Raw genomic sequence first — 45,583 nt, 5'->3', positions numbered from 1 at the left:
GCCGCCGGATATCCGGCGGCCGATTTGTATGTAGGAAAAAACTATCTGGTTTCTTTTGGTTTAAACATCAGCGATTGTGATTTGCTTTTGTCTTCTTTTTCTTTTTTCAGGTCAAACATGGTACCGAATACATGATCCCACATGGTAGAGCTAACGCCAAAACCCAGCTCATCGTTTTTGTAGTGGTGTAAATGGTGGTTACGCCAAAGCGCTTTCATCCATTTATAAGGCGGGTTCCAGGCATGGATAGCGTAGTGCATGGTGCCATACGACAGGTAACCGAAAATAAAACCCGGGAAGAAGGAGAAGGTATAGCCACGTAAAAAAATGTACATGGTAAAGAAAATCACTGCGGCCAGTAAAATACTGGGCACCGGCGGCATAAATAAACGTTGCCTGTCACGGGGATATTCGTGGTGGTTACCATGAATAGTATAGGTAAACTTCTGGATAAATTTATTTTCACTGGCCCAATGGAAAATAAAACGATGCGCCAGGTACTCAAATAATGTCCAGAACAACATAGCGCCACCGAAAATTGCCGCTACTTTGCCTACGCTCAGCCCGATGGTATTGTGACTATAATACAACATGTATGCAATAACAGGAATATACATGCCCCAGATAACCAGTGGGTGGGTTTTTGTCAGCATTTCCAGGTAATCACTCTTAAATAAACGGGCCTGTCCCTTGTTATGTATCTTTTCCGTTTTCATAATTCACTTTTCAGATTTTCTTATCTTCTGGCTTTAATAATTTATCAATAGTAACAAACCGGTATTGTTTGTTTTTTAAATGGTCAATCAGTTTGGGTAAAAGGGTATAAAACTTTTCCTTACGCCTTGGATCAGTTCCAATATGTAATAATAAAATATAACCGTTCAAACCGGCGGGGGCTTCTTCAGCCTGTTTTATTATTGAGTTATAAATGGCCTCGTTACTGCGGTAATTGGGCAATTCGGGCCAGGTATAATCGGCATTACTGATTGTTCCGGGTGTAAAATTAATCAATTGTAGGTTTAGTTTAGCGGTCCAGGCAGTTATTGTGTCATTATACCATTCGTAAGGGGGTAAGAAATAAGTACTTGCAGCAGTGTTTATTCCCTTCTTTTTCATCACATTATAGTTCTGTAAGAGGTCTGTTGTGAACTGTTTTTGAGTTATTAACAGGCTGTCTCTTTTTTTCCAGTCACAGTACAACAGATGTGCATAGGAGTGTGCGCCCATATAATGCCCGGCAGAATTTAACTTTTTAACAACAGTTGTAAAGGCCGGTTGTTCATAAAAATGACCGGTTAAAAAGAACGAGGCTTTGATGTTTTTTTGTGCAAGTGTGTTGGCAATAAAACTACCACCGTCATTATACTCATGCCCGGTAAATACCAGGGCAATGGTTTTTTGGGTGCTGTCGCCCCGGATAATGGCTCCTTTGCTCATTGTTTGATGCCCCGCAGGTGTTGTATGTTGTGCGGCCAGGAGATAAACGAGGGAAGCGGTACCATCCATAGTGGGTTCGTTGGTACTGTAATCGCCATAATCGTCATGGTAAACGGCCAGGTCGCTTTGAAAAGGAGCGTAGCTATCCTCATTGTATAACTTTATGCCGATAAGGTTTTTGTAAATGCTGGTATACACAGGCCCGTCTACCAGGCCGCCGTCAATGGGGTATTTTTTAAGATAGGTAAAGGCGGAGTGCGGATCAACCGGTGTGTCGCCCCTGGCCGGCAGTCCGTACACCATGCTGGTGCCCCAGGGATTACAGCCAAATAACCAGTCAAAACAAGCCTGTTCTAACTGTTCAAACTGCGTATCACCGGTTAAACTCCGGTACCAGTAACATTGTATGGCAAAGGCCGTGGTTAAGTTGTTACTGCACCAGATAAAGGGCACACCCCGGTTAAAGGCATTGGCCGATGCTCTTTCAGCCACCGCCCGGATGCCTTGTTTATAAAAATCAATAATGGTTTTGTATTGCTCCTGTGAAACAGGATCGGTACGGGTTTTTAATTGTTTTGCCAGCTCGTAATGGCCCAGGTTGATGAAGGGGTACCACTGGTAATGCGCAGCCGTATCGGTAGTAAACCAAGGGGTGAGCGGCTCGGCCTGTGCATATTCAAAAGCGGGTTGGAGGCTTTTTTCTTTATCCAGCCGATAGGCATATACACTGGCCAGTTCCATATCATCGGTCCAGTTATCCTCGGCATAGATATAAGGCGATTTAACGGAAACGGTTTGTGTTACGCCCTTTTTGATATGGGCATAGTCGTAAGCGGAAAAGAATTTGTTATGGAGCAGGTCAGCATAGGCAGGTTGTTTTTTGGCAAACAAACCGGCGCCTAATGCAAAGGCGCTGGCAATTTTAGCGGCGGTGGAGCTGGTGCCGGTAGTGTTATTCATAAATTTACCTCTTTGCTGCGGCTCACCATTGATAAAATAGACCGGCCGCTGGAAACCTTTACCGTACTGGCTGTCCAAACCGGGTATACGCATACTGATATGATCGCGGTCATCCGCTACCTGGTTAAACATGCGGTCCTTTTGCGGGTGTAATTTTAATAACCAGTCCAGGCCCCATTTTGCCTCATCCAGTACATCGGCTATATTATTGGGACCCTCATCGCCGTTGGCTGATTTTGTATCGGTAAAGGCTGTGGGGAAATCACGGTAGGCCATTAATAAATGGTAAGTGGCGTTAGCCGTTGTGGTGGCGTATTGCAAATAATCGCTGGCATCGTGCCAGCCGCCGGTAGCATCTACAAAACTACTATCCGGTATACCGGCCTGTTGCCCATAGAGGGCGTAACCATCCTGTGTATGACAGCTATCTTTTAAAAAAGGGTTGTAACCGCAACGTTGCTGCCGCATATAACGCAGGCCAAAGTCGGCAGTGCCCGCATACACCTCATTACCTATTCTAAAAACCGGCGATTCCGCATTGCCTGCTTTTATTTTATAATTGCCTGGTATGGTGAGTGCAGAAAAGTTCAGCTGTGCCGTTTGGGTAAACGGGCCGTAAGCACCGAATTGTTTTATACCTTTTATGGTGAAGACCACTTTATTATTATCGGCGTTGATAACCTGACCGCTACTGACGGGGGTATTTGTTTTACTGCACCAGACGGCTATTTTCGGCGCGGCGGTTTTATAACCTAACTGGTTAATGCGTATCCAGCTTTGCTGGGCCTGTACGGCCAGCAGGATTAAACAGCAGCAGCCGGTCAATAATATTTTCATATGATCTTGTTTTTGTGCGGGCCGTGACACCCGGTGGTATATATGCCGGTTTATTTACCGGTTACTTTTTTCCAATCGTCCAATATGGGCGGGTGTTTACGTTTCCTGTTCAGTTCGTAGTTATAGATAATTTCACCCACCTCTTTAAAGAAAGGATAACCGGTTTCGTTATATTCGTATTTATCATCGTTCAATACACCATCTTTATTCGTATAAATATTTCCGCTGAGCATGAACTCAATATTATTTTTAAAGTCGACGATATAACAGATGTCGGTTAAAAAGCCATAACTCCAGCCGGTTTTATTGAAAGAGCGGATATGATCAGGAACCGGTGATTTTTTATCGCGGAAGAAAAAGAATTTGGTATAACTATCGAAAAACTCCGTGGTATCGTATTTCGGATAATCACTTTCGGAAGGAAGCATGCTCATGGACCGGTACAGGAACTGGTAATCTGCTGTAGTTAAATTGAACCGTTGCGATTTTTTTACCGATCCGGGAAATAAAACGGATTGTAAGATCTGCTGCAGATCGGCCAGCGGGGCATTGTTATGGGTGGTAAAGTCCATAGGGCTGTTCACCAGCTTATCATCACGATCGTAATGGGCATTACCAATGAAACGGGGTTTACTGAAATCAAATTTGAACTGGCTGTATGCTTCCGGTTGCTGATAGATTAATTGCTGCCCGTTGTAAAAGCTGATAGGGTTGGTGTATTTATTCTCCTCTTCCGTCATGCGTACAAAGCGCCGGGTGATCTGCATGGTATTGTAACCCATTTGCTGCAGGCGTTCGTTAATGGTTTGCTGCCCGATGAACTCATATAAACGGTTATAGGCATCGTTATCGCTGACCAGGAATATTTTTTTGATATAGTGTGCAATGGAGGGCTTGCCGTTTTTTGCGGTGAGGTCGCCGGTTACAGCTGTCTGGGGAGGCCTAGCACTATCCGTTAACATGTCGCTATAACTGTTTAAGCCTTCAATATGCAGGTTATTCAGTTTTTCCAGGGCTAAAAAAGCCAGTGGCATTTTAACGGTGGAGGCGGGATTGAAATAACGGCCCTTATCAACATTCAGATAAAAATGTTTGAAAGAAGGTTTGTTGTTTTTGTCGCGGTTGATCTGTGTGTAGATGAGTTGGTACCGGAAACTGTCCGGCTGTTGCAGTATACCCTGCAAAAAAGGAGAAGCATGTTGGTGTAAATATTTTTTTAACCAGGGGCTATTGCGGGTCTGGGTTTGTGCAGACATAGCAGTGATCATCATAACAAATAAAAATATTATCCGTAACATGTTGTTAAGTTACAACTTAACACAAAATAAAAGCCTGCGTTTATTTGCGGCACAATTTTTTTCACTTACTTTACCAAATGGTGTTTTGTATAAAAAAATGGACGGGTGCTGTTTTGTTATCTGCCTGCTCTTTAACGGGCATGGCACAAAAAAAGAAAGTAGACTTTGACAGCAGCTATTATGAGACCTATCCTAAATTGATTACTGGCCGTGTATTTTTTTCAGGTAAGTACACCAATGTAAATATACAGGGCCACCAGGGCGTACGGCCGCTTAAATACCGCCCTAATGGAGCATTGAACCTGGGTGTAGGTGTGTCTTATGGTCCTATTACTTTAAATGCCAGTTTCCCTTTATCTTTTATTAATCCGGATAATGATGTAAAAGGAAAAACCCGTTCGCTTGACCTGCAAACGCATATTTATACCCGTAAATGGATGGTGGATCTGCTGGGCCAGTTTTATGGCGGTTTTTATTTACGTCCTAAAGGATATGGTAATGATGACCCGCTGACATTTTACCAGCGTCCTGATATTAAAGTACGCAAGCTGGGCTTTAGTGCTTTTAATATATTGAACTATGACCGTTTTTCTTATAAAGCGGCATTTCTGCAGAATGAGTGGCAGAAAAAATCGGCCGGCACTTTTTTAGTCGGGGCCGAAGTGTATTATGGCCTGGTAAAGGCCGATAGCGCCCTGGTGCCGGAAGCATTGTTTAATTTTTACCCGCAGCAGTATATTGCAAAATCCAGTTTTTTTTCATTGGGCCCCGGTGCCGGTTATGCCTACACTTTTGTGTATAAGGAGCATTTTTTTGCGATGGCTTCCTCCACCATTAATACCAATTTAAATTTTGTAAAGGAGAGAAAGGAAGACGGTACTACTGTTTCCAAAACCACGTTTAGTCCTAATTTGTTTTTCCGTACTGTAGTTGGTTATAACAATGATAAGTGGTCGGCTTCTCTGTCGTGGGTCGCAAACCGGGTTACAGCGCCCGGTGTGGTATCGTCAAGAGACTATGTTTTCAGCACCGGTAATTACCGGATCACCTTTGCCAAAAGATTTCCGCCAAAAGGATTATTGAAGAAAAGGATACGTGAGGTAGAAGAACGGTTTTAACTACCAGCTGATTGAGGCTTCTCTTTTCATAAGTTATTCTCCCTGTAATATACTATCCTTTAAAGCCGGCAGGGTTTGTTTAAATGTTTTATTGGCCACAAACCGGTACAGGTTTACCAGGCTCATTTCAGTGGGCAGTGCCGTGTAATTTTTATCACTGAAATAAATGGCGGTGATGGTCTGGTAAGGACTGGTATCTGTTGCTCCCATTTGGAAATCTTTAAAACCATGATCACCGGAAATGATGATGATCTTAGGCTTGGCCGGTTTATTTGCCAGTATAGATCTTACCAGTTTATTGATAAGTAGATTGCTGTATTGTACCTGTTGCAGGTAACCTTTGGGATCCAGACCCAAGGTGCCGGCAGTTACAGGTAAAGGATTACCTGCCGCATCAAAAAGATAGGGATAGTGGGGCAGCAGGAAATGGTAAAAAGCATAACCGGGTCCGGCGGCCGGTATTGCAAGGTCTTTATATACCTGCTCGGCAGTATTAAGGTTATACTGCTGCATGGCACCGAATTTTGTAGCTACCGAAGGCGGTAAAGCTGCTGAACTTCCTACGAGTTTTTTTAATTGGTTAAGACGCCAGGGATCAAAGACAACTTTTTCAAAAGTTTGCAGGCGTAGCCAGCTTTGCGGGCTTCCGTGGGCCATATTGCCTTTGGCTTTGGTGCTGTACGGTTCGTAAATAAGCGAGTGGAGTTTTACGTTGTATTGGTATTGCTGCAACAAACGGAACCAGCTGTTGTTTTCCAGGTTCAATGACCATAACAGGAAATTATCGAAACTGTGTATTCTTTCTTTTTTATTTCCCGCCAGGTAATTCATGTTAAAAGCGGAGTTTAGTGACAGTGCGGTTAAGGAATAGTTACTGGTGGCTTTGTTTACTGTAAAAAAGCCAAGCGAATCGAGCTGGCTGTAAAGCGGGTTGGTATATTGCCAGTGTTTTTCCAGTTGCTCATTACTGGTGTAACTATCGAATAAGAGGTGATAAATATCCGGCAGGCTGTCTTTGGCTGTGGGCGTGTTATTGAATGTTTGTTGTGGTTGTGCGGTCAGTTTATCTGCTCTCAGTGTTTGATACATAAAGGCGAACCCTGCTTCATACACAAGGAAGAAAGTGAATACCAATAATAAAAAGCGGTTGAGCCGAACTACAAGGGTTTTCCTTTTTTTTAACCACCAGCTCAGTAACAAACAACCACTTAAAAAAAGAAGCGTGATAATGATGGTATTGGACAATAGTTTAAAAAACTTCCATGGATGATTAAAGAGGAAGTCCTGCAGGGAGCCGAAGGCAAAAAAGAAAACGAGAAAAAGCGAGGTAAAGAGTAAAGCTACCGCTTTATTTTTCCTGCATACAAGAAAGCCCAGCGATAATAACAGGTAGGCAAAGGCTGTATGAATGAGGAATAATATAAAGACCGGTGTAGTTAATAATAAGTGTCCAAAACGGTTGAAGTTATTCAAATAAAAAAACAGGACGATACTCAGCGGTAAAAAGTACAGGGCCCATTTGTTGATTTTATTCATCATCAGCAGTAGCATTTAAATGCAGGCTGTGAAGGTAAATATATTTCAGTGTATGGTTGTACTGTTGCCGAAAGGCTGCCCGATGGAAGCGGCACCCCGGTAAATAAGACCGGGGTATAGCGGACAGCGGGAACAGGAGCTGACCGGAGTTACTATTGCTGAGAGCCCCTGATCAGTAAAGTATACAGTATTTAGTATGCAGAATGTGGAGACAGGGATTGAGACAGGAAAGGTTTATTCAATCCCGTTTGGTAAATTTGTAGTATGGCATTTAAATTACAATCCGCGTATAAACCAGCAGGCGATCAGCCGGAAGCGATCAGACAGTTAACCAAAGGTGTGCAGGACGGGGATGCTTTCCAGACCTTACTTGGGGTTACCGGATCGGGTAAAACATTTACCATTGCCAATGTGATACAGAATGTGCAGAAACCGACGCTGGTACTGACCCATAATAAAACACTGGTGGCCCAGCTGTATGGCGAGTTTAAACAGTTTTTCCCTGATAACGCGGTGGAGTATTTTGTATCCTACTACGATTATTACCAACCCGAAGCCTATGTGCCGGTACGTGATGTATATATTGAAAAAGACCTGAGCATTAATGAAGAGCTGGATAAGTTGCGTTTGAGAGCCACTACCAGTTTGTTAAGCGGCCGCAGGGATATTATCGTGGTAGCATCGGTAAGTTGTATTTATGGTATGGGTAACCCGACGGATTATGAGAACGGTATTATCCGTATCAGCAAGGGGGAGACCATCTCCCGCCAGGGTTTTTTACATTCACTGGTGAACTCCCTGTACAGTCGCACCACCATTGAGTTTAACCGTGGTACTTTCCGGGTGAAAGGGGATACGGTGGATATTAACCTGCCTTATGTGGATTTTGGTTACCGGGTAACTTTTTTTGATGATGAGATAGAGGAGATAGAGACCATTGATGTTGTAACAAATAAACGGATCGGCAGTATTGATAATGCCGCCATTTTCCCGGCCAACCTGTATGTAGCGCCTAAAGATATGCTGCAGCAGGTGATACATGAGATACAGGATGAGATGACAGCCCAGGTAAATTATTACAGTGAGAACGGCAAACTGCTGGAAGCGCAGCGATTGAAGGAAAGGGTGGAGTATGACCTGGAGATGATCCGCGAACTGGGTTACTGTAATGGTATTGAGAACTATTCCCGTTTTTTTGACCGCCGTTTACCGGGTACCCGCCCCTTCTGTTTGCTGGATTATTTCCCCAAAGATTATTTAATGGTGATAGATGAGAGTCACCAGACCATTCCGCAGATCAGTGGTATGTACGGTGGTGACCGCAGCCGTAAGATGGTACTGGTGGACTATGGTTTCCGTTTACCATCGGCCCTGGATAACCGGCCTTTGAATTTTCATGAGTTTGAAACCTTGTTGAACCAGACCATTTTTGTATCGGCTACGCCGGATGATTTTGAATTACAGAAAACGGATGGATTGGTGGTGGAACAGGTGGTACGTCCTACCGGTTTGTTAGATCCGCCGATAGAGATCCGTCCATCGGTGAACCAGATAGATGACCTGCTGGATGAGATTGACCGGACTGTAAAGAAGGGTGATCGTGTACTGGTGACTACCCTGACCAAAAGAATGGCAGAGGAAATGGACAAGTACCTGCAAAGGATCAATATAAAATCTAAGTACATACACAGTGAAGTGGACACACTTGACCGTGTGGAGATATTACGCCAGTTACGCCTGGGTGAAATAGATGTATTGGTGGGGGTGAACCTGTTAAGGGAGGGCCTGGACCTGCCGGAAGTATCGCTGGTAGCTATTTTAGATGCGGACAAAGAAGGCTTTTTAAGAAATGAAAAATCTTTAACGCAGACAGCGGGCCGCGCCGCCCGTAATGTGGACGGCAGGGTTATTTTTTATGCGGACAAAATAACGGCCAGTATGCAACGCACCATGGACGAAACCCAGCGCCGCCGGGAGAAACAGATAGCGTATAATATAGAACATAATATAACACCCACTACGGTTAAGAAGAGCAAGCAACAGGTATTTGCCCAAACATCAGTGCTGGATATTAAAGGCTTTGACCCGGCTAACCCCTATGCCATTGCTGACGGGCAGGATATTGTACAGGTAGCGGCTGAAAGCGAGACCAGTTATATTAACAGTGCCAAAGTGACCATACCGCAGATGGAGAAAGAAATTGCCCATGTTAAAAAACAGATGAACAAAGCGGCCAAAGACCTTGACTTTATTGAAGCCGCCCGTTTGCGTGACGAGATGTTTGCTTTGCAGAAGAAACTGGAAACAATGAAGTAATTTGGAAATGAGATAATTTGGTGATTTGGAAATGCAGGTTTGTAAAGGCGCACATGTTTTAACTTTTGGACAATACATTATGGTGGTAAAACAGGTAATGTACTGATTCATTCATTAAAATACATTTTGATGCCCGAGGCATCATATGTTTTTAGCTATATTAAATAAAGAAATTTCCGACCCCGGAGGGGTCGCATATTATTACAGCGTAGGTGGTGCAGGCTTTAAAAAGAATAGATGCGTTTGGGCTTTTTATATTCACATTCATACATTCATCACTCATCATTTTAACCCGTTTTCCCTCTTACATTCATCGCATCCCTCAGCCCGTTGCCCAGTAAGTTAAAAGCCAGTACCAGTATCATAATGGCAAAGCCGGGCGCCAGGGCCAGCATGGGATTATTGGTGATGATAAAATTGTAATTCTCTTTTATCATTAAACCCCAGCTGGGTTGAGGAGGTTGCACCCCTACACCCAAAAAACTAAGGCCGGCTTCTATTACAATGGCCGACGCGAAATTAGAGGCGGCGATCACCACCACAGGCCCGATGATATTGGGCCATATATGCCTGACAATAGTGCGGGCACCGGAGAAGCCTAATGCTCTTGTAGCTTCAATATATTCCATCTCTCTTACCGCCAGTACCTGTCCGCGAACAAGGCGTGCCACATTTACCCACATGGTCAGGCCTACGGCAATGAATACCTGCCAGAAACCTTTGCCTAATGCCAATGTAATGGCAAATACCAGTAATAATGTAGGGATGCTCCAGATCACATTAATGAACCACATAATGGCGCTGTCGGTACGGCCGCGTATATAACCGGCTAAAGAGCCTAATACCAGGCCGATACTGATGGAAATGACCACGGCGATCAACCCCACACTCAAACTGATACGGGTACCGATAATTAAACGGCTTAAAATATCACGGCCATATTTATCGGTGCCCAGCCAGAAGGTGATACTGGTAACAGGTGTGGCAGCAACTTGTGTTTGGTGGTAAGCCTGTCTTTCCGTTAAACCTTCATCAATATACTTTTGTACAATAACATTATCACCATTAAGGGTATGGCTGGTGATGGGTACATAATAATATTTATCCTGTTTGCCATTGAGTAACTGTGTAAAAAAACCTTCGGCCGCAAAACCGGTTTCTTTTTTTACCTGTAAAAACTGCCGGGTAGTGCCCGGTTTTTCACCGCCTATTTCGAGTATCATCCTGTTGGCATAAGGCGAATTATCCGGTGCTATAAAATAAGCAAATACGGCTACCAGTACAGCCAGGCTAATAACAATAAGCCCGGCAATAGCGCCTTTGTTTTTACGCAGCCTGCGCCAGGCAGCTTGTGATGATGTGGTAGTGGTAGAACTCACCGGGGGAAGTTAGAAAGAAATTGGCAAACGAATGATAGTATTACCAGCTTGATTTTCGCCGTTTAAATTTTAGGGGTTAATTTAGAAGCTTAAACAGGCTATATGAGTAAGTTAAAACTATTGTTGTGCATCGTATTCATCAGTATTGGGTTCAGCGGGTACGCCGCTATTACATTGCCGTATTTCTTTTCCAGCAATATGGTGGTTCAAAGAGATAAACCGGTAAAAATATGGGGCACTGCTGCAAAAAATGAAAGCATTACGGTTAGTTTTAACCAGCAACATGCAAAAGTAAAAGCCAACGCCAAAGGTGAGTGGTTGGTTACATTGCAACCCATGGCCTGGGGCGGTCCGTTTGAAATGACCATTACCGGTAAAAAAGAAACAAAAACCTTTACCAATGTTTTAATTGGTGATGTATGGATATGTAGCGGACAGTCCAATATGGAATGGCCGCTGGGCGATGTGAGCAATACGGCTACCGAAGTGCCGGCCAGCAGCTTTCCCAATATCCGCTTGTTCACCGTGGAAAAAGATATGGCCATGGCGCCAAAAACCAATGTGAAACAAGCGGCCTGGCAGGTATGCGGGCCGGAGTCATCACGTTACTTTTCGGCTGTAGGTTATTTTTTTGGTAAACAACTGCATAAAGACCTGAACATACCTATCGGCCTGATCAATACTTCCTGGGGTGGTACCAATATACAAACCTGGACAAGCTGGGACCTGATCAAGGAGCGTCCCGAATATAAAAATGCAGATGTGAACGCCTATGCTGCTTCCATGAATGGTATTGATGAAAGAAAAGCACAATTCAATACGGCATTACAAAACGATAAAGGCAGTGCGGAAAAATGGTATAACAACAATGTGATCGGCTGGAAGCCGATTATGCAGCCGGCGAGTTATGAAAGCTCCGAGATCGGAAATGCGGATGGTATTGTGTGGTTTAAAAAAGAATTTGATGTAAATGACCTGCCCGCCAATGCCCATATAGTATTGAGTTTGGGGCCTGTTGATGATATTGATTCCACTTACCTCAACGGACAGTTAGTTGGTACCGGGCGTGTATGGAACCAGGACCGGGTATACACTATTCCTACAGGGAATTTAAAAAAGGGAAAAAATACACTGGTCATTAAAGTGGTAGACGGCGGCGGCGGTGGCGGTTTAACCGGTAATGCCGACCAGCTTTATATAGAAGTAGAAGGAGCAAAAATACCTTTGGCCGGCCAGTGGCAGTATAAGCCATCGGTACTGTCAACTGAGTTTGGACTAAAAGAACTTGGCCCCAATGCTTTTCCTTCACAGTTATATAATGCCATGATAGCTCCGCTGATACAGTTCGCTATTAAAGGCGCTATCTGGTACCAGGGTGAATCGAATGCGGATGAAGCGGCAAAATACAAAACCCTGTTCCCTGCCATGATCAGGAACTGGCGCAGTAAATGGGGCTATGACTTTCCTTTTATCTGGGTACAACTGGCCAATTTTATGGCGGCTGTACCTGAACCTGTCGAAAGTGCCTGGGCTGAGTTAAGGGATGCGCAGCATAGTGCCTTAAGTTTACCGCAAACCGGGGAGGCCGTGATTATAGATATCGGTGAAGCAAAAGATATTCATCCCCGTAATAAAAAAGATGTGGGTTACCGTCTGGCACTGGCTGCAGAAAAAGTAGCCTACAACAAAGACCTGGTGCATAGTGGCCCCGTATACAGATCCATGCAGGTGCAGGGCGATAAGATCATCCTTACATTTGACCATATAGGTAATGGCCTGGTAGCAAAGGATAAATATGCTTACCTGCGCGGCTTTACCATTGCCGGGGAGGATAAAAAATTTGTATGGGCGCAGGCGCAGATAGTAGGTAATACCATTGTGGTACATAATGCATTTGTGAAAAAACCGGTAGCGGTAAGGTATGCCTGGGCCAATAACCCTGATGATGCCAATTTATACAATGCCGACGGCTTACCGGCTTCGCCCTTCCGCACCGATAACTGGATTATGATCACCGAGGGGAAAAGTATATACTAACGATCATTCAGATTATTTTACAAGGCCAACAATATCGGTGGCCTTTTTTATTTTATTGTTACCGGCAGCGGTAACACGGATCATCATTTGTTGCGTCGCACACTTGTGCTGTATATCCCTTATCAACATCTTAACACAATTGCTGCGAAGATCTGCTGAAACTCATCTGCGGGAAAAATAAAAAACAACCCGTCCCCGTTCATCCCTGAATCAGCCTGTTTGTTCCCTAACTATCAGTATCTTGCAGCCCCAATGGCAACGGCTATCAGCATACAAAACTTATCGTTCAGTTACGGTGAACAAACCGTGCTTAACCAGCTTAACCTGGAAGTGCAGGCCGGTGAACGGTTTGGTATTTTTGGTCCTAATGGCGCCGGTAAAACCACCCTCATGAGCATTATAACCGGTTTGATTAAATACCATACCGGCAGTGTGCGCATACAGGACCTGGAAGTAAAAGACAACAGTACCGCTGTTAAAAAAATACTGGGCTTTGTACCGCAGGATTTTTCGTTTTACCAGGAACTGAGCCCGGCTGAAAACCTGGCTTTTTTTGGTGCCTGGGCGGGCTTAAATGCCCGGCAGATCAAAAGCAAGACCAGCGAATTATTGCAGGTAATGGCTTTGGACCATGTAAAAAACAAACCGGTACAACATTTTTCGGGTGGTATGAAGCGCCGGGTAAACCTGGCCATTGCCGTATTGGCCAACCCGGCAATCGTTATACTGGACGAACCGACCGTTGGGGTGGATGTACAGACCCGTCATGCTATTATTGATTATTTAAAACAGTTGAACAAACGGGGAACGACTTTATTGTACACCTCGCATCAACTACATGAGGCCGAAGACCTCTGTAACCGTTTTGCACTAATGGATGAGGGCCGGATACTGGTGAACGACAGCCTGGATAACCTGCTGCAGCAACACCACCAGCAGGGACTGGAAGGTTTGTTTTTACAGCTGACCGGCAGGGCTTACAGGCATTAAAAATGTAAAAATTAAAAAACAGAAGTAACAGTAAACAAGAGTAAACGGTGGTAAACTATCTGTATACTTAATCACTATATACTAAAATCTGCATACCAAATAAATGTTTCGTCTCTGGAGTACCATACAAAAAGATGTGCGCATACTTACCCGCGATAAAGTGGGCCTAGCACTCATGTTCTTAATGCCCGTGGTGCTGGCCATTGTGATCACCTCGGTGCAGAATGGTACGTTTGAGATGGTGAACGATAATAAAGTGGCCATTGTTCTTTTTAACAAGGATAACGGCCCGGCAGCGCAGGAACTGGTACAGTCCATGGAAAAGACCGGTATGTTTGCTATTACAAAAGGAGAGCCTGCAGCCGATGAAGCCGCCATAAAAAAGATCATGCACGATCAGGATGCCATGCTGGCCATTGTGATCCCTGCCCGTTATTCGGCCGATGTAATAGCAAGAGCAAAAAGCGTTTCAGAAAAAGCCTTGAAGAATGTAGTGGAAGCTGACAGTACCGGCACTCCCACACCCGCCGCCGATAGTTTAACCCCTTTAACCCTGTATTATCATCCTGTATTGCAGCAATCCTTCCGTAAAAGTGTGGATGGCGCCATGAGCAGTGTATTACAGGTGGTACAAAGCAAATACATTGTACAGGAGCTGTATTTTAATATCAATAACGAAGCTATTCCCGATTCGGTGGAAAGCCAGATCGTAGGTCAGCAGACTGCCATTACACAGATACCCGTTTCACGCGACGGTAACCGCAATGTGCCCAATGCCACGCAGCATAATATTCCCGCATGGACCGTATTTGCCATGTTCTTTATCGTAATTTCTTTAGGCAGCAGTATTGTACGTGAAAAACGCAGCGGCAGTTTTATCCGCTTGCGTACATTGCCTACCCATTTTGGTGTAGCCATGCTGAGTAAACAAATTACCTATGTGTGTATCACTTTTTTACAGGCGGTGGTCATTTTTACACTGGGCGTTTTATTATTCCCTTTAATAGGTTTGCCACAGTTAAACCTGCCGCATGATATTGCGGGGCTTTTACTGGTAACCTTTATCAGCGGCTGGTGTGCCACCAGTTTTGCTTTATGTATTGGCGCCTGGGCAGGTACACAGGAGCAGGCCAACGGTATCGGTGCTGTTTCCATTGTACTGCTGGCGGCCATCGGCGGGGTACTGGTACCGGCTTTTGCCATGCCATCCTCCTTTGTGTTTATTATGAAACTATCGCCGCTGCACTGGTGCCTGGAAGCGTATTATGGCCTGTTTTTAGAAGGCGGCACCCTGGGCGATATAATCATGAATATTATACCTTTGCTGGTAATTACCATACTATTCCAGGCACTGGCCTGGTGGGCATTGAAACGCAAGGGATTGGTACAGTAGTTGCCGGAGAAAACTCGTTAATAAGTTAAATGTTAGTAGTAGCCGCAGGGTTGTTGCCAATTGCAGAAGTAAAAAAATAAAAAGTTAACAAAAGCCTTCATTGTTTTTTAAAAAAACCGGTGAGGCTAATATATATAACATGGAAACAGCACAATTAAAACAGCAGTTAAAAGAACAGATCATTAAGTTTTTAAACCTTACCACCGTTAAACCGGAAGATATTAAAGACGATGAACCGCTGTTTGGGGAAGGACTTGGTTTGGATTCTATCGACTCTATCGAGTTGATCGTATTACTGAGCCGTGAGTATGGCATTAATATCCAGGATCCGAAAGAGGGCCGCAAAATTTTAGTGGATATTAATACAATGGTTGACTATATTGAAAAAAACCGTACAAAATAAGCCAGGTATTGAGTCGCATATGCATTACAGGCATGGGCGCTATCAGCGCTATTGGTAACAGTGTGGCTGACAACAGGGCCGCTTTACAGCAGGGAATAACCGGTATTCAGCGGGAATCACAGTTCGCCTCACGTTATGCCGGAACCCTGCCTTTCGGAGAAGTTAAAACCAGCACGGCAGGTTTACAGGAACAATTGAATATTACGGCAGCCGGTGTAACCCGCACTTCGCTGCTGGCCTTACACGCCTTACAGGAAGCCATTGCTGATGCGGGTTTGTCACAGGAACTCTTAATGTCCGGTGATACAGCGCTGATCGGCGCCAGTACCGTGGGCGGCATGTGTCTTACGGACGAGTTATATAATGATGCCAACAGTAAAACCGGTGAAGGCTCACCCTATGTATCCAGTTACGATAATGCTTCGGTTACTTTATTCCTGCAGCAATATTTTCATATCGGCGGAATTGTTAACACCATCAATACTGCCTGTTCCTCATCGGCCAATGCCATAGCTTTTGGTGCAAGACTAATCAACAGCGGGCTGGCCAAAAGGGCCATTGTAGGCGGGGCCGATAGCCTGGCCAAGTTTACCATTAATGGTTTTAAGGCCCTGCATATTCTTTCGGCCGAACCCTGTGCTCCTTTTGATGCGGACCGCAGCGGCCTGAACCTGGGCGAAGCCGGGGCTTTTTTGATACTGGAAAAAGAAGAGTACCTGGCCGGCAGAAAAGCCTATGGCGTAGTTAGTGGTTATGGTAACAGTAATGACTCTTTTCATCCTTCTTCCATTTCCGCAGAAGGGGAAGGCCCTTTTTTAAGTATGCAAAGGGCCATGGATAAAGCGGGCTTAACACCTTCCTCTATTGATGTAATTAATGCGCATGGAACAGCTACTGAAAATAATGATGAAACGGAAAGTGTAGCCATGCAGCGGCTCTTTGGCAAAGTGCCCGTATTTATGTCCACCAAATCCTATACCGGGCATACCCTTGGGGCTGCCGGGGCAATAGAAGCTATTTATAGTTTATTAAAACTATACCACGGCGAAATATATGGTTCCCTGCATTTTAACCAGCCTATAGCTGCTACCGGCCTGGTACCGCAATTACAGTATACTAATATGGATATACAACATATCATGTCCAACTCCTTCGGCTTTGGCGGTAACTGCAGTTCGCTGGTATTTTCAAAAATCGGATAAAATTTAAAATAAATAATAGTGAAATCATTAGTATGTGTTACCCCGGGAGCGTTTGCTTATCGTAATGATGAAACGCCTGTTGCGGGGGGTGGCGAAACGTTATTGCGTATTCAACGTATAGGTATTTGCGGTACCGATCTGCATGCTTATGAGGGCACACAACCTTACTTTCAATATCCCCGTATACTGGGCCACGAGCTGGCAGCCGAAATAGTAACCACTTCCGCGGAAGGTTTTGCTGCAGGCGAGGCCGTAACCATTATTCCTTATTTTAACTGTGGCGCCTGTGTGGCCTGCCGCAAAGGCAAACCAAACTGTTGCGCAGCAATCCAGGTTTGTGGTGTGCATGTGGATGGCGGCATGCGTGAATACCTGGTAGTGCCCGATTACAGCCTGGTGAAAAGTGAAGGCCTTAGCTGGGACGAGCTGGCCCTGGTTGAACCCCTGGCCATCGGTGCCCATGCGGTGCGTCGCGCAGCAGTAGAAAAAGATGATGTGGTATTGGTCATTGGCGCCGGGCCAATAGGACTGGGTACGATGGAGTTTGCCCGCATAGCCGGTGCCAAAGTAATTGCCATGGATATTAACCCGCAGCGCCTGGCGTTTTGTAAGGAAAAATTAAACGTAACGCATGTCGTAAATGCGGCAGATGCCGATGCGGCTGAACAAATAAAAACCCTGACAGGCGGCGATATGGCCGATGTAGTAATAGACTGCACCGGCAATTTAAGGGCCATCAATGGTATGATCGGCTACCTGGCGCATGGCGGCCGGGCGGTACTGGTGGGGCTGCAAAAAGAAGCTTTTGCTTTCAATCACCCGGAATTCCATAAAAGAGAATCTACCTTAATGAGCAGCCGTAATGCCACCCGCGAAGATTTTGACCATGTAGTATCATCGATGAAAAACGGGTGGGTTAACCCCGCAACCTATATCACTCACCGTTTAGATTTTGACCAGGTGAAAGATAGTTTTAAGGCCCTGCTTGACCCGGCCATGGGCGTTATTAAGGCCATGATCACGATCTGATCTAACGGCCGAACATCTTATCCAGCTGGTCCTGCGAAAAATGGAAATAGGTAGGAGCGCCGTCCGGTGCGGCATTGGGCTGGCTGCTGGCAAACAGGTCCTGTAATAATTGTTTTACCTCGCGGCCGGTAAGCCGGGTGCCGGCTTTAATGGCCCTTTGTTTGGCCACCGAACGGATCAGTCTTTCCCTTTGCGATAATTTCAGTTCGCTGTTGAAAAATTTGTACTGCTCCAGTAACAGGTCAATAGCGTGTGTATGATCGGTGGGCAACAGGTCGGCAGGGGTGCCCTGCAATACAAAACTGTTTTTACCAAAAGGCTCTATATGATAACCCAGTTCGTTTAAGTCGGGTAATAACTCCTGTAACAACATGGTATCACCCGGGGTAAACTCCATGGTAGCAGGGAATAAACTTTTTTGTGTGGCTACCGGTATGCCTTTGGCGGCAGCCGCCAGTTGATCGTATAAAATACGTTCATGTGCCAGTTGCTGGTGTACCAGTAAAAAACCGTCTTGTTGCGGCACTACCAGGTAAGTATTTAATAACTGGAAAATATCATCGTTGTCAAATTTACCCTGTTGACCTAACAGGCTCTCCGGTTGTGTGGCCGGTGTTTCGCCTGCCGGTGTTACCGGGGCTTCATAAAAATCACGCCAGTGTTTTAAAGCCTGTTTATCGTCTTTCTCAATAAAATGGGCCTGGTTTCCCTGTGTAAAACCTTTGTAAAGGGAAGTAGCCGACGCGGATTGCTGCCTTGCTTCGGTAAAAGGCTGCTGTACCGATGATAATTGCTGAATGGTCGGGTCCAGGTCAAAATCCAGGGTAGGCGTTACACTGAACTGGGCCAGCGAATGTTTAATGGCTGCCTGTACAAAAGCATAAATGATCTTCTCATCCTCGAATTTTATTTCCTGTTTGGTAGGGTGTACGTTCACATCTACCTGGGTGGGGTCCAGCTCAATAAACAACACATACATGGGAAAGCTGTCGGCAGGTATCATTTCCTGGTAAGCATTCATTACCGCATGGTTCAGGTAGGCGCTTTTAATGAAACGGTTGTTCACAAAAAAATACTGGTCGCCCCTGGTTTTTTTAGCGGTTTCCGGCTTACCAATAAAGCCATGTATGTTTAAATAAGCGGTATTGTCTTTTACCGATACCATTTTGGCATTATAAGGGTTGCCCAATATCTGTAATATCCTTTGTTTCAGGCTGCCCGCCTCCAGGTAAAACACCTGTTGTTCGTTATGGGTAAGGGTAAAGAGGATATCCGGGAAGGCCATGGCCACGCGGATAAACTCATCCACGATATGCCGCATTTCCGCCGCATTACTTTTTAAAAAATTACGTCGGGCAGGTACATTAAAGAAAAGATTCTTCATGGCAATGCTGGTGCCGTTTGCCACGGCCACCGGCTCCTGCTTCTGTACCCTGCTGTTCTCAACTTCAATATAGGTTCCGGCTTCATCTTCGGCCCTTTTGCTCTTTAACTCCACCTGGGCTACGGCTGCAATAGAGGCCAGGGCCTCACCGCGAAAGCCCATGGTGCGTATATGGAACAGGTCGTCAATGCTTTTTATTTTGGAAGTGGCATGCCGTTCAAAACACATGCGGGCATCGGTTTCGCTCATGCCGCTGCCGTTATCCACCACCTGTATCAGGGCCTTGCCGGCGTCCTGCACAATCAATCTTATTTCGCTGGCCCCGGCATCCACCGCATTCTCCAATAGCTCCTTTACTGCACTGGCAGGGCGTTGTATCACCTCACCGGCAGCAATCTGGTTAGCAATATTATCGGGTAAAAGCTGAATTTTATCTGGCACCGGAACAAACAATTTAAGCGGGTAAAGTTACGGCAAACCGGCGAGAGATAGGGCCTGTCTGCTAAAGAGAAATACTTTTACAGGTACATTTTAAGCAATCTTTCCGCCCCTGATGGTCCGGGTAATATACCGGGCGGTAAAAAAAAGCGATACCAGGGCCACCACGTAAAAAAGAATGGTTGCCCAAAGCCCAAAGGCACTGGGATAGGCCAGTTGAAAACGCAGGCCCAGCAATATCATCCCCATCATCCACAACAAAGCGGCTGATACACATTTTAAAATTTTTACAAAAAAACCTAATACGGCTATATCGCTGTCTTCGTTCATATAATTATGGTTCCTGTATTAAAAGTGAGCGAAACTCGGTGGAGTCGCCGTTAAACACGTTAAAATCCACTTTGGCCGTAATACCGTTTACATTACCGCTGTCATTATGCTGCCAGAACTGCCAGCGCCGGCCTATGCGTGGCTGTTGCTTCTCGTAATAATGGGCCACCCATAAAGGGTAGCTGTCAAATTCACTGCCCAGGTTTTGCCGGTAAAAATCGGCATTGGTGTAAATAATGGGTTTTACCCCATAATAATTCTCCACCGTGGCCAGCCATTTTTTTACTTCTTTTTGTAATACGGCCTTGCTAACACCATTGCGTTGCTCCACGTCCAGTACCGGTGGCAGGTCGCCCGGCTGTAAGGATACCTGTTTAATAAAGTTCTCGGCCTGTAATTTCCCGTCTTTGGAAGCAATAAAAAAATGATAAGCGCCTCTTGCAATATCGTTATCCCGGGTTTTTTTCCAGTTACGTTTAAACTGCGGGTCTACATTGCCTACTCCCTCGGTGGCTTTAATAAAGGCAAAACTCATCTCTATATTCCATACCTGCATTTTTTTTACCTCTTCCCAGGCAATCAGGTGCTGGTACCTCGATACATCAATGCCATGTATGTCATAACCATCCGGTATACTGATGCCGAAAGCTTCATAACGGGTAAACTTCGCTTTCCGGTACTCGATCCATTTGTACACCATAGTGGCACCAAAAATGGCCAGTAACAAAAAAACAAAATATAAAAGCCAGCGAATCTTTTTCTTGGTGCGTTTGGATGCCATGAATTACTTTACTTGAACAGGCGTGCTGTTTATGCACAAATATATTAAGCATTGCAGTATCGGCTGGTAATTATTCGTTTATACAATTGTTATAATAGACTGAAACACGGTTTTTTACCCACAAAAAATGCATTTGGAACAGGATTTGTATTTTCCTGGCTGTAAGTATAGTTTTTTTATGTTGGGACTGCCGGTCCCCGCTCACACACCTGCTCACCCTCATCATCAAAGCAATATTTACCCGCAGATATACCTGTGCCTTCTTTTGTTTACGGGAGAAAGTAAACGGTACCTGCAGGTATGGTTTAACCTTTTAGAAAAACAAGCTATGAACAATGATTATTATACTACGCACTACGAGGAGGAGGAGCTCGTCCTGATCAGTTTATGTACAGTGGATTGTATTGATATTTTTATCCGCCCTGTTTACAAACAAATAATCGTGCACTCTTTAAACTACTTTATTCACCATAAAGGATTAATAGTTTTTGGCTGGTACCTCTCCACCAATGCGCTTCACCTGCTGGTGAAAGGCCGCGAGGGGTATAACCTGAACGAGGTAATACAGCAATACCGCAGCTTTACCACCGATAAAATCATGGAAGCGATGGATACCGAGCCGGTATTGCGTAAAAGCTGGATGACCGATAAAATTGAAAAATCAAAAGGCCTGTTCTCTTCCGAGAAAAAAATACTGTTATGGCAGGAAGATGTTACTGCAATTACCGTGGACGGCAGCAATATTTCTGAAATTGCCGAGTGCCTGCACTCCATTCACCAAACAGCGGTGCGTGACCGCGTGGTGAATATTGCATCGGATTATGTATACAGTTCCGCCACAGACTATATGGGACACCAGGGCCTGGTGGAAATATATAAAAAACCATTGATTGTGCAGCAGGTGGCCATGCTGGAAAATATGAACGGCCACTATGCCGTAAAATATGTAAAGGGGTAATAACCCCTTTACACTTACAACAGAGGTGTTAAAGTATATGTTTTTCCGGCAACTGTCTGCAGGTCAAATTCCCTGTTTTGGTATTTCACTTTCACAGTACCTCCTTTATTAGCCAGTAGGGCAGCGCTCTGTAGTTTACCGTTCTTCCATTGCATGCTGAGTTCATACCCGCCCCGGGCGCACAACCCTTTTACTTTACCTTCCTGCCAGCTGTTGGGTAAGGCCGGTAATAATTCAATAAAATTTTCATGGCTTTGCACCAGAATTTCCGCTATGCCCGCTGTGGCGCCAAAATTACCGTCAATCTGGAAGGGGGGGTGAGCACAAAATAAATTGGTATAAGTACCACCTCCTGCCATAGTGCCTGCACTGTTGGCAAATACCGGGTTCAACAGGTTATTTAAAAGTTTTAAAGCCCTGTCACCATCATGCAGGCGTGCCCAGAAACTTATCTTCATGGCCAGTGACCAGCCGGTACTGCCATCACCTCTTTTTTCCAGGGTTTTACGGGCGGCTGCCGCCAGTTCCGGGGTATTGAAATAAGATATCTGGCTGCCGGGGTACAAAGCAAATAAATGAGATATATGGCGGTGTTCCGGCTCGCGTTCGGCAAACTCCTTGGCCCACTCCATAATGCGCCCGTCCGATCCAATGGCCGGTGTTGGTAACTGAGGCAGGGCTTGCTGTATTGCTTTAATGGTATCGTTCTGTATACCCAGGTCGGCAGCGGCTTTCAGGGTATTGCTGAATAAATTATACAATAACTGGTTATCATGTGCGGGCCCCATGCTAATGGTGCCCACACTTCCGTCCGGTGCGGCAAAACTGTTTTCAGGTGATGATGCCGGACCAGAAACGAGCTTACCGCTTTCAGGATCTTTTACCAGCCAGTCCACATAAAAAACAGCCGCCTGCTGTAATACCGGGAAAACGCGGCGTAAATAATTTTTATCACGGGTAAAATCATAGTGGTCCCACAGGTGCTGGCTCATCCAGGCGCCGGCAGCTACATGTAATCCCCAGCTGGGGTGCTCACCCGGCGAGGTATAACCCCAGATATTGGTAATAGGGTGCATTACCCAGCCACGGGCTTTATAATGAATAGCGGCGGTCTTGCTGCCGGGTGCTACCAGCGATTCAATCAAATCCACTAACTGTAAATGGGTTTCCGGTAAATTAGCCGTCTCTGCCGGCCAGTAATTCATCTGCACATTTACATTTGTATGGTAATCGCTGTTCCAGGGTGTTTGAATTTTATTGGCCCATATACCCTGCAGGTTAGCCGGTAAACTACCTTTGCGCGACGAGGATAACAACAGGTACCGGCCATACTGGAAATACAAAGCATACAGGTATTGCCCGTTGCGGTCTTCCTTATTCCTGGCCAGCAAAACATCAGTAGGTTGTTTGGCATCAGCTTTATTACCCAGCTGCAACACTACTTTATTCATATGCCCGCTGAAATCGGCCACATGTTTTTGTAACAGGGTATTATACTTTGTTTTTACGGCTTTGTTTACATATTGTGACAACTCCTGTTTAAAATGCGGGTTGGTATAATCGGGGTAATGTAAACGGTAGCTGGTAGCCGCGCCAATAACCAGGGTTACGCTATTGGCTTTCTCTATTACCAGGCTGTTATTTTCTGTTCTTATTTTGCCACCTTCCAACACCGGCACAATATCCACTTCGTATGCCAGCCCATCAACACCCTGGCCATTATTCAAACGGCCCTGCATGGTCAGCTTATTTTGTTCGGCGGTGGTTGTGTAACGTTCCGGGCGGTTAACAGACAGGGTAAAAGAAATACTACCGGCTTTGGAGGCAGTCAGTCTTACTACCATTACCCGGTCGGGGTTACTTACAAAAACCTCCCGCTTAAACTGTACACCGTTTTGCTGGTATTGTACCTGCGCAATCCCGTTTATAATATCCAGTTGGCGGCGGTAACCGGTAAAAGCGGCCGTAGTATTAAAATCCAGCCATACATCGCCCAGGGTCTGGTAACAACCATAAGGCACCGTACTGCCATTACCAAAGCCGGTGCCCTTGCCCTTTGCTATCTGGGTTTTATTGGTCAGCTCCGTAGCCTCTTTATACTTACCGGCAAAAAGCAGGTTGCGTATTTCCTGTAAAGACTGGTAAGCATCAGGGTTATCATTATCTGCCATACTGCCGCTCCATAAACTCTTTTCATTTATTTGCAGTCTTTCTTTATTTACATCGCCAAACACCATGGCGCCCATAAAGCCATTCCCTATGGGTAAGGCTTTTAACCACTCGGCATCATTCTGCCAGCCGTTCTCCAGGTCTTTCACCATTGCATTGGCAGGCTTATCATACCACAGGTATAAATTTCCCTGTTGGGTAAAAGCAAGAGTAGCAAACAATATTTGTAATAATAATAGGGTAGCAACGCGTAATAACATAATTAATCTTTAAATAAAATGCAAAATAACGAGTGACAAAAGCCCGCTGAAAATACAAAATAAAACTATTGTTAAGCAGGGGCTGTCAACAGTATATCGCTTATCAGCTTCCGTTCCGGCTGCTGCGGGGTACCGTGCTTCGCTTTGCTGCGCACCGGCTTCCGCTGGTCGCCGCCCTCCGTATCCGGCAGCCCTTCAGCCATATAATATTTTTTTTAAATGTTGTAACAATTTCAAAGGAGCTGCATCAAAAGCTAAATTTTAAAACAGAGTTTATGCAAATAAGAATATTAATTTTATGGATTGTCAGCATATTTACATGCATACAGTTACAGGCACAGTCGTCCTTTAAGGTGGAAGTATCGGGTAAGGGCGATCCCGTTCTGTTGTTCCCCGGCTTTGGCTGCAGCGGCGAGGTTTGGACCGAAACAGTAAAACGTTTATCCGCCACCAACGAATGTCATACATTTACTTTCGCAGGCTTTAACCATGTACCGGCTATTGATACGCCCTGGCTCAGTACCATTAAAGATGATATAATTAAATACGTAAAAACAAAAAAACTCAGCAAACCGGTTTTATTGGGTCATAGCCTGGGTGGCACTTTAAGTCTCTGGCTGGCATCGCTGGAAACCGCTATGTTTAAAAAAGTAATTGCGGTAGACGCTTTACCCGCCAGTGCTGCCCTCATGATACCCGGTTATAACGGCCAAAAGCTGGATTACAATAACCCACAAAGCAAAACCATATTGCAAATGAGCGATAGTGCATTTAAAGCGATGAACGCACAATCGGTAGCCTACATGTGTTTAAATAAGGATAAACAACAAACCATTGTCAACTGGATGAATAGTTGCGACCGTAAAACCTATGTATATGGCTATGTAGATATGCTGAACCTTGACCTGCGCGAAAAAATAAGTGCTATTACTATACCGGTCACCATACTGGCTGCCACTTTTCCCAATAAACAAATGGCCGAAAACACCTATACCACACAATACAAAAACCTGCCGGGTATACAGGTATTATATGCCGATAATGCAGCCCATTTTGTAATGTATGATCAGCCGGAATGGTTTATTAACAACCTGATAAAAGCCATACAATAAATGGTGGATACAAAAGAAAGCTTTACAGAACTGTTCAATCATCACTATCCAAAAGTGCTGCGTATTTGTAAAGGTTATTTCAATGGTAACCAGGCAATGGCAGTGGATGCTACACAGGAAGTATTTATTAAAGTATGGGAAAAACTGCCGGGCTTTCGCCATGAAGCCGGTATCGGTACGTGGATATACAGGATCGCTGTAAATACCTGCTTAATGCAGCTGCGTAAAACCGGTATTAAAAAAATGGTACCGGTAGATACCATGCCGGATATACACCTGGAAGATGATAACCATGAACAGGAAGAAAAATTACGAAAATTATATACCTGCATACAACAACTGGATGAAACCGGCAAGCTGATCATACTACTGGTGCTGGAAGCCGTTGCCTATCCTGATATTGCGCAAATTGTTGGTATATCAGAAGAGAACCTGCGGGTAAAAATTCACCGCATTAAAAAAAACTTAACCCAATGTGTGTTATATGGAAACATTTGAAACCCTGGAAAATATCTGGAACAACCAACCGGCCTTACCCCGTTTATCGGCGGCAGACATTGAATTAAAAGCCCGTGCACAGGCTAAGGCCATTAAGGCAAAACATCAGTGGACCATTGTTATTATCAGCATTACAGCCATGGTATTGATTGCTTATTTTATATGGATAACGGCTTATGATCACCGCATGTTGTTCACCGGGCTCGGCATTATGATAGTCATGTTACTGCTGCGTATTTTAGCGGAATACAGGAGTATCAGGAAACTTAATACCTTATCGGCTGAAATCAGTTTAACAGAATATGCCGGCAGGTTGAAGCGTTTTTATCAATGGCGAAAAAGAATACACCTGGTACTTACCCCTGTTGTGTATGGGTTATATATGGTTGGTTTTATTTTGTTATTACCCGCTTTTAAAACGGCTTTTTCTGCAGGCTTCTTCTGGTATATCATCATCAGTGGTATAGCGTTTTTTATTGTGTTCGGGGTTTTTATGGCGCGGCAAATAAAAAGGGAGCTGACCATACTGGCGGTATTGAATAAAAACTTTGCGCAAACGGTTCCGCAGTAGTCAGGGTACAGGCACAATAACAATTATAAGTTTTTATTAAGCATAATACGCAGCAAATGCGCTATTTTTATAGCCTTTATAAAGCAAGTTGTTGTTTGCATTATGCGTTTTGAAGCAGTTACCATAAAAGATATTGCCAAAGCCCTGGGTCTTTCTACCTCTACGGTCTCCAGGGCCTTACGTGATAGTTATGAAATTAGCCCCGAAACAAAAAAACTAGTACTGCAATATGCCGAAAGCATTAACTATCATCCCAACCCCATTGCTTTAAGCTTAAAAGAACGCCGCAGCCGCTCTATTGGGGTAATTGTGGCCGAAATTGCGAACAGTTTTTTTTCGCAGACCATCGACGGTATTGAATCGGTGGCCAACAGCAACGGTTATAATGTTATCATATCACAAAGCCGCGAATCCAACGATAAGGAATTGGTAAACCTCAACTACCTTACGTCCCGCTCCATCGACGGGCTGATTGTATCGGTATCGGCCGAAACAAAGGACTTCAGCAGTTTTAAAGAATTATTTGACCGGGGCATGCCCATCGTTTTTTTTGATCGTATTGTGAATGATATTGATACTCATAAAGTAATTGTAGATAATTATAAAGGCGCTTATGATGCGGTAACCCACCTTATCGGTAATGGGTATACCAGTATTGCCGCCGTAAGCGGCAGTGAGCTACTCTCCATCAGCAAAGACCGGCTGGAGGGTTATAAAGCCGCGTTACAGGAAAATGGCCTGGCCGTAAATGATGATATGATCAAATTCTGTCCCAACGGCGGCCGTGTGCTGGAAGAAGTAGGGCAGGCAGTAACCGAATTGCTGGCCTTACCCACAAAACCCGATGCGATACTTTCCTTGTCGGACAAACTGACCACGGGCTGTTTACGTATTTTAAAATCGCAGCAGATCAGTGTACCCGGCCAGATGGGACTGATCGGCTTTTCCAACTCCGATTTAACCGAACTCATAGAACCGCCCTTATCCATTATTAAACAACCGGCCCTGGAAATGGGGGAAATTGCTACCAACCAGTTATTACAGCTGATTGAAAGCAAAAGGCCCGTTACTGAATTTGAGACCACGGTGCTTGAACCACAGCTCGTTATTCGCCAATCCAGCGCCAAAAAGCATATTTAATGCTACAAATTGTATAACAGTTTATCCTTATTTTGAAAGCCTTGTACTGCTTAGAACAATAACTTTGCCATCCGCCTGCTGGTTGGTTACAACAAAAGGGGGCGGAAAAAGGTTATAGATTATCTGAACAACCACGTTTACAGTTATCATGAAAAAACTATTCTCGTTATTATTCATTGCATTGCTCCCGTTTATTAATGTACAGGCGCAGGATGCACCCGCACAAAGCCCGGTACAGTGGAACATTAAATCAGTTAAAAAAACGGATAAAAGCTACGACCTGGTGGTTGACCTCACCATTAAAGATGGCTGGCATGTATATGCGACTGAGCTGGTGGAGGACGGTGTAGCGGCCATTGCCCTGAAATGGGATAACGAAAATATTACCAAAGAAGGCGAAACAAAAGGTGCGCAGGCCGGTAAAAACCTGCAGGATCCTATTTTTAACAAACAGGTAAATGCTTATACCGGTACGGTACAGGTAACACAAACCATCAATATCGCTAATAAAATTCCTGCTGAAATAAAAGTTACTTTAACCGGTTTTGCCGCCAGTGCGCCTGACCAGTTCTTACCCATTGAAGAAACCAAAACGGTAGCACTGGAGGGTGGAGTGGATGTTTCCAAAAATCCTGAAAACATCATCAAACTTGAGACTATTGACCTGAAAAACCCGGTATTGAAGGAGGGTGATGAGTCTTTTGACCATGAAAGTCTGTTCACCATCTTTTTATTAGGTTTTGTTGGTGGGTTAATTGCTTTGTTAACACCCTGCGTATTCCCCATGATACCGGTAACCGTTTCCTTCTTTACCAACCGCTCCAAAACCAGGGGCCAGGCTATCCGCAATGGGGTTTTATACGGCCTGTTCATCTTATTAATTTATGCACTGGCCAGCGGGCCCTTCCATTTGCTGGATAATGTGCAACCCGAAATATTCAACAATATTGCGACCAATGCCTGGATGAATATCTTCTTCTTTGTGGTGTTCATCATCTTCGCTATTTCTTTCTTTGGGTACTTTGAGCTTACCCTGCCGGCCAGTATTGCCGGTAAGGCCGACTCAAAAAGCAGTACCGGCAGTATCAGTGGTATCTTCTTTATGGCATTAACCCTGGTAATTGTTTCCTTCTCCTGTACCGGGGTGATTTTAGGTTCATTATTAGCAGGTAAAGCTTCAGCCGGCCCCTGGGCACTTACCGCAGGTATGAGCGGCTTTGGTGTGGCGCTGGGCCTGCCTTTTGCCCTGTTTGCCATGTTCCCCAACTGGTTAAAATCATTACCCAAAAGCGGTGGCTGGCTGGATACGGTTAAAAAAGTACTGGCTTTTGTGGAGGTAGCGCTGGCCTTTAAATTTTTATCCAATGCCGACCTGGTAGAGCACTGGGGTATTTTAAAACGTGAAGTGTTTATCGGTATATGGATACTGACGGCATTAGGCCTGGGCGCTTATTTATTTGGCTGGTTAAAACTGCCGCACGATCATTCCGGTGCTAAAATATCGCCGGTACGTAAGGTATTGGGTGTACTGGCCTTTGCCTTTGCCATTTACCTGGTGCCCGGTGTTACACAAAGTAAATATGCCAACTTAAAATTACTGAGTGGCTTTCCGCCACCATTAAGTTATAGTGTGTATGGCAAAAACAATGTGCATGGTAAGGGTATTGAGCCTAAAATATTAAACAGTTATCATAAAGCACTGCAGTTATCAAAAGAACAGAACAAACCCATCCTCATTGACTTTACCGGCTGGGCCTGTGTTAACTGCCGTAAAATGGAAGAACAGGTATGGCCTGACCCGGCTGTTTCCGAGATCATTAACGACAAGTATATTCTTGTATCTCTGTATGTGGACGACAGGAAAAAGCTACCGGAAGACCAGCGGTTTATTTATAAATATGCGGATGGCCGTGAAAAGGAAATTAATACCGTAGGTGATAAATGGTCCACCTTCCAGGCCGAAAACTTTAACCAGGTAACCCAGCCTTTATATGTGGCACTGGATGGTGAAGGTAAATTACTTACCTACCCGGTTGGTTATACACCGGATATTAATGAATATAAAGAATGGCTGGAAGCGGGTATAAAAGCTTATAATAAAACAAAAAGCGAAACAGCCGCTAAATAACAGCCTGAACAATTTTATAAAAAAAAGACCTCTTTGTTACAAAGAGGTCTTTTTTTATTGGGTTACTATTGTAATGCAGCTTTCATGGCTGCCGGGTAAATAAATTTTTTATTGGGTATATCCTTCTTGATTAAAAACACTTCCTTGCCGTTATACCAGAACAGGTTATTACTAACCGGCTTGGTTTCGGGACTTTGATTCATATAATCGGTGAGCCCCATAAAATTTAAGATAAAACCGTCCGCCTTGGCAGGGTCATCAAGCGGCATGGCCACCAGTACAGTATGGTTGGGTACGGAAAAAACGGTACCGTGTTTACCAACAGGCAGGCCCGCTTTTTTCAGGTCAAATATGGCCGAGGTAATGAACAGGTCCATATCATCGGCCAGTAAATAAAACACTTCCCCTGTTTTGGCTGTTTCCGCCTTTTCAAATTTTTGGTTCAATGCCTTTATGGTATTGGTTTTGGCCAGTTGGTAAATATCCTCCTCCGATTTTTTCCAGGTAGCCAGGTGTTTTTTCTCCAGGCTGCCAATGCCAATGGGCAGATCCAGCACCACCACTTCCAGGAGTCCTTCATGGGTGAATTTTGTAATAGCATGATCGCTGTATATGGACAGCAGGTCTTCTGAAAATACCCTGATCTTTAAATAAGGTTGTATGAAATTGAAATCATCCATTTTGGCTTCAATTTCCCTGCGCTGTACTTTCAGCTCTTTGTGTTTTTCAAAAAAGCGGTTAATAAACTGTTTCATCGTTGCCTCATCTTTACCCATGCATTCCTGGTACAGCGAGGTAAGTCCTATATGGGTATCCTTATCAAAATAGGCACTTTCGGATAGTGTTTTAAAATACCCTTCTTCATAATGCGGCTCTATTTTACCCACATCAAGGGTTTTGATTTTAGCCGTAAACAAGTCAAGAAACTGTTTAACCTCCGCATCATTACCCTGGGCCATAACTACGGAACTTATCAATACCAATAAAAAAGCAAATAATTTTTTCATGATGTACTGGTTGGGTATAAGAGGCATTAAAGATAATATGCTGGCCGGTTAATAGTATACCGGTAAAAGGGTATACAGCTGAAGGGCTGCCGGATGGAAGCAAAAATACCGCTGAAGCACTGTGCAGGGCCTGTGGCGGAATTGACGCGTACAGCCGGGACTGTAGCCGGTAAGCATTACTGCAGCTGCCAGCCCCGGTTAAAAACAGCACAGCAACTGATAATGCCTATTATTTAATATTTTAGCAGCCCATGATAACAAGTTTTAAAACCTATTTACAGGAGAAAGCCGGCATTAGCGAAGAGGATTTTAGTAAAGTGGAGCCGGCTTTGTTAACCAAACAAATTGCCAAAGGCACCGTGCTGTTAAGGCAGGATGAAGTGTGCAGTGAAGTATATTTTGTAAGCTCCGGCCTGTTACGTTCCTACACCGTGGATAACGCAGGTAAGGAACATGTGATACAGTTTGCACCGGAAAACTGGTGGCTGAGCGACCGCAATAGTTTTTTATTTAACGAGCCCTCGCTTTTTTTTATTGATGCTATTGAAGAAACGGAAATAGTAGTACTTACCCATAGTTTTTTTGATATAGCTGCGGGCATTACGGGGTTTAACGAGTTTAACACCCGTGCCCTGCACAACCAGGTAAGGCAGCACCAGCAGCGCATTAGTTTATTAATAGGTGCTACCGCCGAAGAACGGTATATAGATTTTATTGAACGATACCCCAACCTGTTATTGCGGGTGCCGCAATGGATGATAGCCTCCTACCTGGGTATTACCCCCGAATCACTAAGCCGGGTGCGTAAGGAGCTGGCCCGCCGTAATTTTAAACCTAACAAGTAAAGCAGCTGTTGTATATACCATGAATACCCTGAAGAAGATAGTGATACTGGGGCCCGAAAGCACGGGCAAAAGCACTTTATGTACACAGCTGGCCGAACATTACGGTACACAGTGGTGCCCCGAATATGCCCGCGAATACCTGCTGGCCAACGGAACCGATTATAGTTTTGATAACCTGCTGACCATTGCCAAAGGACAACTGGCCCTGGAAGAGAAATATACACAACAGGCTTTGGATGATATGAAAACAAAGCCGGAACAACCCTATCCCCTGTTCATTGATACGGATATGTATGTAATGAAAGTGTGGTGCGAGTTTGTATTTGAAAAATGCCACCGTTTTATTTTAGATGAAATTGTAAAACGTCAGTACGATCTTTACCTGTTATGCAATATCGACCTGCCCTGGGTAAAGGATGAGCTGCGGGAATACCCCGACCTGGAAAGCCGGGAAAAACTCTACAATATTTACAAGGATATTATGGTGAACCAGCAAACGCCCTGGGTAATCATCAGTGGCGATTATGATGAACGTTTGCAGACCGCTATACAGGCTGTGGATGCTATACTATAAAAAAGTTATTTCTTCTTTTTAATGACCGGCTCCGGTTTAACGGGATTGCCTATCAGTTCCTGCAGGTCGGGATCGGGGCTCAGGTTATTCATCTGTCTTAAAATAGCCCTGCTTCTGCCGCTTACATAACCGGATGGTTTGGCAGCATTCAATACTTTAGGGTTAGGCAGGCAGGCTGCAATTAATGCCGCTTCGCTACGGGTTAGCTGGCTGGCTTTTTTATTGAAGAATTTATTGGCCGCTTTTTCTACCCCGAATACACCCTTGCCCATCTCGGCCACATTCAGGTACACATCCAGTATTCTTTCCTTACCCCATATCAGTTCGATCATAAAGGTAAAATAAGCTTCCAGTCCTTTGCGGAAATAACCGCCGCCCTGCCACAAAAAAACATTCTTGGCCACCTGCTGGCTGATGGTGCTGCCGCCCCTTCTTTTCTTGGTTTGTTTTTCGTTGAACTCCATGGCCTTCTTCATGCTCTTCCAGTCAAACCCGCCGTGGTCAATAAACAGCTGATCCTCGGAAGCTATAACGGCCAGCTTGGCATTGGGCGAAATATCCTTGCCGGAAACATAATCGCGTTCCATACCATAGCCACTTACCCAGCTTACCAATTGGGTAATGGTAATAGGCGGGTTTACCCATTTAAGTATAACGATATACAGTAAATGCGATACCAGCAAAAACAGGAATACCCGTTTTGTCCATTTCCAGATGGTATGTTTACGACCAGTTTTTTTCATCCGGTTGCAATATTATATATTTTATGGTAAGTAAACGAAGTACTTAAATAATATACCCGAACGGGACATATATTGATTTTATTGCAGGTTACTGTCGCTTTTATAAACTGGCAATTACCAAAATCAAATTGCCTACAATTATTTATCTTGCAATTAATTAAACCTGAACATGGCTGCTGCATTACAACATATTTTATTCCTGGACATTGAAACGGTTCCGCAGCAGCCCGATTATACCTTATTGCCGGACGACTGGCAAACACTCTGGAACAAAAAAGCAGAAGTTTTATTACGCAATACACCCGATGATAGCCCGGCGGATATTTATGCCCGGGCGGGCATTTATGCCGAGTTTGGTAAAATAGTTTGTATCAGCTGCGGGGTGATTAGTGGTAATGGCGATGCAAAACAGCTCACCATCAAATCATTTTCCGGCGATGATGAAAAAACATTGCTGGCGGCTTTTGCGCAGATGCTGCAAAAGTGGACGAATGGCGAGCCCCGCTTTTTATGTGCGCACAATGGGAAGGAATTTGATTTTCCCTATCTCAGCCGCCGCATGATCATCAATCATATTCCCCTGCCGCAACTATTGAACACGTCGGGCAAAAAGCCCTGGGAAGTAGGCCATATTGATACCATGGAGCTATGGAAATTCGGCGACTTTAAAAGTTATACTTCCTTAAACCTGCTGGCAGTTAGCCTGGGCATACCCACTCCCAAAGACGATATTGACGGCAGCCAGGTATGGGAAGTGTACTGGAAGGATAAAAACCTGCCCCGCATTGTTACCTATTGCCAGAAAGATGTGGTAACGGTGGCGCAGATATACTTAAGGCTGAACGGGCATAGTTTGTTAAAGGAAAATGCAGTGGAGGTGAAAACGTAATTTGCTAATTTGGTAATTTGCTGATGTGCTAATATGTAGTGTATTAAAGGCTTTAAGCGTTAAGCTTTCGGCTTTGAGCATATAAAAATAACAGCTTTAAGCATTATGCTTTTAGCTTTCAGCTGGAAGAAACAATGTGCTGATGTGATAATATGCTAACGTGCGGATTCATTCAGGAAAAAAGAATAACAGCTTTAAGCATTAAGCTTTCGGCTTTCAGCTGGAAAAAACAATGTGCTGATGTGATAATATGCTAATGTGCGGATTCATTCAGGAAAAAAGAATAACAGCTTTAAGCATTATGCTTTTAGCTTTCAGCTTATGAATATAGAAACAATAAGGGAATATTGCCTGGCAAAGGAAGATGTGGAAGAAACCCTGCCCTTTGGCCCGGATACACTGGTGTACAAGGTAAAGGGCAAAGTGTTTTTATTAATGGGCATGGATAACCCCGATCTGCGTTTTAATGTAAAATGTGATCCGGATAAGGCACTGGAATTAAGGGAGCAGTACCCGGCCGTGCAACCGGGTTACCATATGAACAAAAAACACTGGAACACGGTATTTGTGGACGGCTCGGTAAAAAGCGATCTGTTGCGTGAATGGATAGATGATTCCTATAATTTAGTAGCTAAGAAAAAGAAATAAAATTTTTGAAAACAGCAATTGTAATAGGCAGTGGATTTGCGGGCATGTCGGCAGCAGCTTTTCTGGCAAAAGCAGGATGGCAGGTAACCGTGCTGGAAAAAAACAGTGGTCCCGGCGGCCGTGGCCGCGATATGGTCACCAACGGCTTTAGCTTTGATATGGGCCCAAGCTGGTACTGGATGCCCGATGTGTTTGAGCAGTTTTTTGGCAAATTCGGCAAAAAAGTAAGCGACTATTACAACCTGGTCCGGCTCGACCCCTCATACCGGGTGTACTGGCCGGATGAGGCGCATGATATACCCGCCGGTTACGATGAACTGAAAGCCTTATTTGAAAAAATAGAACCCGGCAGCGGCGCACAATTGGATAAGTTTATGCAGGAGGCCGAATACAAGTACAAAGTAGGCATGCATAAACTGGTACATAAACCCGGCCAGTCATGGGGCGAGTTTGTGGATATGGACCTGGCCAAAGGCCTGTTTAGGCTGGATGTGTTTACCAACATGAAAAAACATGTGGCCAAACACTTTAAAAACCCCAAACTGCAGCAATTAATGGAGTTTCCCGTGCTGTTTTTAGGGGCCCTGCCGCAAAATACACCGGCCTTATACAGTTTAATGAACTTTGCTGATATTAAACTGGGTACCTGGTACCCCATGGGCGGCATGTATAAAATAGCCGAGGCCATGCATTTACTGGCGGTAGAGCAGGGGGTAAACTTTAAATTTAATCACAATGTAACGGCCATACAGGTGGACGGTAAACTGGCCAAACAGGTAACCGTTACCGACCCGGCGGGTAGGCAGCAGCAATTTACCGCAGATGTGGTGGTGGGCGCCGGCGATTATAACCATATTGAAACTAAACTACTGCCGCAGCACCTGCGCCAGTACAGCGATGCTTACTGGGATAAAAGGGTAATGGCTCCCAGCTGCCTGCTGTTTTATATTGGCCTCAATAAAAAACTAACTGGCATTACCCACCATGCCCTGTTCTTTGATACCGATTTTGGGGTACACGGCGAAGAGATTTATACCAGCAAACAGTGGCCTCAAAACCCGCTGTTCTATGTTTGCGCACCTTCGGTAACCGATCAATCGGTAGCACCGCAGGGCCATGAGAATATGTTTTTCCTGATCCCTGTGGCTACGGGACTAACCGGCGATACGGAGGAACTCCGGGATAAATACCTGGACATGATCCTTACCCGTTATGAGCAAAAAACCGGGCAGCAGGTAAAAAATGCCATTGTATACAAAAAATCCTACTCCGTAAGCAACTTTGTGCAGGACTATAACTCCTTTAAAGGTAATGCCTACGGTTTGGCCAATACTTTGTTACAAACGGCAATTTTAAAGCCTTCATGTAGGAGTAATAAAATAAAAAACCTATTTTACACTGGACAATTAACCGTTCCGGGTCCGGGTGTGCCACCCAGCCTGATCAGCGGGGAGGTTGTGGTAAAAGAAATTTTAAAAAACAATGTATAACCATCCTGTAACAGCAACAGGTGAAAATGTATATTAACTAATTAACCACCAAAACTAAAATAGCAAAAGGACCATGATAGCCCTTTTTCATGAATTAAGTGAGCAGTGCAGTAAGTTAACAACTGAGCGGTACAGTACATCCTTCAGTAGTGCCATCAAGTTGTTGCACCCCGATTTGCGTACACCTGTATTTAATATATACGGCTTTGTACGTTTTGCTGATGAAATTGTGGATACCTTTCATGATCACGATAAGCATACCCTGTTAAGCGAATTTAAAACAGATACTTACCGGGCTATTGAACGTGGCATAAGCCTTAATCCCATCCTCAACAGTTTTCAAAAAACAGTGAACGAATACAATATCGATCACGAGCTGATAGAGGCCTTTTTCCATAGTATGGAAATGGACCTGAGTAAGAATATTTATAACTGTGATAAATACAAGGAATACATTTATGGCAGTGCCGAAGTGGTAGGCCTCATGTGTTTATTTGTTTTTTGTGAAGGTGATAAGGAAATGTACACACAACTAAAACCTGCCGCACAGGCTTTAGGCTCTGCCTTCCAGAAAGTAAACTTCTTACGCGATGTAAAAGCCGACTACGAAGACCTGAACCGTGTGTACTTCCCCGATGTGGACTTTACCAACTTTACATCGGCCATGAAAAACGATATTGAAGAGGATATTGCCAAGGACTTCAGCGATGCCCACAAAGGCATTTTACAATTACCCGGCAAAGCCAAATTTGGTGTGTACGTAGCATACAAATATTATTTATCCTTATTCCGGAAAATAAAACGCACTACACCGGCCAATATACTGGAGCAGCGTATACGCATACCCAATTACGGCAAGGCCTATATAGTGGCCAAAGCAGGGGTTCGCAGCCAGTTAAACATACTTTAAACACTTTATCATAACTGTAAAACCTAAATAACTTTTAGGTTTTATTTTTTTACCGGCTGTAGTGCTACTGGCATCGTCCCTTGTGTCACTCACTTGTACACCAGTAACTTTACTCGCCAATACACCTGTCTAACAAGGGATACACCTGGTAATACTAAATAACAATTTTAAGAATATGGTAAGCAATAAGCCAAACAAATAGCTATATTCAACTTGAAAATAAAAAACACTCATCTGCTGCAATGACAAATGTGATCTTGGTGAACGAACAGGATATCGCCATTGGCGAAATGGAAAAAATAGAGGTACACGAGAAGGCTTTATTACACAGGGCATTCAGCATCTTTGTGTTTAACAGCAAGGGCGATATGTTATTACATCAGCGTGCTGCCGGTAAATACCATAGCCCCGGTTTGTGGACCAATACCTGCTGCAGTCACCCCCAGCCGGGTGAAGAAATAGAGGCATCGGCTTTAAAACGCTTACAGGAGGAGATGGGCTTTACCACACCCCTCCGCAGGGCCTTTACCTTTATTTACAAAGCAGCATTTGATAATGGCTTAACTGAACATGAGCTGGACCATGTTTTTATTGGCCGCTACGATGGGCCGGTGGCGCCCAACCCCGAGGAAGTGGACGATTACAAATACGAAAGCCTGGCGGCTATTAACGAGCAGGTAGCACAACAGCCGCAACAGTTCACCGAATGGTTTAAAATTGCCTTACCTAAACTGGAGACCTGGATGTCGCTCCAGGAAAAATAAACACATGCAGTTACTTTCCCGATTTAATAAATTTCAGTGGGCAACAGCTATTGCCGTCTTTTTTCATGTAATAGGCATGTTTGGCCTCTTGTTTTACCAAGGCGATTTCTTTGTCAATGCCACGTCCACCAACCTTTTGCTGGTACTGGCCTTATTACTGTGGACACAGGATAAAAAGAACACCGCTTTCTGGAGTTATTTCTTTATCTGTTTCATTACCGGCATGGCCGTGGAAATTGTGGGCGTGCAAACCAGCGCCCTGTTTGGACATTATGGCTATGGTGATGTACTGGGGTATAAAATAGGGGGTGTACCGTTAATGCTTGGCGTAAACTGGTTTATTGTTACCTATTGCAGCGGCATGGCCGTTCATGGGTTAATGCAAAAATACCAGCCACAATTAACCGGCATAACAAAAGCATTCATCTTTATCGTGGTAGCAGCGGCCACCGCCGTTTTTTACGACTGGCTCATGGAACCCGTGGCCATTAAACTGGGTTACTGGCAGTGGGGTGGCGACGGCTCGGTGCCGGTGTACAACTATATTACCTGGTTCATTGTCAGTTTATTGTTATTAACCATATTTCATTATGCCCGTTTCAGTAAACAAAACAAATTCGCTGTAAATTTGCTTATCGTACACTTGCTGTTCTTCGGCATTTTGCGCAACTTTTTATAATACAACAATAATATGGCCTTTTGGGTGTACATAGTTATAGCATTGGTTACCTTCTTTATCATGGAAGGACTTACCTGGTGTTTGCACCGGTATGTGATGCATGGGTTTATGTGGAACCTGCACAAGGACCATCACCAAAAAAGCCCGGGCTTTTTTGAAAAAAACGACTGGTTCTTCCTCATATTCGCTATTCCCAGCTGGTTATTAATTATGTTGGGGGTTATTTATAAGGGTTATTGGTCCATTGCCATTGGCGCCGGTCTAACTTTATACGGCATAGCCTACTTTTTAGTGCACGATGTAATTATACACCAGCGCTTTAAATGGTTTACCCGCAGTAACAACTCTTATGTAAAAGCCTTGCGCTGGGCACATAAAATGCACCACAAACATTTGGATAAACACGATGGTGAAAGTTTTGGTTTTTTATTTGTAAACAAAAAATACTGGGCAAAAATAAAAGCAGATAAGAAACGCCAGCAGGAAGCAACTGCTGTTAAACCTGCCGATCAGTAACCAACCGGATTGTAAAGCCCCGTTTTTAAACCATCATGGATCCACAGTACACTTACTTTTTAATTTTAGGCGCATCCTTCTTAGGCCCCCTGGCCCTCAGCTTCGATAAAAAAGTAGCTTACTATACCAAATGGAAATACCTGTTCCCTGCTATCATCATCCCTGCCTTATTATATATGGCCTGGGATATGTATTTTACCAAACAGGGCGTATGGTGGTTTAACGAAAAATATATTTCAGGCATACATATCGGCAACCTGCCGCTGGAGGAAGTGCTGTTCTTTTTTATAGTGCCTTACTGCTGTGTGTTTATTTATGAATGTATACGCTGTTACTTTCCAAAACTGGAAAATAAAAAATGGGCGCATACTGTTTTAAAAATAACCGCTGTAGCCTGTTTATTTACAGGTATAATTTTTTACGATAGGTACTACACTTCCTGGACCTTCTTTTTCACTGCTTTTTTTATTGCGGCTATTTACTTTTTCCGCTCCTTCTTTGCCAGGTTTGATGCGGTTTCTTTTTTAATATCCTTTTTAATCACGCTGATACCCTTTTTAGTGGTAAACGGTTTTTTAACGGCTATTCCTGTAGTATTGTACAACGATGCCGAGAACATGGGCATACGTATTACCACCATCCCGTTTGAAGATACGTTTTATGGTATGTTGCTGATGCTGATGAATGTATGTATTTACGAAAAACTAATGAAGCGAAAATAAACTGCAGGAACAGTTACACTAAGCAATTTATACAACAGAATTATTACCGCCGGTACGGCTTGTCTCCTTTAGTGAACATTGTTTTTTATATATTTGTCGTCTTAAAACGAATGACCCATGCAGCTTACAGCAAAATTGATACAGTTACTGCCTTTACAAACAGGAGCAGGTAAAAACGGACAGTGGAGAAAACAGGATATTATCGTGGAAACCGAAGGCCAGTACCCTAAAAAAGTATGCATCTCTATCTGGGGCGATAAAATAAATGAAGCCATCTTAAAACCCGGCAACCAGTTGACCATTGATTTTGATGTGGAAAGCCGCGAGTACAATGGCCGCTGGTACACCGATGTAAAAGCCTGGCGTGTAGATGCCGCCTCTGGTGGTGGCAACAATGCAGCACCGGTAGATAAAATGCCTGCCGATGATGTATACAACCAGACATTTACCAGCGATGACGACAAAGAAGATCTTCCTTTCTAAGATAGAAATAAATAAGATTAGCCACCTGCCCTAACAGGTGGCTTTTTTATGCCCTGAAAAATTTAACTTGTAACCTGATAAAGGCATTACACATGATCAGCATTTGGGAAAAGGATATATTGTACGCACCGGTAGATATTTTGATCGCGGGCAGCGGCCTCATGGGCTTATGGACGGCCTATGAAATAAAAAAACGCCGGCCCGGCTTATCGGTGCAGATCATTGACAGGGGTAATATCCCCACCGGTGCTTCTACCCGCAACGCGGGCTTTGCCTGCTTCGGCAGTGCCACCGAGTTGATCAGCGATAAAGCCAATACCGGTAACGACCTGATGCTGGAAGTGGTGAACAACCGGTACAAAGGCATTCAGAAAACCCGTGCCGTTTTGGGCGATGCAGCCATTGGTTTTGAGCCCTGTGGTGGTTATGAGGCAATACAGGCTAACTATAAAGAATATGCTTTTTTACAGGAACATATTGATACGTTAAATAAGGACCTCCAGTCTATCACCGGCCTGCCACAAACCTTTACTATTGATAATGGCGCTTTACAAACACAGGGCTTAACCGGCTTTGATGCGCTGGTCTATTCATCCCTGGAAGGAGCTTTGCACAGCGGTAAACTGGTGAACAGCTTAACGGCCCTGGTGCAACAGATGGGTGTAACCATTCGTATGCACACGGAGTTATTGCATTGGGAACAATTGGCTACACAAATAAATGTACAAACACCCGGAGCCATTATTCCCTGTCAGCAATTGATTATTGCAACCAACGGCTTTACACAAAACCTGTTGCCTGAACTGCATATAAAACCTGGCCGCGGCCAGGTGGTGGTCACCAAACCCATACCCGGACTGCGTTTACACGGCACTTTTCATTTCGACGAAGGCTTTTATTACTGGCGGCACCTCGGCAACCGGGTATTACTGGGCGGCGGACGTAATATGGCTTTTGAAGAAGAAGAAACCTGTGAACTGCAAACCACCGGTACCATACAAAATGTGCTGCACCGGTTTTTACAGCAGCATATTCTGCAGCCCTATGGCATCGGTAATACGGAAGATGTTATAGATTATAGCTGGGCGGGCATCATGGCTTTTACCGAAAATAAATTGCCGCAGGTAACTACAGTGGCGCCTAATATACATGCCGTTATTGCCTGCAACGGTATGGGAGTGGCGTTATCCTCCGTTATTGCCGAACAGGTGGCCGATACGGTTTTCCGTTAATCTATGGTTTTTATTACCGGTATTTTTATTGCGGCTGCGTACAACAGTTTGCCGCCGGCATCGTTATACAACAAACGTTTAAGCTTACAATAATGGATATTATCGCTATCATAACAGGGTTGCTGATTGGCCTGGTGGCCGGTTATTTTATCTGCAGCCTGTTATACAAAAACAAAACTATTGCCAAACAGGAATATGATAACCTGCAAAGAAACCTGAACGAAGTGACCACCCACATGAAAATTGCACAGGACCGGCTGGCGCAACAGGAGCAGGCTTTTGTACAACTGAATCACAAATACGAAACAAGAGAAACAGAGCTGGTAAAGCTGCAGTCCCGTGAAGCCTCCCTGTTAACCTCGTTGGAAAACCAGGAACAACAACAGGCACAGCTGAATGTATTGTTGCAGGAACAGAAACAACTGTTGCAGGATCAGTTAGCCGAATTGCAGGGAGTAAAAGAAAGATGGGCCGAAGAAAAAGCCAATCATATGGCTTTCAGCAGTGAGCTTACGGCCAGGAACAATGCGTTAAAGGAAACCAATACGGCATTAACCCATCAACACCAGCAACAGGAAACAAAGCTCACCACGCTTACGGAGCAGTACAACAAACTGTTTGCAGACAACAGCACCCTGGTGGCCAATAACCAGGCGCTTACCGAAAAGCTGCAGCTGCAAAAACAGGAGATACTGGATATGCAGCGCAATGCACAATTACAATTTGAAAAAATTGCCAACCAGATATTGGAGGAAAAAACCGGCCGGTTTACCGAAGCCAATAAAACCAATATAGAAGCCCTGTTAAAACCCCTGGGCGAGAATATAGAAACCTTTAAAAAGAAGGTGGAGGAAACCTATGATAAAGAATCAAAACAACGTTTTTCACTGGAAGAAAAAGTAAAGGAGCTGGTAGAGCAAACCAATAAAGTGAGCAGCGAGGCCAATAACCTGGCCAATGCCTTAAAAGGACAAACCAAAAAGCAGGGCAACTGGGGCGAGATGATATTGGAGAGTATCCTGCAGCAATCGGGACTGGTAAAGAACAGGGAGTATTTTTTACAACAGACCATTAAAGATGAAAATGGTAATAACCTGCGCCCGGATGTATTGGTGAACCTGCCCGATAAAAGGGTCATCATCATCGACTCCAAAGTATCGCTGGTGGCTTATGACCGTTTTTTTGCAGCCGACAATCCCGAACAGCAGGCCGGCTTTTTAAAGGAGCATATCAATGCCGTGTATAACCATATCAACGACCTGCACAACAAACAATACGATAACCTGGAAGCATCGCTGGATTTTACCATGATGTTCATTCCCATTGAACCGGCCTACCTGGCTGCTATTCAGGCCGATCCTGACCTGTGGGCCCATGCTTATGCCAAGCGGATCTTGCTCATCAGTCCTACCAACCTTATTGCCTGTTTGAAACTCATGGCCGATCTGTGGAAGCGGGAACAGCAAAGCAAAAATGCCATGGCTATTGTGGAAAGAGGGGAGCGGCTCTATGAAAAATTTGTAGGCTTTGTGAATACACTTGAAGATGTAGGTAAACATATCAATAATACCCAGCAGGCCTATAACAAAGCCATTAACCAGTTAAACAGTGGTAATGGTCACCTCATAGGGCATGCTTTAAAACTAAAAAGCCTGGGCCTTAAATCAAGCAAAGAAATCCCGGCAGCCATGTTACCGTTAGATGAAGAAGAACCTGCTGATACCTCCCCGGCTGAGTAGGCTTACGTCACCTCGACGCAGGAGAGGTTCCCTGCAATGGGAGAATATTTTACCACGGAGTAACACAAAGTTTTTCCACAGTGTAACACAGAGGGGCTTGTACCCTGCAATGGGAGCGTAGTTGCACAGGGGTAAAGCGTATCACAAAGAATCTCGTCACCTCGACGAAGGAGAGGTCTCCTGAGAAGAAGAGGATTATATCAAATAAAAAACATTAACCGATGCCATCGGCATCACAGATTTATAACCACATCCATAACAATGATACTTCGACCCCAGCGGGGTCGCATATTTTCTGGTATTACTAAAGAGCAAGGGTGTCCCCCTCGCCGCAGGCGAGGTCTACCCAGTCCCCAATAAAACCAAACCCTACTGCAACTGCAACAACACAACCGCCTTCGCCGGCAGTGTAACCGTTAACACCCCGTTCTTCAATACCCCTTTACTAAAATCTGCCAGCTGCACCGTATTAGGCTTATCAAAAGTATTATGATCGGTAATATTGGGTGCTGTTAATATTTTACCATTCAGTTTTTTACCTTTTAATTTCGATACATCAATCGTAACCGTCTTTGTTTCTGCCACATCAATATTGGCCAGGGTAAAGCTGGTTACCCCATTCTTTTGTGAGGCCGAAGCGCTGATGGTATTCACAGGTTTATTACGTATGGTTACCAGGTCGGGTGTTATGTTAAGCGGCAGGTAAGTAGCATCCTGGTGTACACGGTACAGGTCAAACACATGGTAAGTGGGGGTTAATACCATCTTATCATTATTGGTCAGTATCATGGATTGCAGCACATTCACCACCTGGGCTATATTGGCCATCTGTATGCGGTCGGTATACTTATTAAAAATATTCAGGGTAAGGGCGGCTACCATGGCATCCCGCATGGTGTTCTGCTGAAACAGGTGACCGGGATTGGTGCCTGGCTCGGTATTAAACCAGGTGCCCCATTCATCCACCATCAGGCCTATTCTCTTTTGCTGGTCGTACTTATCCATAATGGCCATATGTTTCAGTAATACCTCTTCTATTTCCAGGGCTTTGCCGATGATCCAGTAATACTCCTCGTTATTAAACTGGGTGGCGGAACCCTTTTTATTCCAGTCGCGGATCGTATAATAATGCAGGGACAGGCCATGCATCCGGTTGCCGATATTCTTCATCAGCACTTCGGTCCAGTTATAATCATAATCGCTGGCGCCGCTGGCTATTTTAAATAACTTGTTGCCGTTATAATTGCGGCAGTAGGTGGCATAACGGCGGTACTGGTCAGCATAAAACTCGGGTCGCATCTCGCCACCGCAGCCCCAGCTTTCATTGCCTACACCAAAATACTTTACTTTCCAGGGTTTATCGCGACCGTTCTGCCGGCGCAGGTTGGCCATAGGGCTTTCGCCGTCCGATGTCATATACTCCACCCATTTAGCCATCTCTTCTACGGTACCGCTGCCTACATTGCCGCTGATATAGGGCTCGGTGCCCAACAGCTCGCAAAGATTTAAAAACTCGTGGGTACCAAAACTGTTATCTTCAATGGTGCCGCCCCAGTTGGTGTTCACCATCTTGGGTCTTTTTTCTTTGGGGCCAATGCCATCCATCCAGTGGTACTCATCGGCAAAGCAGCCGCCGGGCCAGCGCAGGTTAGGTATTTGTAATTTCTTCAGCGCTTCCACTACATCGGTACGGTAACCTTTGTTATTGGGAATGGGGGAATTTTCTCCCACCCAGATGCCGCCGTAAATACAGGTGCCCAGGTGTTCGGCAAAATGCCCGTAAATATGTTTACTGATGGTACGTTGGGCGCTATCCGGGTACACCTGTATATGGATACTCTTCTGTGCGCTGGTAAAATGAGCAATACCCAGGCAGCAAACAATCAACAAGGTTTTGAGGGCAGCAGAGCGATAAAACATCATAGCAATATAGTTAGAGGTAATAAACGGCTAACAATATAAGCCGTATATGTTAAAAATATTAATAGGATATTATCTCTTATTGCTACTATTTAAACTGGCTATAAAAATAGGGCTACCTTTAGCCCCAATTTTATCCAGATAACCCTCACGATATGCCGGCAATTTTTAAAGCGCACCTGCAAAAATTTATTACCCTTACCAATGCTGAGTTTCAAGCCATACTGCCTTACTTTGAAACCATCACGGTAAAGAAAAAAGAAAACCTGCTTACCGAAGGACAAATATGCCGCACCAACTTTTTTGTATTGCAGGGCTGCCTGCGTAAATTCTTCATCAATGAAAAAGGGGTGGAGCAAACCACCGAATTTGCACCCGAAACCTGGTGGATGACCGATAATATGGCTTACGAATTTCAACGGCCAACGGAGTTTTTTATCCAGGCCATCGAAAAATCGGAAGTGCTCACTATACACCATACAGCGCAGCAGGAACTGTTGAAACAGTTCCCCGTAATGGAACGTTATTTCCGTTTTATTTACCAGCGGGCCTATGCGGCGGCGCAAATGCGTATCAAATACCTGTACGGTATGTCCAAAGAAGCGTTTTACCACAACTTTAATGATAAACAACCGGCGTTTGTACAACGCATTCCCCAATACCTGCTGGCCTCCTTCCTGGGTATTACCCCCGAATACCTGAGTGAAATACGAAGTAA

General features: G+C 44.5%; 40 protein-coding genes (1 of these 40 running past the window's edge). 28 read left to right on the top strand and 12 right to left on the bottom strand.

From position 1 onward, the window contains the following. Positions 1-41: 41 nt before the first annotated feature. The 3 genes from ACFS6H_RS03630 to ACFS6H_RS03620 are packed head-to-tail and all read right to left on the bottom strand — an operon-like array spanning position 42 to position 4,532. Positions 42-716, bottom strand: coding sequence for a sterol desaturase family protein (locus ACFS6H_RS03630; protein ID WP_386095317.1), 675 nt, complete (start codon positions 714-716; stop codon positions 42-44). Between the two features lie 10 nt (positions 717-726). Continuing rightward, positions 727-3,234 carry a glycoside hydrolase family 9 protein gene (locus ACFS6H_RS03625; protein ID WP_386095315.1) on the bottom strand — a complete coding sequence of 836 codons (2,508 nt, stop codon included), beginning with the start codon at positions 3,232-3,234 and terminating at the stop codon, positions 727-729. Positions 3,235-3,284: 50 nt separating this feature from the next. Next, on the bottom strand, positions 3,285-4,532 hold the full coding sequence (locus ACFS6H_RS03620) for a serine hydrolase (RefSeq protein ID WP_386095313.1): 1,248 nt from the start codon (positions 4,530-4,532) through the stop codon (positions 3,285-3,287). 77 nt (positions 4,533-4,609) lie between these two features. On the opposite strand from ACFS6H_RS03620, the gene ACFS6H_RS03615 reads away from it, so the two are divergent. Further along, the gene (locus tag ACFS6H_RS03615) at positions 4,610-5,650 is read left to right on the top strand and encodes a DUF4421 domain-containing protein (RefSeq protein WP_386095311.1); all 1,041 of its coding nucleotides are present in this window, start codon (positions 4,610-4,612) and stop codon (positions 5,648-5,650) included. Positions 5,651-5,683: 33 nt separating this feature from the next. On the opposite strand, the gene ACFS6H_RS03610 is transcribed toward ACFS6H_RS03615, so the two are convergent. After that, positions 5,684-7,189, bottom strand: coding sequence for a hypothetical protein (locus tag ACFS6H_RS03610; protein WP_386095309.1), 1,506 nt, complete (start codon positions 7,187-7,189; stop codon positions 5,684-5,686). 261 nt (positions 7,190-7,450) lie between these two features. Here ACFS6H_RS03610 and uvrB point away from each other — a divergent pair, with 261 nt between their 5' ends. Then, positions 7,451-9,502, top strand: a complete 2,052-nt coding sequence (uvrB, locus tag ACFS6H_RS03605; RefSeq protein ID WP_386095307.1) for an excinuclease ABC subunit UvrB — start codon at positions 7,451-7,453, stop codon at positions 9,500-9,502. 287 nt (positions 9,503-9,789) lie between these two features. On the opposite strand, the gene ACFS6H_RS03600 is transcribed toward uvrB, so the two are convergent. Next, positions 9,790-10,881: an ABC transporter permease gene (locus ACFS6H_RS03600; RefSeq protein WP_386095305.1), complete on the bottom strand. Its 1,092-nt coding sequence runs from the start codon at positions 10,879-10,881 to the stop codon at positions 9,790-9,792. A 102-nt stretch (positions 10,882-10,983) separates the two neighbouring features. On the opposite strand from ACFS6H_RS03600, the gene ACFS6H_RS03595 reads away from it, so the two are divergent. From ACFS6H_RS03595 to ACFS6H_RS03570, 6 genes are all read left to right on the top strand, one after another. Beyond that, positions 10,984-12,918, top strand: coding sequence for a sialate O-acetylesterase (locus ACFS6H_RS03595; protein WP_386095303.1), 1,935 nt, complete (start codon positions 10,984-10,986; stop codon positions 12,916-12,918). A 252-nt stretch (positions 12,919-13,170) separates the two neighbouring features. Then, positions 13,171-13,908, top strand: coding sequence for an ABC transporter ATP-binding protein (locus tag ACFS6H_RS03590; RefSeq protein WP_386095302.1), 738 nt, complete (start codon positions 13,171-13,173; stop codon positions 13,906-13,908). A 103-nt stretch (positions 13,909-14,011) separates the two neighbouring features. Further along, on the top strand, positions 14,012-15,301 hold the full coding sequence (locus tag ACFS6H_RS03585; protein WP_386095300.1) for an ABC transporter permease: 1,290 nt from the start codon (positions 14,012-14,014) through the stop codon (positions 15,299-15,301). A gap of 139 nt (positions 15,302-15,440) precedes the next feature. Continuing rightward, positions 15,441-15,704 carry a phosphopantetheine-binding protein gene (locus ACFS6H_RS03580; RefSeq protein WP_386095298.1) on the top strand — a complete coding sequence of 88 codons (264 nt, stop codon included), beginning with the start codon at positions 15,441-15,443 and terminating at the stop codon, positions 15,702-15,704. Between the two features lie 8 nt (positions 15,705-15,712). Beyond that, a complete protein-coding gene (locus tag ACFS6H_RS03575; protein ID WP_386095296.1) occupies positions 15,713-16,906 on the top strand; it encodes a beta-ketoacyl-[acyl-carrier-protein] synthase family protein in 1,194 nt (397 codons plus the stop codon). Between the two features lie 18 nt (positions 16,907-16,924). Continuing rightward, entirely contained in the window at positions 16,925-17,935 is a 1,011-nt protein-coding gene (locus ACFS6H_RS03570; RefSeq protein ID WP_386095294.1) for a zinc-binding alcohol dehydrogenase family protein, read from the top strand. A 1-nt stretch (position 17,936) separates the two neighbouring features. Here the strand turns inward: ACFS6H_RS03570 and mutL are convergent, their stop codons facing one another. The 3 genes from mutL to ACFS6H_RS03555 form a co-directional block, all read right to left on the bottom strand. Continuing rightward, positions 17,937-19,760: a DNA mismatch repair endonuclease MutL gene (gene mutL / locus ACFS6H_RS03565; RefSeq protein WP_386095292.1), complete on the bottom strand. Its 1,824-nt coding sequence runs from the start codon at positions 19,758-19,760 to the stop codon at positions 17,937-17,939. A 90-nt stretch (positions 19,761-19,850) separates the two neighbouring features. Continuing rightward, positions 19,851-20,087, bottom strand: coding sequence for a hypothetical protein (locus tag ACFS6H_RS03560; RefSeq protein WP_386095290.1), 237 nt, complete (start codon positions 20,085-20,087; stop codon positions 19,851-19,853). Between the two features lie 4 nt (positions 20,088-20,091). Next, complete coding sequence (locus ACFS6H_RS03555) at positions 20,092-20,868, bottom strand: glycoside hydrolase family 25 protein (RefSeq protein ID WP_386095289.1); 777 nt, start codon at positions 20,866-20,868, stop codon at positions 20,092-20,094. Positions 20,869-21,196: 328 nt separating this feature from the next. Here ACFS6H_RS03555 and ACFS6H_RS03550 point away from each other — a divergent pair, with 328 nt between their 5' ends. Next, positions 21,197-21,826 carry a hypothetical protein gene (locus ACFS6H_RS03550; protein WP_386095287.1) on the top strand — a complete coding sequence of 210 codons (630 nt, stop codon included), beginning with the start codon at positions 21,197-21,199 and terminating at the stop codon, positions 21,824-21,826. Positions 21,827-21,840: 14 nt separating this feature from the next. On the opposite strand, the gene ACFS6H_RS03545 is transcribed toward ACFS6H_RS03550, so the two are convergent. After that, positions 21,841-24,255, bottom strand: coding sequence for a glycoside hydrolase family 95 protein (locus ACFS6H_RS03545; protein WP_386095285.1), 2,415 nt, complete (start codon positions 24,253-24,255; stop codon positions 21,841-21,843). Between the two features lie 275 nt (positions 24,256-24,530). On the opposite strand from ACFS6H_RS03545, the gene ACFS6H_RS03540 reads away from it, so the two are divergent. The 5 genes from ACFS6H_RS03540 to ACFS6H_RS03520 all read left to right on the top strand — a co-directional run bounded on the left by ACFS6H_RS03540 (position 24,531) and on the right by ACFS6H_RS03520 (position 29,704). Beyond that, complete coding sequence (locus ACFS6H_RS03540; protein ID WP_386095283.1) at positions 24,531-25,367, top strand: alpha/beta fold hydrolase; 837 nt, start codon at positions 24,531-24,533, stop codon at positions 25,365-25,367. Beyond that, a complete protein-coding gene (locus ACFS6H_RS03535; RefSeq protein WP_386095281.1) occupies positions 25,368-25,865 on the top strand; it encodes an RNA polymerase sigma factor in 498 nt (165 codons plus the stop codon). Then, complete coding sequence (locus ACFS6H_RS03530; protein ID WP_386095279.1) at positions 25,852-26,436, top strand: hypothetical protein; 585 nt, start codon at positions 25,852-25,854, stop codon at positions 26,434-26,436. The genes ACFS6H_RS03535 and ACFS6H_RS03530 overlap by 14 nt, the downstream gene beginning before the upstream one ends. Positions 26,437-26,538: 102 nt before the next feature. Continuing rightward, positions 26,539-27,576 (top strand): LacI family DNA-binding transcriptional regulator, encoded by a 1,038-nt coding sequence (locus ACFS6H_RS03525; protein WP_386095277.1) that lies wholly within the window; start codon positions 26,539-26,541, stop codon positions 27,574-27,576. 148 nt (positions 27,577-27,724) lie between these two features. After that, complete coding sequence (locus ACFS6H_RS03520) at positions 27,725-29,704, top strand: protein-disulfide reductase DsbD family protein (RefSeq protein WP_386095275.1); 1,980 nt, start codon at positions 27,725-27,727, stop codon at positions 29,702-29,704. 65 nt (positions 29,705-29,769) lie between these two features. Here ACFS6H_RS03520 and ACFS6H_RS03515 read toward each other — a convergent pair whose 3' ends face one another. Then, positions 29,770-30,711: a hypothetical protein gene (locus ACFS6H_RS03515; protein WP_386095273.1), complete on the bottom strand. Its 942-nt coding sequence runs from the start codon at positions 30,709-30,711 to the stop codon at positions 29,770-29,772. Positions 30,712-30,962: 251 nt separating this feature from the next. On the opposite strand from ACFS6H_RS03515, the gene ACFS6H_RS03510 reads away from it, so the two are divergent. Both ACFS6H_RS03510 and ACFS6H_RS03505 read left to right on the top strand, forming a co-directional pair. Then, positions 30,963-31,556, top strand: a complete 594-nt coding sequence (locus ACFS6H_RS03510) for a Crp/Fnr family transcriptional regulator (RefSeq protein WP_386095271.1) — start codon at positions 30,963-30,965, stop codon at positions 31,554-31,556. A 19-nt stretch (positions 31,557-31,575) separates the two neighbouring features. Continuing rightward, positions 31,576-32,130 carry an AAA family ATPase gene (locus ACFS6H_RS03505; RefSeq protein ID WP_386095269.1) on the top strand — a complete coding sequence of 185 codons (555 nt, stop codon included), beginning with the start codon at positions 31,576-31,578 and terminating at the stop codon, positions 32,128-32,130. A 5-nt stretch (positions 32,131-32,135) separates the two neighbouring features. Here ACFS6H_RS03505 and mtgA read toward each other — a convergent pair whose 3' ends face one another. Beyond that, positions 32,136-32,873 carry a monofunctional biosynthetic peptidoglycan transglycosylase gene (mtgA, locus tag ACFS6H_RS03500; protein ID WP_386095267.1) on the bottom strand — a complete coding sequence of 246 codons (738 nt, stop codon included), beginning with the start codon at positions 32,871-32,873 and terminating at the stop codon, positions 32,136-32,138. A gap of 169 nt (positions 32,874-33,042) precedes the next feature. Here mtgA and ACFS6H_RS03495 point away from each other — a divergent pair, with 169 nt between their 5' ends. From ACFS6H_RS03495 to rmuC, 11 genes are all read left to right on the top strand, one after another. Then, the gene (locus ACFS6H_RS03495; protein ID WP_386095265.1) at positions 33,043-33,762 is read left to right on the top strand and encodes a 3'-5' exonuclease; all 720 of its coding nucleotides are present in this window, start codon (positions 33,043-33,045) and stop codon (positions 33,760-33,762) included. A gap of 321 nt (positions 33,763-34,083) precedes the next feature. Beyond that, on the top strand, positions 34,084-34,410 hold the full coding sequence (locus tag ACFS6H_RS03490; RefSeq protein WP_386095263.1) for an MmcQ/YjbR family DNA-binding protein: 327 nt from the start codon (positions 34,084-34,086) through the stop codon (positions 34,408-34,410). Between the two features lie 5 nt (positions 34,411-34,415). After that, positions 34,416-35,900 (top strand): phytoene desaturase family protein, encoded by a 1,485-nt coding sequence (locus ACFS6H_RS03485; protein ID WP_386095261.1) that lies wholly within the window; start codon positions 34,416-34,418, stop codon positions 35,898-35,900. Between the two features lie 73 nt (positions 35,901-35,973). Then, entirely contained in the window at positions 35,974-36,810 is an 837-nt protein-coding gene (locus tag ACFS6H_RS03480; RefSeq protein WP_386095259.1) for a phytoene/squalene synthase family protein, read from the top strand. Between the two features lie 242 nt (positions 36,811-37,052). Then, on the top strand, positions 37,053-37,574 hold the full coding sequence (gene idi / locus ACFS6H_RS03475) for an isopentenyl-diphosphate Delta-isomerase (RefSeq protein WP_386095257.1): 522 nt from the start codon (positions 37,053-37,055) through the stop codon (positions 37,572-37,574). Between the two features lie 4 nt (positions 37,575-37,578). Beyond that, positions 37,579-38,253: a carotenoid biosynthesis protein gene (locus tag ACFS6H_RS03470; RefSeq protein ID WP_386095255.1), complete on the top strand. Its 675-nt coding sequence runs from the start codon at positions 37,579-37,581 to the stop codon at positions 38,251-38,253. A 12-nt stretch (positions 38,254-38,265) separates the two neighbouring features. Next, positions 38,266-38,769 carry a beta-carotene hydroxylase gene (locus ACFS6H_RS03465; protein ID WP_386095253.1) on the top strand — a complete coding sequence of 168 codons (504 nt, stop codon included), beginning with the start codon at positions 38,266-38,268 and terminating at the stop codon, positions 38,767-38,769. A 35-nt stretch (positions 38,770-38,804) separates the two neighbouring features. Next, positions 38,805-39,491, top strand: coding sequence for a lycopene cyclase domain-containing protein (locus ACFS6H_RS03460; RefSeq protein WP_386095251.1), 687 nt, complete (start codon positions 38,805-38,807; stop codon positions 39,489-39,491). Between the two features lie 117 nt (positions 39,492-39,608). Continuing rightward, on the top strand, positions 39,609-39,974 hold the full coding sequence (locus ACFS6H_RS03455) for a DUF3127 domain-containing protein (protein WP_386095249.1): 366 nt from the start codon (positions 39,609-39,611) through the stop codon (positions 39,972-39,974). 92 nt (positions 39,975-40,066) lie between these two features. Continuing rightward, the gene (locus ACFS6H_RS03450; RefSeq protein ID WP_386095247.1) at positions 40,067-41,206 is read left to right on the top strand and encodes an NAD(P)/FAD-dependent oxidoreductase; all 1,140 of its coding nucleotides are present in this window, start codon (positions 40,067-40,069) and stop codon (positions 41,204-41,206) included. Between the two features lie 92 nt (positions 41,207-41,298). Beyond that, positions 41,299-42,945 carry a DNA recombination protein RmuC gene (gene rmuC / locus ACFS6H_RS03445; RefSeq protein WP_386095245.1) on the top strand — a complete coding sequence of 549 codons (1,647 nt, stop codon included), beginning with the start codon at positions 41,299-41,301 and terminating at the stop codon, positions 42,943-42,945. A 369-nt stretch (positions 42,946-43,314) separates the two neighbouring features. Here the strand turns inward: rmuC and ACFS6H_RS03440 are convergent, their stop codons facing one another. Continuing rightward, a complete protein-coding gene (locus ACFS6H_RS03440) occupies positions 43,315-44,868 on the bottom strand; it encodes an alpha-N-arabinofuranosidase (RefSeq protein ID WP_386095243.1) in 1,554 nt (517 codons plus the stop codon). A 152-nt stretch (positions 44,869-45,020) separates the two neighbouring features. On the opposite strand from ACFS6H_RS03440, the gene ACFS6H_RS03435 reads away from it, so the two are divergent. Beyond that, positions 45,021-45,583 carry the 5' portion of a Crp/Fnr family transcriptional regulator gene (locus ACFS6H_RS03435; RefSeq protein ID WP_386095241.1) on the top strand. 13 nt of this gene lie beyond the right edge of the window, so only the first 563 of its 576 coding nucleotides appear in the window; its start codon is at positions 45,021-45,023; its stop codon lies beyond the right edge, outside the window.

The sequence above is a fragment of the Terrimonas rubra genome, from assembly GCF_042686025.1.
GTDB lineage: Bacteria > Bacteroidota > Bacteroidia > Chitinophagales > Chitinophagaceae > Terrimonas > Terrimonas rubra.
Note: the sequence above shows the minus strand (reverse complement) of the source record. Positions and strands in the feature narration are given on the sequence as shown.

Excerpts from the sequence above, each read along its gene's own strand:
- ACFS6H_RS03460 (WP_386095251.1), top strand. The coding sequence starts at position 38,805 with ATGGATCCACAGTACACTTACTTTTTAATTTTAGGCGCATCCTTCTTA.
- ACFS6H_RS03580 (WP_386095298.1), top strand. The coding sequence starts at position 15,441 with ATGGAAACAGCACAATTAAAACAGCAGTTAAAAGAACAGATCATTAAG.
- ACFS6H_RS03465 (WP_386095253.1), top strand. The coding sequence starts at position 38,266 with ATGGCCTTTTGGGTGTACATAGTTATAGCATTGGTTACCTTCTTTATC.
- ACFS6H_RS03455 (WP_386095249.1), top strand. The coding sequence starts at position 39,609 with ATGCAGCTTACAGCAAAATTGATACAGTTACTGCCTTTACAAACAGGA.
- ACFS6H_RS03515 (WP_386095273.1), bottom strand. The coding sequence starts at position 30,711 with ATGAAAAAATTATTTGCTTTTTTATTGGTATTGATAAGTTCCGTAGTT.
- ACFS6H_RS03590 (WP_386095302.1), top strand. The coding sequence starts at position 13,171 with ATGGCAACGGCTATCAGCATACAAAACTTATCGTTCAGTTACGGTGAA.
- ACFS6H_RS03555 (WP_386095289.1), bottom strand. The coding sequence starts at position 20,868 with ATGGCATCCAAACGCACCAAGAAAAAGATTCGCTGGCTTTTATATTTT.
- ACFS6H_RS03510 (WP_386095271.1), top strand. The coding sequence starts at position 30,963 with ATGATAACAAGTTTTAAAACCTATTTACAGGAGAAAGCCGGCATTAGC.
- ACFS6H_RS03560 (WP_386095290.1), bottom strand. The coding sequence starts at position 20,087 with ATGAACGAAGACAGCGATATAGCCGTATTAGGTTTTTTTGTAAAAATT.
- mtgA (WP_386095267.1), bottom strand. The coding sequence starts at position 32,873 with ATGAAAAAAACTGGTCGTAAACATACCATCTGGAAATGGACAAAACGG.
- ACFS6H_RS03620 (WP_386095313.1), bottom strand. The coding sequence starts at position 4,532 with ATGTTACGGATAATATTTTTATTTGTTATGATGATCACTGCTATGTCT.
- ACFS6H_RS03595 (WP_386095303.1), top strand. The coding sequence starts at position 10,984 with ATGAGTAAGTTAAAACTATTGTTGTGCATCGTATTCATCAGTATTGGG.
- ACFS6H_RS03470 (WP_386095255.1), top strand. The coding sequence starts at position 37,579 with ATGCAGTTACTTTCCCGATTTAATAAATTTCAGTGGGCAACAGCTATT.
- uvrB (WP_386095307.1), top strand. The coding sequence starts at position 7,451 with ATGGCATTTAAATTACAATCCGCGTATAAACCAGCAGGCGATCAGCCG.
- ACFS6H_RS03630 (WP_386095317.1), bottom strand. The coding sequence starts at position 716 with ATGAAAACGGAAAAGATACATAACAAGGGACAGGCCCGTTTATTTAAG.
- ACFS6H_RS03535 (WP_386095281.1), top strand. The coding sequence starts at position 25,368 with ATGGTGGATACAAAAGAAAGCTTTACAGAACTGTTCAATCATCACTAT.
- ACFS6H_RS03505 (WP_386095269.1), top strand. The coding sequence starts at position 31,576 with ATGAATACCCTGAAGAAGATAGTGATACTGGGGCCCGAAAGCACGGGC.
- ACFS6H_RS03625 (WP_386095315.1), bottom strand. The coding sequence starts at position 3,234 with ATGAAAATATTATTGACCGGCTGCTGCTGTTTAATCCTGCTGGCCGTA.
- ACFS6H_RS03450 (WP_386095247.1), top strand. The coding sequence starts at position 40,067 with ATGATCAGCATTTGGGAAAAGGATATATTGTACGCACCGGTAGATATT.
- ACFS6H_RS03440 (WP_386095243.1), bottom strand. The coding sequence starts at position 44,868 with ATGATGTTTTATCGCTCTGCTGCCCTCAAAACCTTGTTGATTGTTTGC.
- ACFS6H_RS03520 (WP_386095275.1), top strand. The coding sequence starts at position 27,725 with ATGAAAAAACTATTCTCGTTATTATTCATTGCATTGCTCCCGTTTATT.
- ACFS6H_RS03490 (WP_386095263.1), top strand. The coding sequence starts at position 34,084 with ATGAATATAGAAACAATAAGGGAATATTGCCTGGCAAAGGAAGATGTG.
- ACFS6H_RS03610 (WP_386095309.1), bottom strand. The coding sequence starts at position 7,189 with ATGATGAATAAAATCAACAAATGGGCCCTGTACTTTTTACCGCTGAGT.
- idi (WP_386095257.1), top strand. The coding sequence starts at position 37,053 with ATGACAAATGTGATCTTGGTGAACGAACAGGATATCGCCATTGGCGAA.
- ACFS6H_RS03530 (WP_386095279.1), top strand. The coding sequence starts at position 25,852 with ATGGAAACATTTGAAACCCTGGAAAATATCTGGAACAACCAACCGGCC.
- ACFS6H_RS03495 (WP_386095265.1), top strand. The coding sequence starts at position 33,043 with ATGGCTGCTGCATTACAACATATTTTATTCCTGGACATTGAAACGGTT.
- ACFS6H_RS03540 (WP_386095283.1), top strand. The coding sequence starts at position 24,531 with ATGCAAATAAGAATATTAATTTTATGGATTGTCAGCATATTTACATGC.
- ACFS6H_RS03615 (WP_386095311.1), top strand. The coding sequence starts at position 4,610 with ATGGTGTTTTGTATAAAAAAATGGACGGGTGCTGTTTTGTTATCTGCC.
- ACFS6H_RS03585 (WP_386095300.1), top strand. The coding sequence starts at position 14,012 with ATGTTTCGTCTCTGGAGTACCATACAAAAAGATGTGCGCATACTTACC.
- rmuC (WP_386095245.1), top strand. The coding sequence starts at position 41,299 with ATGGATATTATCGCTATCATAACAGGGTTGCTGATTGGCCTGGTGGCC.
- ACFS6H_RS03545 (WP_386095285.1), bottom strand. The coding sequence starts at position 24,255 with ATGTTATTACGCGTTGCTACCCTATTATTATTACAAATATTGTTTGCT.
- ACFS6H_RS03525 (WP_386095277.1), top strand. The coding sequence starts at position 26,539 with ATGCGTTTTGAAGCAGTTACCATAAAAGATATTGCCAAAGCCCTGGGT.
- ACFS6H_RS03550 (WP_386095287.1), top strand. The coding sequence starts at position 21,197 with ATGAACAATGATTATTATACTACGCACTACGAGGAGGAGGAGCTCGTC.
- ACFS6H_RS03480 (WP_386095259.1), top strand. The coding sequence starts at position 35,974 with ATGATAGCCCTTTTTCATGAATTAAGTGAGCAGTGCAGTAAGTTAACA.